This window comes from uncultured Polaribacter sp. (genome assembly GCF_947500975.1).
Taxonomy (GTDB): Bacteria; Bacteroidota; Bacteroidia; order Flavobacteriales; family Flavobacteriaceae; genus Polaribacter.
This window is the reverse complement of sequence record NZ_CANMUE010000003.1, coordinates 173,014-230,684: the sequence shown is the minus strand read 5'-3', so window position 1 is coordinate 230,684 and position 57,671 is coordinate 173,014. Positions and strand designations below refer to the sequence as shown.

Annotated in this window: 57 protein-coding genes and 1 tRNA gene (2 of these 58 only partly in view); 25 read left to right on the top strand and 33 right to left on the bottom strand. The window is 29.3% G+C overall.

Annotation, left to right across the window (positions count from 1 at the left end):
- Positions 1–1,484: the 3' portion of a M13 family metallopeptidase gene (locus Q0733_RS04805; protein ID WP_298779605.1), read on the top strand. The gene continues 592 nt to the left of window position 1, outside the view; only the last 1,484 of its 2,076 coding nucleotides appear in the window; the start codon falls outside the window, past its left edge; its stop codon occupies positions 1,482–1,484.
- 133 nt (positions 1,485–1,617) lie between these two features.
- On the opposite strand, the gene Q0733_RS04800 is transcribed toward Q0733_RS04805, so the two are convergent.
- Both Q0733_RS04800 and Q0733_RS04795 read right to left on the bottom strand, forming a co-directional pair.
- Positions 1,618–1,691, bottom strand: a tRNA-Ile gene (locus Q0733_RS04800).
- 60 nt (positions 1,692–1,751) lie between these two features.
- Positions 1,752–2,723: a polyprenyl synthetase family protein gene (locus Q0733_RS04795; RefSeq protein WP_298779602.1), complete on the bottom strand. Its 972-nt coding sequence runs from the start codon at positions 2,721–2,723 to the stop codon at positions 1,752–1,754.
- 128 nt (positions 2,724–2,851) lie between these two features.
- Between Q0733_RS04795 and Q0733_RS04790 the strand changes: the two genes are divergently transcribed.
- The 5 genes from Q0733_RS04790 (at position 2,852) to Q0733_RS04770 (ending at position 10,096) form a co-directional block, all read left to right on the top strand.
- Positions 2,852–3,448, top strand: coding sequence for a TetR/AcrR family transcriptional regulator (locus Q0733_RS04790; RefSeq protein ID WP_298779599.1), 597 nt, complete (start codon positions 2,852–2,854; stop codon positions 3,446–3,448).
- Positions 3,449–4,780, top strand: a complete 1,332-nt coding sequence (locus Q0733_RS04785; RefSeq protein WP_298779597.1) for a TolC family protein — start codon at positions 3,449–3,451, stop codon at positions 4,778–4,780.
- Positions 4,781–4,791: 11 nt separating this feature from the next.
- A complete protein-coding gene (locus Q0733_RS04780; RefSeq protein ID WP_298779594.1) occupies positions 4,792–5,967 on the top strand; it encodes an efflux RND transporter periplasmic adaptor subunit in 1,176 nt (391 codons plus the stop codon).
- A 4-nt stretch (positions 5,968–5,971) separates the two neighbouring features.
- Positions 5,972–9,508 carry an efflux RND transporter permease subunit gene (locus Q0733_RS04775; protein ID WP_298779591.1) on the top strand — a complete coding sequence of 1,179 codons (3,537 nt, stop codon included), beginning with the start codon at positions 5,972–5,974 and terminating at the stop codon, positions 9,506–9,508.
- Positions 9,509–9,604: 96 nt separating this feature from the next.
- The gene (locus Q0733_RS04770) at positions 9,605–10,096 is read left to right on the top strand and encodes a regulatory protein RecX (protein WP_298779588.1); all 492 of its coding nucleotides are present in this window, start codon (positions 9,605–9,607) and stop codon (positions 10,094–10,096) included.
- A gap of 35 nt (positions 10,097–10,131) precedes the next feature.
- On the opposite strand, the gene pyk is transcribed toward Q0733_RS04770, so the two are convergent.
- The 5 genes from pyk to Q0733_RS04745 all read right to left on the bottom strand — a co-directional run bounded on the left by pyk (position 10,132) and on the right by Q0733_RS04745 (position 14,355).
- Positions 10,132–11,559, bottom strand: a complete 1,428-nt coding sequence (gene pyk / locus Q0733_RS04765; protein WP_298779585.1) for a pyruvate kinase — start codon at positions 11,557–11,559, stop codon at positions 10,132–10,134.
- A 2-nt stretch (positions 11,560–11,561) separates the two neighbouring features.
- Complete coding sequence (locus tag Q0733_RS04760) at positions 11,562–12,032, bottom strand: IPExxxVDY family protein (RefSeq protein WP_298779583.1); 471 nt, start codon at positions 12,030–12,032, stop codon at positions 11,562–11,564.
- An 82-nt stretch (positions 12,033–12,114) separates the two neighbouring features.
- Entirely contained in the window at positions 12,115–12,852 is a 738-nt protein-coding gene (rnc, locus tag Q0733_RS04755; RefSeq protein ID WP_298779580.1) for a ribonuclease III, read from the bottom strand.
- A 5-nt stretch (positions 12,853–12,857) separates the two neighbouring features.
- The gene (gene fabF, locus Q0733_RS04750; protein WP_298779577.1) at positions 12,858–14,111 is read right to left on the bottom strand and encodes a beta-ketoacyl-ACP synthase II; all 1,254 of its coding nucleotides are present in this window, start codon (positions 14,109–14,111) and stop codon (positions 12,858–12,860) included.
- 7 nt (positions 14,112–14,118) lie between these two features.
- Positions 14,119–14,355: an acyl carrier protein gene (locus Q0733_RS04745; RefSeq protein WP_004569249.1), complete on the bottom strand. Its 237-nt coding sequence runs from the start codon at positions 14,353–14,355 to the stop codon at positions 14,119–14,121.
- A 170-nt stretch (positions 14,356–14,525) separates the two neighbouring features.
- Here Q0733_RS04745 and Q0733_RS04740 point away from each other — a divergent pair, with 170 nt between their 5' ends.
- The gene (locus Q0733_RS04740) at positions 14,526–15,098 is read left to right on the top strand and encodes a phosphoribosylglycinamide formyltransferase (protein WP_298779574.1); all 573 of its coding nucleotides are present in this window, start codon (positions 14,526–14,528) and stop codon (positions 15,096–15,098) included.
- Entirely contained in the window at positions 15,091–15,726 is a 636-nt protein-coding gene (locus Q0733_RS04735) for a ribonuclease H family protein (protein ID WP_298779572.1), read from the top strand. The genes Q0733_RS04740 and Q0733_RS04735 overlap by 8 nt, the downstream gene beginning before the upstream one ends.
- Positions 15,727–16,257: 531 nt before the next feature.
- On the opposite strand, the gene Q0733_RS04730 is transcribed toward Q0733_RS04735, so the two are convergent.
- The 3 genes from Q0733_RS04730 to Q0733_RS04720 form a co-directional block, all read right to left on the bottom strand.
- A complete protein-coding gene (locus tag Q0733_RS04730; protein ID WP_298779570.1) occupies positions 16,258–16,641 on the bottom strand; it encodes a hypothetical protein in 384 nt (127 codons plus the stop codon).
- Positions 16,642–16,643: 2 nt separating this feature from the next.
- Positions 16,644–18,437 carry a hypothetical protein gene (locus Q0733_RS04725; protein WP_298779567.1) on the bottom strand — a complete coding sequence of 598 codons (1,794 nt, stop codon included), beginning with the start codon at positions 18,435–18,437 and terminating at the stop codon, positions 16,644–16,646.
- A gap of 521 nt (positions 18,438–18,958) precedes the next feature.
- Positions 18,959–19,396 (bottom strand): hypothetical protein, encoded by a 438-nt coding sequence (locus Q0733_RS04720; RefSeq protein ID WP_298779565.1) that lies wholly within the window; start codon positions 19,394–19,396, stop codon positions 18,959–18,961.
- A 301-nt stretch (positions 19,397–19,697) separates the two neighbouring features.
- Here Q0733_RS04720 and Q0733_RS04715 point away from each other — a divergent pair, with 301 nt between their 5' ends.
- The gene (locus Q0733_RS04715) at positions 19,698–19,931 is read left to right on the top strand and encodes a helix-turn-helix domain-containing protein (RefSeq protein WP_298779563.1); all 234 of its coding nucleotides are present in this window, start codon (positions 19,698–19,700) and stop codon (positions 19,929–19,931) included.
- 159 nt (positions 19,932–20,090) lie between these two features.
- On the opposite strand, the gene Q0733_RS04710 is transcribed toward Q0733_RS04715, so the two are convergent.
- The 6 genes from Q0733_RS04710 to Q0733_RS04685 all read right to left on the bottom strand — a co-directional run bounded on the left by Q0733_RS04710 (position 20,091) and on the right by Q0733_RS04685 (position 27,604).
- Entirely contained in the window at positions 20,091–20,831 is a 741-nt protein-coding gene (locus Q0733_RS04710) for a succinate dehydrogenase/fumarate reductase iron-sulfur subunit (protein ID WP_298779561.1), read from the bottom strand.
- A 39-nt stretch (positions 20,832–20,870) separates the two neighbouring features.
- Positions 20,871–21,167 carry a four helix bundle protein gene (locus tag Q0733_RS04705; RefSeq protein ID WP_298779918.1) on the bottom strand — a complete coding sequence of 99 codons (297 nt, stop codon included), beginning with the start codon at positions 21,165–21,167 and terminating at the stop codon, positions 20,871–20,873.
- Positions 21,168–21,261: 94 nt separating this feature from the next.
- Positions 21,262–23,274, bottom strand: coding sequence for a fumarate reductase/succinate dehydrogenase flavoprotein subunit (locus Q0733_RS04700; RefSeq protein ID WP_298779558.1), 2,013 nt, complete (start codon positions 23,272–23,274; stop codon positions 21,262–21,264).
- A 12-nt stretch (positions 23,275–23,286) separates the two neighbouring features.
- A complete protein-coding gene (locus Q0733_RS04695) occupies positions 23,287–23,964 on the bottom strand; it encodes a succinate dehydrogenase cytochrome b subunit (RefSeq protein ID WP_298779556.1) in 678 nt (225 codons plus the stop codon).
- Between the two features lie 153 nt (positions 23,965–24,117).
- Complete coding sequence (locus Q0733_RS04690) at positions 24,118–24,732, bottom strand: hypothetical protein (protein WP_298779554.1); 615 nt, start codon at positions 24,730–24,732, stop codon at positions 24,118–24,120.
- 37 nt (positions 24,733–24,769) lie between these two features.
- Complete coding sequence (locus tag Q0733_RS04685) at positions 24,770–27,604, bottom strand: glycosyl hydrolase (protein ID WP_298779551.1); 2,835 nt, start codon at positions 27,602–27,604, stop codon at positions 24,770–24,772.
- Between the two features lie 155 nt (positions 27,605–27,759).
- Between Q0733_RS04685 and Q0733_RS04680 the strand changes: the two genes are divergently transcribed.
- Positions 27,760–28,032 carry a hypothetical protein gene (locus Q0733_RS04680; RefSeq protein WP_298779549.1) on the top strand — a complete coding sequence of 91 codons (273 nt, stop codon included), beginning with the start codon at positions 27,760–27,762 and terminating at the stop codon, positions 28,030–28,032.
- Between the two features lie 199 nt (positions 28,033–28,231).
- Positions 28,232–29,551, top strand: a complete 1,320-nt coding sequence (locus tag Q0733_RS04675; RefSeq protein WP_298779547.1) for a DEAD/DEAH box helicase — start codon at positions 28,232–28,234, stop codon at positions 29,549–29,551.
- 193 nt (positions 29,552–29,744) lie between these two features.
- Here Q0733_RS04675 and Q0733_RS04670 read toward each other — a convergent pair whose 3' ends face one another.
- From Q0733_RS04670 to Q0733_RS04645, 6 genes are all read right to left on the bottom strand, one after another.
- A complete protein-coding gene (locus tag Q0733_RS04670; protein ID WP_298779545.1) occupies positions 29,745–29,930 on the bottom strand; it encodes a hypothetical protein in 186 nt (61 codons plus the stop codon).
- 142 nt (positions 29,931–30,072) lie between these two features.
- Entirely contained in the window at positions 30,073–30,255 is a 183-nt protein-coding gene (locus tag Q0733_RS04665) for a hypothetical protein (RefSeq protein ID WP_298779543.1), read from the bottom strand.
- Between the two features lie 229 nt (positions 30,256–30,484).
- Positions 30,485–31,018, bottom strand: a complete 534-nt coding sequence (locus tag Q0733_RS04660) for a hypothetical protein (RefSeq protein WP_298779540.1) — start codon at positions 31,016–31,018, stop codon at positions 30,485–30,487.
- Entirely contained in the window at positions 31,018–31,260 is a 243-nt protein-coding gene (locus Q0733_RS04655) for a polymorphic toxin type 23 domain-containing protein (RefSeq protein WP_298779538.1), read from the bottom strand. The genes Q0733_RS04660 and Q0733_RS04655 overlap by 1 nt, the downstream gene beginning before the upstream one ends.
- Positions 31,223–31,477 carry a polymorphic toxin type 23 domain-containing protein gene (locus Q0733_RS04650; protein ID WP_298779536.1) on the bottom strand — a complete coding sequence of 85 codons (255 nt, stop codon included), beginning with the start codon at positions 31,475–31,477 and terminating at the stop codon, positions 31,223–31,225. Before Q0733_RS04650 ends, Q0733_RS04655 begins: the two co-directional genes overlap by 38 nt.
- Positions 31,478–31,554: 77 nt before the next feature.
- Positions 31,555–32,118, bottom strand: coding sequence for a hypothetical protein (locus Q0733_RS04645; RefSeq protein WP_298779534.1), 564 nt, complete (start codon positions 32,116–32,118; stop codon positions 31,555–31,557).
- 582 nt (positions 32,119–32,700) lie between these two features.
- Between Q0733_RS04645 and Q0733_RS04640 the strand changes: the two genes are divergently transcribed.
- On the top strand, positions 32,701–33,990 hold the full coding sequence (locus tag Q0733_RS04640) for an aminopeptidase P family protein (RefSeq protein ID WP_298779531.1): 1,290 nt from the start codon (positions 32,701–32,703) through the stop codon (positions 33,988–33,990).
- Positions 33,991–34,070: 80 nt separating this feature from the next.
- The gene (locus Q0733_RS04635; RefSeq protein WP_298779528.1) at positions 34,071–34,781 is read left to right on the top strand and encodes a PmeII family type II restriction endonuclease; all 711 of its coding nucleotides are present in this window, start codon (positions 34,071–34,073) and stop codon (positions 34,779–34,781) included.
- Here the strand turns inward: Q0733_RS04635 and dcm are convergent.
- The 8 genes from dcm to brnQ form a co-directional block, all read right to left on the bottom strand.
- A complete protein-coding gene (gene dcm, locus Q0733_RS04630) occupies positions 34,727–35,998 on the bottom strand; it encodes a DNA (cytosine-5-)-methyltransferase (protein ID WP_298779526.1) in 1,272 nt (423 codons plus the stop codon). The two genes, Q0733_RS04635 and dcm, sit on opposite strands and share 55 nt — an antisense overlap.
- Positions 35,999–36,038: 40 nt before the next feature.
- A complete protein-coding gene (locus Q0733_RS04625) occupies positions 36,039–37,043 on the bottom strand; it encodes a sugar kinase (protein WP_298779524.1) in 1,005 nt (334 codons plus the stop codon).
- 72 nt (positions 37,044–37,115) lie between these two features.
- Complete coding sequence (locus tag Q0733_RS04620; protein WP_298779522.1) at positions 37,116–37,901, bottom strand: alpha/beta hydrolase; 786 nt, start codon at positions 37,899–37,901, stop codon at positions 37,116–37,118.
- A gap of 158 nt (positions 37,902–38,059) precedes the next feature.
- On the bottom strand, positions 38,060–38,437 hold the full coding sequence (locus Q0733_RS04615) for a cupredoxin domain-containing protein (RefSeq protein ID WP_298779520.1): 378 nt from the start codon (positions 38,435–38,437) through the stop codon (positions 38,060–38,062).
- A gap of 18 nt (positions 38,438–38,455) precedes the next feature.
- A complete protein-coding gene (locus Q0733_RS04610) occupies positions 38,456–39,004 on the bottom strand; it encodes a carboxymuconolactone decarboxylase family protein (protein ID WP_298779518.1) in 549 nt (182 codons plus the stop codon).
- Positions 39,005–39,298: 294 nt separating this feature from the next.
- On the bottom strand, positions 39,299–39,613 hold the full coding sequence (gene trxA, locus Q0733_RS04605; protein WP_298779516.1) for a thioredoxin: 315 nt from the start codon (positions 39,611–39,613) through the stop codon (positions 39,299–39,301).
- 199 nt (positions 39,614–39,812) lie between these two features.
- Complete coding sequence (locus Q0733_RS04600) at positions 39,813–40,652, bottom strand: helix-turn-helix domain-containing protein (RefSeq protein WP_298779514.1); 840 nt, start codon at positions 40,650–40,652, stop codon at positions 39,813–39,815.
- A gap of 77 nt (positions 40,653–40,729) precedes the next feature.
- Positions 40,730–42,013 carry a branched-chain amino acid transport system II carrier protein gene (gene brnQ, locus Q0733_RS04595; RefSeq protein ID WP_298779511.1) on the bottom strand — a complete coding sequence of 428 codons (1,284 nt, stop codon included), beginning with the start codon at positions 42,011–42,013 and terminating at the stop codon, positions 40,730–40,732.
- A 44-nt stretch (positions 42,014–42,057) separates the two neighbouring features.
- On the opposite strand from brnQ, the gene Q0733_RS04590 reads away from it, so the two are divergent.
- Entirely contained in the window at positions 42,058–42,837 is a 780-nt protein-coding gene (locus tag Q0733_RS04590) for an alpha/beta hydrolase (protein WP_298779509.1), read from the top strand.
- A gap of 39 nt (positions 42,838–42,876) precedes the next feature.
- Here the strand turns inward: Q0733_RS04590 and thiL are convergent, their stop codons facing one another.
- Entirely contained in the window at positions 42,877–43,926 is a 1,050-nt protein-coding gene (thiL, locus tag Q0733_RS04585) for a thiamine-phosphate kinase (protein ID WP_298779915.1), read from the bottom strand.
- A 107-nt stretch (positions 43,927–44,033) separates the two neighbouring features.
- On the opposite strand from thiL, the gene Q0733_RS04580 reads away from it, so the two are divergent.
- The 11 genes from Q0733_RS04580 (at position 44,034) to Q0733_RS04530 (ending at position 56,257) form a co-directional block, all read left to right on the top strand.
- The gene (locus tag Q0733_RS04580; protein ID WP_298779507.1) at positions 44,034–45,464 is read left to right on the top strand and encodes a choice-of-anchor B family protein; all 1,431 of its coding nucleotides are present in this window, start codon (positions 44,034–44,036) and stop codon (positions 45,462–45,464) included.
- A 5-nt stretch (positions 45,465–45,469) separates the two neighbouring features.
- Positions 45,470–46,696 (top strand): choice-of-anchor B family protein, encoded by a 1,227-nt coding sequence (locus tag Q0733_RS04575; protein WP_298779912.1) that lies wholly within the window; start codon positions 45,470–45,472, stop codon positions 46,694–46,696.
- A gap of 15 nt (positions 46,697–46,711) precedes the next feature.
- Positions 46,712–48,037, top strand: coding sequence for a hypothetical protein (locus tag Q0733_RS04570; RefSeq protein ID WP_298779505.1), 1,326 nt, complete (start codon positions 46,712–46,714; stop codon positions 48,035–48,037).
- Between the two features lie 5 nt (positions 48,038–48,042).
- Positions 48,043–48,798 carry an MbnP family protein gene (locus Q0733_RS04565; protein ID WP_298779503.1) on the top strand — a complete coding sequence of 252 codons (756 nt, stop codon included), beginning with the start codon at positions 48,043–48,045 and terminating at the stop codon, positions 48,796–48,798.
- Positions 48,799–48,913: 115 nt separating this feature from the next.
- Complete coding sequence (locus Q0733_RS04560) at positions 48,914–49,930, top strand: cytochrome c peroxidase (protein WP_298779501.1); 1,017 nt, start codon at positions 48,914–48,916, stop codon at positions 49,928–49,930.
- Positions 49,931–50,037: 107 nt separating this feature from the next.
- On the top strand, positions 50,038–50,367 hold the full coding sequence (locus tag Q0733_RS04555) for an iron-sulfur cluster assembly accessory protein (protein ID WP_298779499.1): 330 nt from the start codon (positions 50,038–50,040) through the stop codon (positions 50,365–50,367).
- Between the two features lie 13 nt (positions 50,368–50,380).
- Entirely contained in the window at positions 50,381–51,829 is a 1,449-nt protein-coding gene (sufB, locus tag Q0733_RS04550) for a Fe-S cluster assembly protein SufB (protein ID WP_298779497.1), read from the top strand.
- 19 nt (positions 51,830–51,848) lie between these two features.
- A complete protein-coding gene (locus Q0733_RS04545; protein ID WP_298779495.1) occupies positions 51,849–52,688 on the top strand; it encodes an N-acyl homoserine lactonase family protein in 840 nt (279 codons plus the stop codon).
- Positions 52,689–52,720: 32 nt separating this feature from the next.
- Positions 52,721–53,470 (top strand): Fe-S cluster assembly ATPase SufC, encoded by a 750-nt coding sequence (sufC, locus tag Q0733_RS04540; RefSeq protein ID WP_298779493.1) that lies wholly within the window; start codon positions 52,721–52,723, stop codon positions 53,468–53,470.
- A gap of 58 nt (positions 53,471–53,528) precedes the next feature.
- Positions 53,529–54,842: a Fe-S cluster assembly protein SufD gene (sufD, locus tag Q0733_RS04535; RefSeq protein ID WP_298779491.1), complete on the top strand. Its 1,314-nt coding sequence runs from the start codon at positions 53,529–53,531 to the stop codon at positions 54,840–54,842.
- A gap of 347 nt (positions 54,843–55,189) precedes the next feature.
- Complete coding sequence (locus Q0733_RS04530) at positions 55,190–56,257, top strand: zinc metalloprotease (protein ID WP_298779488.1); 1,068 nt, start codon at positions 55,190–55,192, stop codon at positions 56,255–56,257.
- A 95-nt stretch (positions 56,258–56,352) separates the two neighbouring features.
- Here the strand turns inward: Q0733_RS04530 and Q0733_RS04525 are convergent, their stop codons facing one another.
- Positions 56,353–56,928, bottom strand: a complete 576-nt coding sequence (locus tag Q0733_RS04525; RefSeq protein WP_298779485.1) for a hypothetical protein — start codon at positions 56,926–56,928, stop codon at positions 56,353–56,355.
- A gap of 129 nt (positions 56,929–57,057) precedes the next feature.
- On the bottom strand, positions 57,058–57,671 hold the final stretch of the coding sequence (locus Q0733_RS04520; protein WP_298779483.1) for an ATP-binding protein. The gene runs 1,264 nt beyond the window's last position; the window shows 614 of its 1,878 coding nt (coding positions 1,265–1,878); its start codon lies beyond the right edge, outside the window; its stop codon occupies positions 57,058–57,060.

Sequence of the window (57,671 nt, the reverse complement as noted above, 5' to 3'; positions counted from 1 at the left end):
TAGATGATAAAGTAAAAGATAAACTAGAAAAATATGAAGAATTTGTAGCAAAAATGTTACAAGAATTTGGTGATGATGAAGCAGCTGCTAAAAAAAATGCGGCTACAATAGTTGCTTTTGAAGCTAGCTTGGCGGCACCAATGATGACCAAAGAAGAAAGTAGAGATACTCGTAAAATGTACAATCCAATGAGCGTAGCAGAACTTACTAAATTGGCTCCTGCTATTGATTGGAAAGCGCATTTAACAGGAATTGGTGTAAAAGATATTGATAGAGTTATTGTTACAGATCCTGGCTATTTTAAAGCCATGAACAACATTTTTAAAACAAGTTCTGTAAAAGATATTAAACTATTATTACGTTGGAATACAATTAATACTTCTTTAAGCCTATTATCTACAGATTTAGAAAAAGCTAATTGGGAGTTTTATAGTAAAGAAATGCGTGGAGCAAAAGCACAGCGCCCAAGAGATGAACGTGCTCTAAGTAACTTAAATGGTGCTGTTGGTGAAGCGTTGGGTAAATTATACGTAGATGCTAAATTTCCGCCAGAAGCTAAAAAGAAAGCCAAAGAAATGATTGATAATGTAATGCTAGGTTTCGAAAAACGTATTGCACAATTACCTTGGATGAGTGAGGAAACAAAAGAAAAATCTTTAGAAAAATTACACAAATTAACTGTAAAAATTGCCTATCCAGATAAATGGAAAGACTACTCTGAATTACAAGTTAAAGGATTAAAAGAAGGAGGTACATATTTTGAAAATGCTATTAACGTTACAAAATGGAACTATGATAAAAATATGGCTAAATTAGGTAAAGAAGTAGACAGAACAGAGTGGGGAATGTCTCCACAAACAGTAAATGCTTACTTTAATCCTGTAAATAACGAGATTGTTTTTCCTGCTGCAATTTTACAACCTCCATTTTATGATTACAAAGCTGATGAAGCTGTAAATTATGGAGGAATTGGCGCTGTAATTGGTCATGAAATATCTCATAGTTTTGATGATTCTGGATCTCGTTTTGATGGTGATGGTAACTTAAAAAACTGGTGGACAGATGAAGACTCAGAAAAGTTTAAAGAAGTAGGTAGTAAACTTATAAAACAATATAGTGATATTGTAGCTATAGATAGCTTACACTTAAATGGCGAATATACATTAGGTGAAAACATTGGAGATTTAGGTGGTGTACAAGCTGCGTATGAAGGTTTACAAATCTTTTTAAACAAAAATGGTCGTCCAGCTGATATAGATGGTTACACTCCAGAGCAACGTTTTTTCCTTTCTTGGGGAACAATCTGGAGAACCAAAATGCGAGATGAAGCTTTAAAAAACTTAATTATGACCAATACACATGCACCTGGAATGTATAGAGCTTATATGCCTTTAAAAAACGTAGACGCTTTTTACAAAGCTTTTAATGTAAAAGAAGGTGATAAAATGTATTTAAAACCAGAAGATAGAGTAAGAATTTGGTAATGTGTCTTAAACTTATTCTGTTATGGTTCTAATCTACCAAATTGTAAAAAATTAAAACCAATGCTTTCGCATTGGTTTTTTTATTGGGCACAAAAAAAGCCTTTCAATTTCTTGAAAGGCTATAAATTATTTGTGGTCCCACGAGGACTCGAACCTCGGACCACCTGATTATGAGTCAGGTGCTCTAACCAACTGAGCTATAGGACCTATAATTTAGGCTGCAAATGTACTATTATTTTTAAATAATTTGCAAAAAAAATTAAATAATTATACGGTTCTATTCATTAACCATAAACCAAAACTTTTTAAACTTTCCTTATTAGCCTCAGTAATATCCATATAAGATAAAGTATCGAAAGATTTTTGTGTATAATATTCTATTAATTCTTTTACAAAACTTGGAATATCGTTTTGCTCAAAAATTCTAGTTACTTCAGCAATTTTTATTGAATTATCTTCTAATTTCTGGTTATAAAAAAACTGTAACTTATTTTTATCTTCTGTATTTGCAACCTCTAAAGCTTTAAGGTATAAATATGTTTTTTTATTTTCAATAATATCTCCAGCAATTTGTTTTCCAAAAGTTTCAGGATCTCCAAAAGTATCTAAATAATCATCTTGTAACTGAAAAGCCAATCCTAGGTTCAATCCAAAATCATAAATTAAGTCGGCATTTTTAGCATCAGTTTCTGCTACAATTGCTCCCATTTTTAATGCTGCCGCAACCAAAACAGATGTTTTTAAACGAATCATATTAATATATTCATCAATAGTAACATCATTTCTAGTTTCAAAATCGACATCTAATTGTTGCCCATCACAAACTTCTAAAGCAGTTTTACTGAATAATTTTGCCAGTTTTTGAAAAACAATTGGCTCATAGTTTTCAAAATATTGATAGGCTAAAATGAGCATAACATCACCTGAAAGAATACCTCTGTTCAAATCCCATTTTTCATGTACAGTTTGCTTACCTCTTCGTAAAGGAGCATCATCCATAATATCATCATGTACCAATGTAAAATTATGAAAAACCTCAACAGCCAAAGCTGCTGGCATTGCTTTTTTATAATTATCAGAAAAAATATCTGCAGCCATCAATGTTAAAATTGGGCGTATTCTTTTACCACCTAATTGTAAAATATAATCTACAGGTTCATATAAGTTTTTAGGCTCTTTAATCCAGTTTTTAGATTTCAAATAATCTAAAAATTCTTGTTGATAATGTAAAATGTCCAAATCTGTATTTTTTTGTAAAAATAATGTAAAGAATTTCTTCTTTTAAAGGTAAATGCTAAAAAAAATACTAAAACTTTGGAAACTTTTTTTGTTTTTAAAGTTTCCTTACGTATTTTTGCAATCGAAAGATGAAAGAAAAAATTATAGAAAAGGCAAGTGAATTATTCTTAAAACTAGGTTTTAAGAGTGTAACCATGGATGATATTGCAAATGATTTAGGCATTTCTAAAAAAACTTTATACAAATATTTTAGTAACAAAGTTTCATTGGTTGAAGACACTATAACAACTATGCATGATTCATGTTTTATGGTTATAAACATGATTATAAATCAAAATTTTAATGCAATAAAAGAGAATTTTGAAGTTAAAAAAATGTTTAAAGAAATGTTTCAAAACGCATCTTCCTCGCCTATTTATCAGTTAAAAAAATATTACCCAAAAATTCATCAAAAAACAATGCAAAAAGAAATTGTAATGTTTTCTGAATGTTTGAAAAATAACTTAACAAAAGGCATAGAAGAAGGTTTTTATAGAAGTGATATTAATATAGAATCTGCAACACAATTTTATTTTACATTAGTTTTCAGTGTTCATGAAAATACGGTAGAAAATCATAAAATTCCAAAATTAGAACAAGAGGCTTTAGTGTATCATACAAGAGCAATTGCCACAGAAAAAGGATTAAAAGAGTTAGAAAATCAATTAAAAAACAATCAGTTATAAATGAAAAAGTATATATACATAATTTGTTTTTTTGTTTTTACATGTACTGTAAAAGCGCAAGAAAAAACAATAGAACTTTCTTTAAACGAAGCAGTAAAATACGCACTAAAAAATAGCTATAACACCAAAGTTGCAGCTAATGATATTAAAGCTGCAAAAAAAGTAAAATGGGAAACAACAACTATTGGTTTACCTCAAATAAGTGCTAGTGTAGATTATCAAAATTGGTTAAAACAACAAGTAACAATCTTAGATTTTGATGGTGATGGAATAAATGAACCGTTTGTTTTTGGTACAAAACAGAACTTAAATGCAACTGCAACTTTAACTCAATTATTATTTGATGGCTCTTATTTAGTAGGTTTAGAATCTGCTAAAACCTATTTACAAATTTCTGAACAAGCTAAAGAAAAAACAGCATTAACTACAAGAGAAACTGTAATTAACGCTTATGGAAATGTTTTAGTAATTGAAAAAAACATAGAAATTTTAGAAAGAAATAAAGAAGTTAATGATAGAATTCTAAAAAGTGCAAAAATTGGATATGAAAATGGTTTATCTGAATTGGAAGATGTAGAACAGTTTGAAATTATTAAAGGAAACATCAACAACAACATTAAAGCATCTAAAAGATTAAAAGACATTGCTTACAAATTATTAAATATTTCTTTAGGAAATAATATCAACACAAAACTTATTTTAACAGATACTTTAGATGGTTTAATTTTAACAAATACAGATTTAAATTTACTTGGTGGAAATTTTGTTTTAGACAACCATATAGATTTTAAAATTGCAAAAAACGATAGAAGAAGCAAACATCTTTTAATGAGGCTAGAACAAAGTAAAGCTTTACCAAGTTTAAGTGCATATTTAAATTATGGTACAACTGCAAACTCTAATACATTTACTTTTTTTAACAGTGATCAAGAGTGGTTTAATTCTTCTCTTTTTGGCGTAAGTTTAAATATACCCATTTTTAGTAGCTTTAAAAGAAGTGCAAGAACTGCACAAGCAAAAATTGCTTTAGAAACTGCAGACATCCGTTTAGAGGAAACAAAACAACGTTTAAGTTTAGCAGCAGAAAATGCAAAAAGCGATTATCAATTAAGTATCGATAATTATCAAACTGCAAAGAAAAATTTAAACTTAGCTGAAAGAATTGAAAAGAAACAACAAGTAAAATTTGATGAAGGTTTAACAACAAATTTCGATTTATTACAAGCTCAAAACCAGTTATACACACAACAAACTGCATACACACAAGCAATGTTAAATATTATTGCAACAAAAGCAGCTTTAGAAAACGCATTAAATATTCCAATAAAATAATTAAACAAGAGATGAAAAAAATATATTCACTAATACTAGTAACACTAATTTTATTTTCTTGTGGAGATAAAAAAGTACAAACTGTAGATGAAGTTTTAGCAACAAATGATATTGCTCAAATAAAATCTAAAAAAGCAGAAATTGATGCAAAACAACAAGCATTATCTTCTGACTTAAAAAAAATAAACGATAAATTAGATAATTTAGACGAAAACAAAAACATACCATTAATTACAACTTTTGCAGTAAAAGAAGAAGTTTTCACTCATTTTATTGAACTACAAGGTAATGTGCAAACAAAACAAAATGTTTTGGTATATCCAGAAATGCAAGGAATTTTAGAAAGTGTTTTTGTAAAAGAAGGGCAAAAAGTTAGTAAAGGTCAAGTTTTAGCAAAAATTAACGATGGAGGTTTATCTCAACAATTAGCACAATTAAAAATAAATGCACAATTAGCAAAAACAACGTTTGAGCGTCAACAAAGATTGTGGAATCAAAAAATTGGGTCAGAAATTCAGTTTTTACAAGCCAAAGCAACTTATGAAACTCAAAATAGCGCCGTAAACCAATTAAAAAGCCAGTTAGGTAAAGCTACCATTAGAGCTCCTTTTTCTGGAATTATTGATGATGTTTTTAAAGAAAAAGGAACTGTTGTTGCTCCAGGAATGGGAGCAGAAATTTTTAGAATTGTAAACCTATCTAACATGTATATTGAAACTGAAGTACCAGAAAATTACATTGGTAGTATCACAAAAAACAAATCTGTAGAAGTAAATTTTCCTATTCTTGGAGAAACTGTAGCTTCTAAAATTAGACAAGTTGGTAATTTTATCAACCCTAGTAATAGATCTTTTAAAATTGAAATTGGTGTTCCTAATTTAAAAGGAAAAGTAAAACCAAACTTAACAGCAAGGTTAAAATTGAACGATTATACAAATGAAAATGCCATTTTAATTCCACAAAGTATCATATCAGAAAATGCAAATGGAGAGCAGTTTATTTATATCGTAAAAAATAAAAAAGACAATAATGAAGCTCTTGCAGAAAGACTAATCATTGAAACAGGAAAAACGCAAGGAGACTTTATAGAAGTTACTAAAAACCTTGCTACAGATGCAGAAATAATTGTAGAAGGAGCAAGAAGTGTTAATAATGGTCAGGTTGTAAAAGTGATCAATAAAAAGTAGAAAAATGGCTAAGAAAAACAAACAAGTAGATAAAGAATTTAAACTTTCTTCTTGGGCAATAAATAATAAAACTACTATTTATGTCTTAATGTTTTTAATTCTTTATTTAGGAATTTCGGCATATTTTACCATGCCTAGAGAAAATTTTCCTGAAATAAATGAAACCAAAATTTACATTAGCTCTGTATATCCAGGAAATACTGCAGAAGATATTGAAAAACTGATTACAAACCCATTAGAAGACAAACTAAAATCGGTAAGTAATGTTGTTAAAATTACATCAACATCTCAAGAAGATTATTCTATTATTACTGTAGAATTTGATGAAAGCATTGATGTAAATAAAGCAAAGCAGAAAGTAAAAGACGAAATAGATCAAGAAACAGCTGGTGAAGATTGGCCAACTTTTAATGGAGCAAAAGTTACCCCTAATATTTTTGAGCTAAGTATGTCTGAAGAAATTCCGATTTTAAATATCAATATTTCTGGAAATTACCCAGTTGCAAAACTAAAAGAATATGGAGAGTATTTACAAGATGAAATTGAAGATTTAACCGAAATTAAAAAAGTAGATATTCGTGGAGCTCAAGACAAAGAAATTGAAGTTGCAGTAGATATTTACAAAATGATGGCTGCAAAAGTAAGTTTTGATGATATTACAAATGCCATCAATCGAGGTAATGTTACTATGTCTGCTGGTAATTTTATTACAAGCCAGCAGAGAAGAACCATTAGAATTATTGGAGAAATTGATAAACCTTCAGATTTAGGAGATTTTGTTATCAAATCAGAAAACCAAAACCCTATTTACTTAAAAGATGTAGCTCAAATTTATTTTAAAGATAAAGACAAAACAACGTACGCAAGAGAAAATGGTGAAGCAGTTGTAATGCTAGATGTTAAGAAAAGATCTGGCGAAAACATGGTTGCCGCTGCTGATAAAATTGGTGTAATTGTAGCAGATGCTAAAAAAGATTATTTTCCTTCAGATTTAGGAGTTACCATTACTAATGATCAATCTCCAAAAACAATTGGTCAAGTAGACGATTTGGTAAATAACATCATTTTTGGTGTTATTTTAGTAGTTATTGTTTTAATGTTTTTCTTAGGATTTAAAAATGCAATTTTCGTTGGTTTTGCAATACCAATGTCTATGTTTATGTCGCTAATGATATTAGGGGCAATGGGTTACACCTTAAACACTATGGTGCTTTTTGGTTTAATTATGGGACTTGGAATGTTAGTTGATAATGGAATTGTGGTTGTAGAAAACGTGTATCGTTTAATGGATGAAGAAGGGATGACTAGAGTTGAAGCCGCCAAAAAAGGGATTGGAGAAATTGCTTTTCCTATTATCATTTCTACTGCAACAACAGTTGCTGCCTTTATTCCTTTAGGTCTTTGGCCAGGAATAATGGGGCAATTTATGGTTATTTTACCTATTACTTTATCTATTGTTTTAGGTTCGTCTTTATTTGTAGCAATTTTCTTTAACTCTGTTTTGGTTTCTCAATTTATGAGTACAGAAGATAAAGATATGCCGTTAAAAAGCATTATTAAATTAACCAGTATTATGGCTGTTGTTGGTTTGTTAATTTTCTTTTTTGGAGGAACATACAATGCCCTAGGAACTTTAATTTTATTCACAGCGATTATGCTATGGGTATATAGATTAGTGTTAAGAAAAGCTGCAAATTACTTTCAGAAAAATACTTTAGTTATACTAGAAAACTGGTATGGAAAACAATTAAAAAGAGCTCTTTCTGGTTGGACTCCTTATGTTTTAGTAATAGGAACTTTTATTTTATTATTTGTTGCATTTGCAGGTTTTGGTTGGTCTGTTGGAGAGCAAAGAACAAAAATTGAATTTTTTCCTGATAATAAACCAAATCAAATTATTGTTTATATAGAATATCCTGAAGGAACAGATATTGAGAAAACAAACCAAATTACCAAAGAGATAGAACAGAAAGTTACTGGCGTTTTAAACCAAGATATGTACACAGATAATGGGTATAATTTTATGGTAGAAAGCACCGTTTCTCAAGTTGGTGAAGGAGCAGGAAATCCGCAAACAGATGGAGGTTCATCTGCAGAAATGCCACACAAAGGTAAAATTACTGCTTCTATGCGTGAATATAAATACAGACGAGGAGAAGACAGTGAAATTTTACGTCAAAAAGTACAAGCTGCCCTTGTTGGTATTTATCCTGGGGTTTTAATTTCGGTAGAAAAAGATGCAAATGGACCTCCTGTAGGACCTCCAATTAACATCGAATTGAATGGAGAAGATTATGAAGAATTAATTTTTACAGCTGAAAGAATGCGCGATTATTTAAACACGCAAAGTATTTCTGGTGTTGATGAATTAAAAATTGATGTAAACAAATCTAAACCTGGAATGCAGGTTTTAGTTGATCGTAAAAAAGCAGGGGAATTAGGCGTTAGCACAGGGCAAGTTGGTCAACAATTAAGAGCTGCCGTTTTTGGAAATAAAGCAGGAATTTATAAAGAAAATGGTGAGGATTATGATATTTACGTTCGTTTTAATAAAGACCATAGATATGATAAAAGTGCTGTTTTTAATCAGAAAATAACATTTAGAGATCAAGCTACTGGTAAAATAAAAGAAATTCCTGTTTCTGCAGTAGCCTCTCAAACCAATAGTTCTGGTTTTAGCGCGATAAAACATAACAATGTAAAAAGAGTTGTAACTATATATTCTGCGCTTTCTCCGGGAGAAACAGATGCAGGTGCTGTGGTAGCAAGAATTCAAAATTCTATGAAGAGTTTTAACAATTTACCAAAAGGAATTAAAATTGATTACACAGGTCAAATTGAAGAACAAAACAAGCAAATGGCTTTTTTAATGGGTGCTTTTTTTACAGGATTAATGTTAATTTTCTTCATTTTGATTTTCCAATTTAACTCGGTTTCTAAACCAGGAATTATCATGTTGGCCATCTTTTTAAGTTTTATTGGTGTCTTTGGAGGATTGGTAATAACAGGTGCTTCTTTTGTAATTATGATGACCATGGTTGGTATAATTTCTTTGGCAGGAATTGTAGTAAATAATGGAGTTGTTCTACTAGATTATGCAGAATTATTAATCAATAGAAGAAAAATTAAAGACGGAATTTCTGAAAAAAATTATTTGCCTTTAGATAGCTTATACGAAACTGTTGTAAAAGCTGGTAAAGCTCGTTTACGCCCTGTTTTATTAACAGCAATTACTACTATTTTAGGGTTAATTCCACTAGCAATTGGTTTAAATATTAACTTTTTTACCTTATTTAGTGAGTTTAACGCGCACATTTATATGGGTGGAGATAATGTTGTTTTCTGGGGGCCTTTAGCAAAAACAGTTATATATGGTTTGCTAATTGCAACTTTCTTAACCTTGATTGTTGTACCTATTTTGTTCTTTTTAATTACCAAGTTTAAAATGAGAATTAAAGGACAATTACCTCATCAACAAGAAAAAAAAGCTGAACTTGTTTTTAATATGGATCAAAGATTGGATGAGAAAAATCAAATCTAATTGATTTTATTCTACAAGATTAGAAATAAACAAAATTTGTTAACTAGAAAAGGGTTGAAATCATAATGATTTCAACCCTTTTTGTATTTTTGGGTAATGTTTGAAAAAAAGAAAAAATCTTTTACGGTTGATGAAATAAAGCGAAAGCTAGAAAACTATTGTGTTTATCAAGATCGATGTCATAAAGAAGTGGAACAAAAAATGAAGGAATTTAATTTAATTCCTGAAGCTAGAGAACTCATTTTGTTAAGCTTAATGAAAGATAATTTTTTAAACGAAGAACGTTTTTCTAAGAGTTTTGCTAGGGGTAAATTCAGAATTAAAAATTGGGGAAAACAACGTATTGTAAGAGAACTAAAGTTTAAAGATATTTCTGCTTACAATATTAAAACAGCTTTAAAAGAAATTGACGATGAAGAATATATTGTTACTATTTATAAAATTACAGAAAACAGAAATGTTGTAATTTCTGAGTCAAATATTTACAAAAGGAAGAAAAAACTGATTGATTTTTTAATGAGAAAAGGTTTTGAAAATAATTTAATTTTCGAAACAGTAAATAATGTTTTACAAAAAAAGTCTTCGTAAAACGAAGACTTTTTTTGTAATTTAAGATTAATAAATTAATCTATTTCTGTTACACGTAATGTATTTACCATTCCTCTAGCCTCTGCTGGCATTGAAGCAAGATTTATAACAATATCTCCAGATTTTATAAAGCCTTTACTTTTTGCTATTCTATTTACATCATCAACAGTATCATCTGTAGATAAATTTTTATCATAATAAAAAGCTCTAACTCCCCATAATAAATTTAATTTTCCTAAAATTCTTTTATCAGTAGAAAAAGCTAAAACGTGTGTTCTTGGTCTCCAAGCAGAAATTTGAAATGCTGTATAACCACTATTTGTTAGTGTAGAAATTGCCGCAGCATTGGTATCATTTGACATTAAAGCTGCGTGATGACAAACAGATTTTGTAATAAATCTATTAGTTCTAATATGTGGCGGTTCAATAGGAACTTTAATCATTCTAGAGTTTTCGACACTTTTAATAATTTCAGTCATTTTTTTAATTACTCTTTCTGGGTGTTTTCCAACAGAAGTTTCTCCAGAAAGCATTACAGCATCTGCTCCATCCATAATAGAATTTGCTACATCATTAACTTCTGCTCTTGTTGGAACAGAGTTTTCAATCATAGTTTCCATCATTTGAGTAGCAATAATTACAGGAATTCTTGCTCTTTTTGCTCTTCTAACTATTTTCTTTTGAATTAACGGAACTTCTTGCATTGGAATTTCAACACCTAAATCTCCACGGGCAACCATTAATCCATCACAATAAGGAATTAAAGCATCTAAATTTTTAACTGCTTCTGGCTTTTCTATTTTTGCAATTACTGGAACTCTGTATTCTGAATGTTCAGCAATCAAATCGCGCAACATTCTTAAATCTTCTGGAGTTCTTACAAAAGATAATGCCATCCAATCTATATCTAATCCTAATGCAAAAACTGCATCTTCTTTATCTTTTTCTGTTAATGCTGGTAAAGATATTGCTGTATTTGGCAAATTCACTCCTTTTTTAGAATTTAAAGGCCCACCAACTATTACATTAACAATAACTTCATTTTCTTTATTTGTTGATACAACTTCAAATAAAAGTTTACCATCATCTACCAATATTTGTTCTCCAGCTTTTACATCTTTTGGAAAACGCTGATAAGTCATAAAAGCTTTTTCTTTTGTACCAATACATTTTTCAGTAGTAAATTTAAAAGTTTGTCCATCTTCTAAAATCACGCCCTCTTCCATAACTCCAACTCTTAATTTTGGACCTTGTAAATCAGCTAAAATGGCAACATTAAACCCATTTTCTTCATTAATCTCTCTTATGGTTTTCACTTTTCTTTTTACATCATCGTAATCTGCATGAGAAAAATTAATTCTAAAAACATTAACCCCAGCTTTAGCTAGCTTTACTAACGTTTCTTTTTTATCTGTAGCTGGTCCTAATGTTGCAACTATTTTTGTTTTACTATTATTTGGCATACTTAAAATATTAAAAAATCTTTCGATTTTAATGTGTTTTTATCAATCAAATAAGATGTTATTACTTGATCTATTTTTTTTATTTTTTCTACAGTTTCAGATACAAAATCATACTGTGCATCTCCAGATATTTTAATAAAAAAATCTACTTTTTTCTTTTCTGGAATTAAATATGTTTTTGTTTCTGATGTTAAAAGCAGTTCATTAGAAACAGTTTGATTTTCTCTTTTAAAACTATTTGCAATTAAAAACCAATCGAAATCATACTTCTTACTCGAGTAGTTAAAAATTGAAAACGATGCTTTTTCTTGCAAAGTTTCAAACTTTAAATTCTCTTTAAATTTATAAAAACCAGTTTGTAAATTCTTATTCAATAAATAAGCTAATTTATAATCTTCTAAAGTAGTATGAATTCCTATTAAAGAATATTCATCTTCAGAAAAATCATCTAAGCCTAAAGAGTGAATTTGCATAAATTATTAACTAATTATAATTTGCTAAATTACTAATAGTTTATGAGTTTTCAGCGGATATTAACGAAAACGTTATCGTAGTTTACCCTATAGATATTTCATTTTGGAAAGTGTAATAAACTCTTTTTGATGCCTGTTCTTCGGCTTTCTTTTTTGATGTTGCTCTACCTTTTGCAATCTGTACTCCATCTATCATAATCTTAACACTAAAGTGTTTTATAGGCTCATTACCAGAGTCTTCATAGGTTTCAAACTTGTATTTTTTCTTTTGTTTTTGGCACCACTCAATTATAACCCCTTTATAACTAGTAATTTTGCCTTCCATTTTTTTAATATCAACATAAGGCACAATAACATTACTATGTATAAATTTTTGGCAAAAGTTATACCCTTTATCTAAATAAATAGCACCAATTAAAGCTTCAAAAATATTGCCATGAATATTTTCTCCAATATTAAATTCATCGATATTACTTTTTACAAAACGAATTAAATTTAAATCTTTACCTAGTTTATTTAAATGCTCTCTACTAACAACTTTAGAGCGCATTTGAGTTAAATAACCTTCTGATCCAGTTGGTACTTTTTTAAATAAATAAGCAGCAATTACAGACCCTAAAATAGAATCTCCTAAGAACTCTAAGCGTTCATAATTAATAGGAATTCCATTTTTATCAATCATTTGCACAGATCTATGTGTAAATGCTTTTTTGTAGTAATTTATTTTTTTTGGAGTAAAATTTAGAAGATTTTTTAATTCGAGCTTTAATTGTTTATTTTCAATAGAAGTTGGGTTTACTATTTTTTGAATAAAGCTCATATAAACTATTCTTCCAGTTTTTTAAAGGCAACACATGCATTATGGCCTCCAAAACCAAAAGTATTACTCATAGCTACTTTAATTTCCCTTTTTTGAGGCTTATTTAAAGTTAAGTTTAATTCTGGGTTTATATTTTCATCAATAGTAGTATGATTTATTGTAGGTGGTACAATACCATGTTTCATGGCTAATATAGAGGCAATAGATTCTACTGCTCCTGCTGCACCTAATAAATGACCTGTCATTGATTTTGTAGAGTTAATATTAATATTCTTGGCATGATCTCCAAAAACTGCTGAAATCGCTTTTAATTCTGCTACATCTCCAAGCGGAGTAGAAGTACCATGTGTATTAATATGATCTACATCTTCTGGTTTAATACCAGCATTTTCTAAACAATTTTTCATTACAGCAATAACTCCAATTCCTTCTGGATGTGGTGCTGTAATATGATGTGCGTCAGATGACATACCTCCACCAATTACTTCTGCATAAATTTTAGCGCCTCTTGCTTTGGCGTGTTCATATTCCTCTAAAACAAGTGCACCAGCTCCTTCTCCTAAAACAAAACCTTCTCTAGTTACATCAAATGGTCTTGAGGCAGTTTCTGGGCTTTCATTTCTTGTTGATAAAGCATGCATAGCATTAAAACCACCAACGCCTGCAACTGTAACGGTGGCCTCACTACCTCCAGTAACAATTACATCGCAATACCCTAGTCTTATATAACTTAGAGCATCTATCATTGCATTTGCAGAAGATGCACAAGCAGAAACCGTTGTATAATTTGGTCCCATAAAACCATGTTTTATAGAAATGTTTCCAGGTGCAATATCTGCAATCATTTTTGGAATAAAGAAAGGATTAAATTTTGGTGTTCCATCACCTTTGGCAAAGTTTAAAACTTCTGTCTGTAAGGTTTCTAAACCACCAATTCCTGCACCCCAGATAACACCTACTCGTAATTTATTAATGGTATCTAAATCTAAATTCGAATCTGCAATTGCTTCATCTGAAGCTACCATTGCATATTGCGCAAATTTATCCATTTTACGAGCATCCTTTCTATTGATAAAATCTGTAGGATTAAAGTTTTTTACTTCACAAGCAAAACGAGTTTTGGACTTGGAAGCGTCAAAATGCGTTATAGGAGCAGCTCCGCTAACTCCGTTAACTAATGCGTTCCAATATTCTTCAATATTGTTTCCTATTGGCGTTAATGCTCCAAGTCCAGTTACTACTACTCGTTTTAATTGCATATAAATATTACTTTTTTGCTTCTTCTATATAGCTAACTGCTTGACCAACTGTACCGATGTTTTCAGCTTGATCATCTGGAATTTGAATATCAAATTCTTTTTCGAATTCCATAATTAACTCAACAGTATCTAAAGAATCTGCTCCTAAATCGTTTGTGAAGCTAGCTTCTGTTGTTACTTCGTTATCGTCAACTCCTAATTTGTCTACGATAATCGCTTTTACTCTTGATGCAATGTCTGACATAATTTTTTAATTTTAAATTTTAAATCGGGGCAAAAATACAAATCTTATTAATTATAACTAATTTTTACCCGTAAAATGATATCTAAAATAAATAATTTTATTGAATCTCTATTCATTTAATACCACTTTGTTAATAATTATTCTTTTTTTTGTAATCTAGAAATGTAGTTATGAAGCGAATTGTTGTTTTTGCATCTGGTTCTGGAACGAACGCAGAGAATATTATTAAGTTTTTTAATCACACTAAAATAGCTAAAGTTACTCAAGTGTTGTGTAACAATGAGCATGCCAAAGTATTTGATAGATGTAAAAATTTAAATATCAGTTGTTTACATTTCAATAGAACTGATTTTTTAAAAGAAGATACTATTTTAAATCTCTTAAAAGAACAGGCAGATTACATTATTTTAGCGGGTTTTTTATGGAAAATTCCTGAAAAAATTATAAAAGCGTTTCCAAATAAAATTATAAATATTCATCCTGCTTTATTACCAAAATATGGTGGTAAAGGTATGTATGGCATGCATGTACATAACGCTGTTAAAGAAAATAATGAAACAGAAACAGGTATTACCATTCATTATGTAAATGAAAATTATGATGAAGGTGCCATAATTTATCAAGCAAAAACGCAGCTTACAACTGAGGATACTCCAAAAACTATTGCTGCTAAAATTCATGAATTAGAGCAGCGTTATTTTCCAAGAATTATTGAAGAGGTAATTATGGAAACAAATGAGTAAAAAAAAATTCTATGTGGTTTGGAACGGAAGAAAAACGGGCGTTTTTACTTCTTGGAATGCTTGTAAAAAACAAATTGATGGTTTTGAAGGTGCACAGTACAAATCTTTTACAAATTTAGATGAAGCTGAAATTGCAGCCACTAAAAAATATGAAGATTATAAAGGGAAAAATACCAAGAAACCAACTTTATCTTCTGCTGAAAAAGCTAAGTATGGGTCACCAAATTTAGAAAGTATATCTGTAGATGCTGCTTGTAGTGGTAATCCTGGAAAAATGGAATATAGAGGTGTTTTAACACACAATAAACAACAAATTTTTATCAAAGGGCCTTTTAAAAAAGGAACTAATAATATTGGTGAGTTTTTGGCTTTAGTGCATGGAATTGCCCTTCTTAAAAGTAAAAATAAAGAAGATGTTCCTATTTATTCTGATTCCAAAATTGCTATGAGTTGGATAAAACAAAAAAAATGTAAAACTAATTTACATTTTGATGCTACTAATAAAGATTTATTAGAATTGATAAGAAGAGCTGAAAATTGGCTCAAAGAAAACACGTATAAAAACCCAATCTTAAAATGGGAAACGAAAGCTTGGGGAGAAATTCCTGCAGATTTTGGGAGGAAATAATTATTTAATAAAACAATTAAACTCTACAAATTTTACTCAATATTAAACATAATAAATTCTTAGTTAGATATTTCTTGTTTAAAACCTACATCAAAGATTATCACTTATTCATTAGTAATACTTGAATAAGTGATAATCTTTGATGAGGATTTTCTTTTATTGAAAAATTGCTTCATTGTTACTGAAACGAGTTCAGCATAAAAAAATGATGTTTTTAAGAGAAGTATTCTTTTTCATAGCAACTTCTTTCATTTTTCAAATTTCAGAAAAAGTTATCATTAAAAAAAACAAATCCATTCCTGTTTTGACCTAACTATTTATAGGGATTAAAACCAACCCCCTATAAATAGTTAAGCCAAAATGGAAAGTTTAAATTAATGTTTTTGTAGTATTTTTATTTTTTTAAAATAAAATCTTGAAAGAAAAAATACAATTACTTTCAGTTTAGTAATAAAGATAGCAGAAAAGTGGAAACTTTGTAGTTTGTACTTTTCTGCTATTTTTTATATACCGTGTTGTTGTTTGTGTTTTTTAATCTGTTCTATAATAATTAAATTCATAGCTCAATCCCTCTACAAAAACTATATTATTTAATCTGTATGTACCAGATTTTTTAAAAAACTTACTATTTGATGTCGATAAATCATGAAGTAATTTTAGATTCTTAAAACGTATATTACAACTTTCTTTGAAAAACTTCCAAGTTCCGCTGTTTTTTTTTAAAACATCTTCTTTTTTGAAAAATTGCTCAAAAGTTCCATCATTTTTAATGATTAAAATATTTTCAGCTTTTTTATCATAGATATTTTCATATGTACCAACTATTGGCATTGTATTATTACAATTATCTCCTCTAAAATATTTGCATGTACTCAATACCAAAATAATGATTATTAACACTAATAATTTTTTCATTTTTAATTAATTTTTATTTTTATATAAAAATATTGAGTGATAGTTGAAAGGGGAACTGTTTCTTGTGAATGTCTATTGTAATTGTCACCTATATGAAGTAATAAAGAGTGTCTACTAGTTGGATTAATTAATTTCACATTAATATATCCACTTTGAGAAGATGGTCTATATTCAATACTTGAGCCCCCTACAAAAAACTGAACCCAATTAGCATTTTTATGTTCTTCAAAAGATTCTAAAACACCTGCATGGTCAGGACTAAATTTGTAACTACTTTCAAGAAAAGTACCATTGGCAACAAATTGATTAAAAGTTAAACTTTCTTTAATTAAAACACTTTCAAAATCCGCCTTAATTTTAGCTTTTCTATCACCTTCAAAGAATTTATCCCAAAAATCTCCATCTGTAAATTCTCTTTCATCTAATCCTTCACCGTTAGCAAATTCATAAAGTAAAATTCCAACACTTCTTTTTCCATCATTTTCAAATTCGTGCTGTTTGTTAGATTCTTTGGTAGTATCAGCGTCAGGATTAAATTTAAATGCAGTTTTAGTTAATGCAGTTATAAGTTGCCTGTCAAGATATTCGTTCATTTTATCCCATAAAATTTGTGGAATTTCATCTTTTAATTGTTCTAGTCGTTTTGCATACTCTCTTAAAATATCTAACCACGGGTTATTTAGTGTATCAAATGTTGTAGAATTTATTTCTGTATTAAAACTACCTAAATCTGTGCCTAAATTAATAATGTTTTTTGCAAATTTTTCAGCTTCTTCAGAATTGTTATTTTCTATAAATTCTTCGATTTCAGTTTTAATTTCATAATTTTCCGAATTATTTAACCAATTATGTTCTTCAGATGATAATTTTAATTTTTGTTCTAAAGTTTGTTCACTAACTAAAGGAATATATAAAGGAGGTGTACAAGAACCGTCAGCAAGACATTCTTCATCTCCTTCGTAAATGTAATGTTCTACTGTGGTACCAGAATTACCATTATTAGTACTTACCCAATTACCTTCAGGACTTACAACTACTGGGGCATTTCCATCAGGGTCAACAGCGCATTCAGTACAAGGAGGTTCTTCGAAATCTATAGATCCACCATCGCCACCAACATCATCACAATCAGTTTTTACAAGAACAGCAGGGCTTCCTGCGCAACAAGCAGGTCCAGAAGGAGGGTGCCCATTTGCTTTTCCACCACAACCACAGGGTAAGAATTCAATTTTATAACATTCTCTTTCTTCATCATTGTTTGAATGATTATCTCCATCTTCTTCACTTTTATATAAATACTTTTCATCTAAATAATTTAAATTACTATCTAATTTTTCATATTTAATATGATATGGAAAGTGAGAATTTTTGGTTATATTTTTTATGTAATTTATTAATAAATATTCAATAGTTCCGTCATTATTTTTGATAGCAACAAAATTTTGTAGATCAAATTCCGAAGAACTATTTTTTACAGGAAATGTAAAGGCTTGATAATTTTCAGTTTTTATTTTAGAGACAGAATTTGTAATAACTTCAAAATTATTTTTAGTTTTAGAAAAAGCTGTTCTTTTATTTTTCTGTAATGATGTTTTTTGTATTGGTATTTTTAAATCATAAATAATAATATCCTCAGTTAAATTTAGGTTTTTTTCAAATGACATTTGAAAGGTCGAATTTTGTTCTGAATTTTTAATAGTAACCTCACTTTCTTCATTATTACAATTCCATAATAAGAGAGAAATTCCAAAGAATAGAATTCTTAGTTTGATAAAATTAATTTTTTTGTTTTTCATAAATTGTTTAAATTTAGTTATTAATTTTCATTTTTGAGTATTCAATTCCGCCTTTTTATGAGCCATATAAACCACAAAAAAAGTCTATACCCAATAATAAATTATTAGTTAGACATTTCTTTTTTAAAACCTAAATCAAAAATTATCACTTATTCAAGTATTACTGATAAAATTCAAAATAATTAAAATGATGTTTTTAAGAGAAGAATTCTTTTTCATAGCAACTTCTTTCATTTTTCAAATTTCAGAAAAAGTTATCATTAAAAAAAACAAATCCATTCCTGTTTTGACCTAACTATTTATAGGGATTAAAACCAACCCCCTATAAATAGTTAAGCCAAAATGGAAAGTTTAAATTAATGTTTTTGTAGTATTTTTATTTTTTTAAAATAAAGTCTTGAAAGAAAAAATACAATTACTTTCAGTTTAGTAATAAAGATAGTAGAAAAGTGGAAACTTTGTAGTTTGTACTTTTCTGCTATTTTTATTTACCGTGTTATGCCACGTATATATCCAAATTTTTATTTAGGATCTTGGCAGGTAACACAATATGCTGTTCTACCGGTACAAGCACCTTCAGAGATTAAGGCGTCTTGGTCATTCTCTAAACACTTGTAAATTGCTTTTCCGCAAGACCATTTTCCCTCACAAGTGGTACCACCATCTCCTCTTCTTTCTGTCTTTGCAAATGAACCCATTTGCACTTCTTTTTTTGTTGTTCCAATTAACTCATATTTTGCCATTAAAAAGCCATTTTTATCTTTGTAAACAACAAAATTAACATCTTCTTTTGGAAAATATTCAGTTGTTAGTTCTTCAAAAATTTCAATAGTTTTTGAAGCAAATATTTCTTGACTGGTATTTTGAATATCCTCCCCCGTATTAGTATCACTTTCATTACAAGCAAAGAATGTTAAACTTAAGATTATAGCAAAAGCTATTTTTGATATATGTTTCATTTTAATTTTTTTGGAAAATTCTTTTAAGAAATTTCTTAGTTAACAATTATTGAAAACTACTTAATTGTTACTAATAAAATTTAGTATAAAAAAACGGTTTTTTAAGAGAAGTATTCTTTTTCATAGCAACTTCTTTATTTTTCAAATTTCAGAAAAAGTTATCATTAAAAAAAACAAATCCATTCCTGTTTTGACCTAACTATAAATAGGGATTAAAATCAACTCCCTATAAATAGTTAAGCCAAAATGGAAAGTTTAAATTAATGTTTTTATAGTACTTTTATTTTTTTAAAATAAAGTCTTGAAAGAAAAAGAAAAAATTGAAAATTATAGAAAGGCAGTTTTAACAAAAATTATAAAACTCAGAAATCAACAAGGTTTATCTCAAATGGATTTAGCTGATTTAATAGATATAGGCTATACAGGTTATTTTAAAGTAGAAACTGGTAAAACTAAATTAGATACTTTTAGATTGTTTCAAATTTTAGAAAAATTAGATATTTCACCTAAAGAATTTTTTAAAGATTTTAAATAGTCTTTAATTTTATAAAACAATAAACCCAAAACTAAATTTAGTTTTGGGTTTTTTATATATTCTCTATACAACTTTACTAAAAAGTAAAATTACTCGAACTAATATTCTGATTTTAAATCAACAGATTGCTTCGTCATCGTTCCTCCTCGCAAAGACGTTTTAAATAGACGCTTTCATTAATTCTCTATTCATTCTTGCAATGTTGTCTAATGATATTCCTTTCGGGCATTCAACCTCACAAGCTCCTGTATTTGTACAGTTTCCAAAACCTTCTAAATCCATTTGTGCAACCATGTTTCTAACCCTGTCTGCAGCTTCTACTTGCCCTTGTGGTAATAATGCATATTGAGATACTTTTGCACCCACAAATAACATTGCTGATGAATTTTTACAAGTAGCTACACAAGCTCCACAACCAATACAAGTTGCTGCATCCATAGCTTCATCAGCAGCGTGTTTAGAAATAGGAATTGAGTTTGCATCTTGTGTGTTACCAGATGTATTTACAGATATATAACCACCTGCATGCTGTATTCTATCAAAAGAACTTCTGTCTACAACTAAATCTTTTAAAACAGGAAATGCTGCTGCTCTAAATGGCTCAATTGTAATTGTATCACCATCTTTAAACATACGCATGTGTAACTGACAAGTTGTTACACCTCTATCAGGTCCATGTGCCTCTCCATTAATATACATAGAACACATACCACAAATACCTTCTCTACAATCATGATCAAAAGCAACTGGCTCTTCACCAGAATTTACTAACTGTTCATTTAAAACATCCATCATTTCTAAAAAAGACATATGTTCTGAAATTTCAGTCACTTTATAATCAACCATCTGACCTTTTGAACTTGCGTCCTTTTGTCTCCAAATTTTAAGTGTTAAATTCATATAAATAGGTATTAGTTTTTTAGCGAAAAGCGAAAAGTATCATACTTTTTCTTCTAATTTTTTAATTAATGAGTTTAGCATTTTGCTAACCTCAATAATTAAACTTTCTACTGATTCACTATTATTACTGTATTTTAATTCTTTTGTTATTATTAGTTGTGTTTCTAATTCAAATAAAGAGCCTCTAGAGATTCTTAAAAATTGAATGTAATTTTTTCTTGACATTCTTCCCCAACCTTCAGCTATATTTGATGGAACAGAAATAGCACATCGTCTCATTTGACTTGTTAAACCAAATCTTTCATCATCAGGAAAGGGTTTTGTTAAATCATAAATTAAAGTTACTTATTTCATTGACTTTTGCCAAACAATTAACTCTTTGTATGATTTTACAACGCTCACCCTTTTTTCGCTATTCGCTTTTGCCTATTTACTTATAAGAACGTTGTTTTAGCTCAATATCGTTAAACTCTAATTCTTCTTTATGTAAAACTGCATCTGCAGGTTCTCCTTTATATTCCCAAGCAGCTACATACGCAAAGTCTTTATCATTACGTTTTGCTTCTCCTTTTTGTGGTCCATCTTCTTCTGCAGATTCTTCTCTAAAATGACCTCCACAAGATTCTTCTCTTACTAAGGCATCTTTTGCAAACAATTCTCCTAACTCTAAGAAATCTGCAACTCTACCTGCTTTTTCTAATTCAGGGTTTAATTCATTTGCTCCACCTGGCACAGAAACTTCTTTCCAAAATTCTTCTCTAATAGCTTTAATTTCAGCCATAGCTTCCTTTAAACCTTTTGCGTTTCTAGACATTCCTGCTTTGTCCCACATTACTTTTCCTAATTTCTTGTGGAAATAATCTACAGATTTTGTTCCTTTATTATTCACAAAGAAATTAATTCTTTCTGTAACTTCTTTTTCAGCGGCTTCAAATTCTGGGCTATCTGTTGATATTTTTCCTGTACGAATATCGTTTGATAAATAATCTCCAATTGTATATGGTAACACAAAATATCCGTCAGCCAAACCTTGCATTAATGCTGATGCTCCTAATCTGTTTGCTCCATGATCAGAGAAATTTGCTTCTCCAATACAATAACATCCAGGAATGGTTGTCATTAAATTATAATCAACCCAAACACCACCCATTGTGTAGTGAACGGCAGGATAAATCATCATTGGTGTTTTGTATGGATCTTGATCTACAATTTTTTCGTACATCTGAAATAGGTTTCCATATTTTGCTTCAACAATTGCTTGCCCTAACTCATAAATTTTAGCATCAGAAGGATTTTCTATATTTTGAATTTTAGCTTGCTCTGTTCCATATCTAGTAATAGCAGATTTAAAATCTAAATACACTGCTTCACCAGTTGCATTTACACCAAACCCAGCATCACAACGTTCTTTTGCTGCTCTAGATGCAACATCACGTGGTACTAAATTACCAAAAGCTGGGTAACGTCTTTCTAAATAATAATCTCTTTCTTCTTCAGACAAATCAGTAGGTTTTTTCTTACCTTCTCTTATTGCCAAAACATCTTCCATCTTTTTTGGAACCCAAATTCGTCCGTCATTTCTTAACGATTCTGACATCAATGTTAATTTCGATTGATAATCTCCAGAACGAGGAATACATGTTGGGTGAATTTGTGTGTAACAAGGATTTGCAAAATGTGCTCCTTTTTTGTGAATTTTCCATCCAGCAGTTACATTAGAACCCATTGCATTGGTAGATAAGAAATATACATTTCCGTAACCTCCAGAAGCAATAACCACTGCGTGTGCAGAATGTCTTTCAATTTCTCCTGTAATTAAATTACGTGCAATAATACCTCTAGCTTTTCCATCAACAACTACAACATCTAACATTTCATGTCTGTTAAACATTTCTATTTTACCACGAGCAATTTGTCTATTCATTGCAGAATATGCTCCTAATAATAATTGTTGCCCTGTTTGTCCTTTGGCATAAAAAGTTCTAGAAACTAAAACTCCACCAAAAGAACGATTGTCTAACAATCCACCATAATCACGTGCAAAAGGAACACCTTGTGCTACACATTGATCTATAATATTTGCAGAAACCTCTGCTAAACGATAAACGTTTGCTTCACGAGAACGATAATCTCCACCTTTTACAGTATCGTAAAATAATCTGTAAGTAGAATCTCCATCTCCTTGATAGTTTTTTGCAGCGTTAATACCTCCTTGTGCCGCAATTGAATGCGCTCTTCTTGGAGAATCTTGATAAGCAAATGCTTTTACGTTGTAGCCTAATTCTGCTAATGTTGCAGAAGCAGAACCACCAGCTAAACCTGTACCTACAACAATAACATCAATATTACGCTTGTTGGCAGGGTTTACTAATTCTATATGATTTTTATAATCAGTCCATTTATCTTTAATTGGACCTTTTGGTACTTTTGAATCTAAAGCCATAGTTATTTAAGATTAATGGTTATGATTTAAATGATGATACAATGCAACAATGATAAATCCTAAAGGAATAATTATTGAATATGCTTTACCAATTGTTTGTAGTGTTTTTTTACGACCAGCATTAGATCCCATAGATTGAAATGCAGATGTAAAACCGTGTGCTAAGTGCAAGCCTAAGAAAACAAATGCAATTACATATGCAGCAACTCTAATTGGGTTTACAAATTTTTCTTGCAACTCGTGGTAATATCTAAACTGTCCATCGTGCAAACCAGACCAATCTCCTTGGATAAATTTTGTATTGATTTCTGGAAACCAAAAATCGATAAAATGTAAAATGATAAATGCTAAAATTGCAACACCACTGTAAATCATGTTTCTGCTCATCCATGAAGAATTTGCTCCTCCATTATTTTTAGCATAAGAAACATTTCTTGCTTTTCTATTTTTTAGTTCTAAGATAAAACCCATTACAAAATGAAAAACAACTCCAAAAATTAAAACAGGCTGCAAAGCAAACTGAACTAAAGGATTTGTTCCCATAAAATGAGAAACTTCGTTAAAAGTATCAGGGCTAAAAACTGATAAAATATTAATTGCTAAATGCTGTAAAAGGAAGAACATTAGAAAAAATGCTGAAAGTGCCATTGACACTTTTCTTCCAATTGAAGATTTGAAAAATCCGCTCATTGTTAAGTTGGTTAAAAAATTTAAACAAATTTACGGCTAAAGAATTCTGAAAGCAAAGAAATTACAACGTTTTCATATGTATTTAGAATAATTTTAAATAATTTGGTTAAACGTTTAACAAAAACATAATTATATGTTATATTTTAATAAAACTTAACGGTTTGACGGAACTAAGCATTTATCATTTTTCCATTTTCCTTTTAAAGAATCTTTAGAAATAATTTTTCCTTCTGAATTTAAAAAATTGCCGTTTTTATCTTTTTTAATGACTTTCATTTTGCCATTTTTTATGGCATTTATGATTCTATAAATAAGCCCTTTTTTAGAAACACTACTTCCTTTTGACATTAATTTTAAACCCTCTTCATTATTATACAAGTCCATTTTTGATGAAATTTCATCAGGTACAACACCATCTTCTAATGCTCTCTTTTTAAAAGTTAAATAGTTTTCTTTTTCGTGTGCTTTTCCTAAAGATCGTGCTGCCGATTTACCAATTTCTTGACGCAATCTTGCCATCCAATAAGCGTGTCTAAAAGCATCTACTTGACCACCAGAAGCATCACCATCTAACAAGTTAGTTTTTTTAATTGAGTCTGCAATTTTATTGGTTTCTTTTGAAACTTCTAAAGATTTTTTTGCTTTAAAAGGATGAAACAAAACCCATGTTCTTTTTGGCTTAGAAAGTTTCCAGAAATCACTTAAACCAGATTGACAAAATGTTTGATTTACAACGATAATAAAAACAAAAAATAGTACTTTTCTCATATTGTTAAAAATACTGTTACTATTGATTTGTAAAAAATTACTTTACTTTAAAAGTTTCTGAAGCTTCACCTATTTTAATTGTATATGTTCCTTTTGGCAAATAATAAACATCATTCTTAGCTTTAGCAATTACTGCTTCTTTATTTGCTCTTTTGTATTTTTTTAAACCTTTTTTTGAGAAAGAAACATCAAAAAGAGCCTCATTAAAACCTTTATCGGCATCCATGACAATTGAGTTTACTTTTACATCATCAGAAAAAATATCAATAGTAACATTTTTATTAGCATTTACATAAAAAGGGATATTAACTTCTGGTGTATTTGGTTCTAGCCATTTACTCCAAGAATTACCCCAAAAATTTCTTTTTTTAATAGAATTTATTGCAAAAACATGTGTAGATTTTAGTGCTATTTCATCAGTAATATTTTGTAATGCTGCAATATCTGCTTTGTATAAACTACGACCGTGTGTACCAATAATTAAATGTTTTGCAGTTGGTTGAATTACCAAATCGTGCACAGCAACATTAGGTAAATTTTTACTAAAAGAGTTCCAAGAATTTCCGCTATCTAAAGAAACATACAAACCATTATCTGTACCAACATATAAAAGGTTTTCGTTTACAGGATCTTCTTTTATAACATTTACTGCGGATGTTGGAATTGCACTACCAATATTTTTCCAAGTTTGTCCAAAATCATCAGACCTATAAACATACGGTGTAAAATCATCAAATCTGTAACCGTTTAATGTTACATAAACTCGCTCTTTTTTGTGAGAAGAAGCTACCACTCTAGAAACCCATAAATTTTGAGGCAATGAACTTCCTATGTTTATCCAACTACCTCCTCCGTTTTTAGAAACGTGTACCAAACCATCATCTGAACCTGTGTATAATAATCCAAATTGAAACGGACTTTCTGCAATTGTTGTTAAAGTTCCGTAAGCAACATTTCCTTTTTTACCTCCGTTTGTTAAATCGTTAGAAATGGTTACCCAATCATCGCCTTTATTTAAAGATCTGTGTAATTTATTTCCTCCTAAATATAAAATATCTTGATTATGTTTAGACAACAAAATAGGTGTTTGCCAATTAAATCTGTATGGGTTTTCGCCTAAAGTATGTTTTGGCTGAATGTATTCATTCTCTCCAGATTCTCTATCAATTCTATAATAATTTCCAAACTGATATCCAGTATATACAATATTTGGATTTCTGTCATCTACCTGAACTTGCATTCCATCTCCACCCATAATTGACTCATAAGGGTTTTTACCTGTTTGTTGCCAACGTTTGTTAATTTTTGCATTATTTGCGGCAACCCAAACACCATTATCTTGCAAACCGCCATAAACATTATATGTTTTTTGATTGTCTGCATACACAGAATAAAATTGCCCAACCGCAGGATTGTTTAATTTAATCCAACTTTCTCCATCATCATAAGACATGTTTAAACCACCATCATTACCATCTAATAAATGGCCTTGCCTTTTAGGATTTACCCATAATGTTTGATGATCTGCATGTACGTTTTCTTTACTGATAGAAGTAAATGTTTTACCACCGTCTTTAGATTTTAAAATAGGCACACCTAAAACGTAAATTCCGTTTTCATCTTGATGATCTACTCTTATTTCTCCAAAATAATATCCGTAAGAATAATACAAACCATCTAAATAATCTTCATGTGTTTTTTTCCAAGATTTACCGCCGTTTGTGGTTTTAAAAACTTGCGCTCCAACAACAGGAGTATCAAACAAAAGTGAGTTTGCATCTTCTAAATATTTTGCTAAATCAATTGGTTTTACAGAACCTACTCTAACCATTTGTTTTACATTTTCTGCTCTGTATTTTTCTTGAAATCCGTTTCTTTTTAAATAAGTGTTTAGTTTTTTATCTGATAAATTCAAAAAAACATCAACAGACATGGTTTTAAAATCGTCTTTTGACAAACTCTTAGAAGTTTCTTTTTTAGATGCTTCTCTTCTAAACTGACTATCGTGCAGAGCATATACTGTATCTTCATTAAAAACCGCTAAACCAATTCTACCAACTCCATCTCCTTCTGGAAAACCGTTGTTTTTAGAAATTTTTGTCCAAGTAGAACCTGCATCTGTACTTTTATAGATTGCAGAATTTATTCCATCCCCATCAAAGTTCCAAGCTTTACGTTCACGTTCCCAAGAAGCAGCGTATAGAATGTTAAAATTTTCGGGTGCGTTTTCTACATCAATAATTCCTGTATTTTCATTTATAAAAAGTGTTTTATTCCATGTTTTTCCACCATCAATAGTTTTAAAAATTCCTCTTTCTTTATTTGAAGAATATAAATGACCAATAACACCTACAATTACCTCGTCAGTATTATTTGGATTGATAAGAATTCTGCTAATATGATGAGAATCTAACAAACCAACATTTTGCCACGTTTTTCCTTTATCCGTCGATTTTAAAATACCTATTCCGGCATAAGAAGAACGTGATGAATTTTTTTCGCCAGTACCAACCCAAATTGTTCCAGAATTCCAATCAACAGCAATATCACCAATATTTTGGGTATCAGAATTGTCTAATACAGGCGTAAAAGTTGTTCCGTTATTATTTGTGTACCACAATCCACCTGATGCATAACCTACATAAAATTCTGTTGTATTATTTGGGTTTACAGCAACATCTACAACACGACCACTCATAATTGTTGGGCCAATACTTGTAAAGTTGATATTTTTTACTAAAGAATTTTTAGCTAAATCCTTTTTTTGCTGTAAAGAATTGAAAACTTTTTTTGCTGATGTAGTAGTCTGTTGTGCTAAAATATTAGTTGAAATACTAAAAATTAATACCACAATTGTTAATAAGGCTCTCATTTTTGGTTAGTTTTTATGGTGATGAAAGTACTATAACTAAAAGGAAAAACAAAAAATTAACAGATATATAAATCTATAAAGTTATTAACAGTATTTTGTTTTACTAAAATTAAACTATTAAATTACAGCAAATTAACCAATTAAAAATCAAAAAAATGGAAATTATTATCAGTTTATTAAGTGGAGTTTTAGGAGGAAATTTAGCAGGAGGATTATTAAAAAAGTACTCTATGGGTACTCTTTGGAATTCTGTTGTTGGAATACTTGGTGGAGGCGTTGGAAGTTATCTTTTAGGTTTATTAGGTGCTAATTTTGGCAGTGGATCTATGGATTTAGCAGGTATTTTAGGTATGGTTGCCGAAGGTGGTGTTGGAGGTGGAGCTTTAATGGCAATAATTGGAGTTATTAAAGGAATGATGAATAAATAAAATTCATTTTTTTAAAATGCATATAACCGCTCATTTAGAGTGGTTTTTTTATATAATTATTTCTAAAGTCAGATTTCTATAATATATTTAAAATTCCAAATTTGTTTTATACTTAATCATAATTTTCAACAAGAAATCAATGTATCTTTGCCAAACATTAAGAAACAGTTACTTAAAACTAGTTTCATAAATAGATTCTATGACATTTTCAGATTTAGGTTTATCCCAGGCATTAGTAAAAGCAGTTGAAGAAAAAGGATACACCAAACCATCACCTATACAAGAAAAAGCGATTCCACATATATTAGCAGGAAAAGATATTTTAGCTTCTGCACAAACAGGAACTGGAAAAACTGCTGGATTTACCTTGCCAGTTTTACAATATTTAACCGAAACTAAACATCCAAAATACAGACCTTTACGCGCTTTGGTATTAACACCTACTAGAGAATTAGCAGCCCAAGTTCATGATAATGTTAGAGAATATAGTAAGTATCTTAATATAAGATCTGCCGTAGTTTTTGGAGGTGTAAAAGCAGCTTCGCAAATAAAAACTTTAAAGCAAGGTGTAGATATTTTAGTTGCAACACCAGGTAGATTGTTAGATTTACATGACCAAAAAGCAGTATCATTTAAACGTATTGATGTGCTAATATTAGATGAAGCTGATAGAATGTTAGACATGGGTTTTGCAAGAGATCTTAATAAAATTATTAGCTTTATGCCTTCAAAAAGGCAAAACTTAATGTTTTCTGCCACTTTTTCTAAAGACATAAAAAAATTAGCTGAAGGAATTTTAAAAAATCCTGTTTCAGTAGAAACCGCTCCACAAAACTCAACAGCTAAAAAAGTAACGCACAAAGTTTATAAGGTTGATAAAAAACAAAAAACTGAACTTGTCATTAAACTTATAAAAGACGGAAATTGGAGTCAAGTTTTAGTGTTTACAAGAACTAAACATGGTGCCAACAAATTAACAGAAAAACTAATAAAATCTGGAATTTCTGCAGCTGCAATTCATGGAAATAAAAGCCAAGGAGCAAGAACAAAAGCACTAAAAAACTTTAAAGACAACAGTATTAAAGTTTTAGTAGCAACAGATATTGCTGCACGTGGTTTAGATATTCCACTTTTACCTCATGTTATTAATTTTGAGCTACCAAATGTACCAGAAGATTACGTGCATAGAATTGGTAGAACAGGTAGAGCTGGTGCTGCCGGAGAAGCAATTTCTTTGGTTTGTAGCGAAGAAACTGAATATCAAAAAGAGATAGAAAAAATTTTAAATGAAAAATTAAAAACTTCTGTTTTAGAAGGTTTTGAACCTACAGATACAACCCCTCCTAAAAGAGCCGCTACACAAAGTAAAGGTTCTTTTGGAAAGAAGAAAAAGGCAACTAATTCTAATTCTTCAAATGGAAATAAACCGAAAAAAAAGCCTCATTTTAAAGGAAATAAACCCGCAGGATCTACTTCTGGAAGAGGTAGAACTGGCGCTCCAAAAAAGAAACGTTATTAAATAATAGGGTATTAGGATTTGTAGATTGATATTGAAAATAGGATTGAGGCTGTAAACCTGTTCTTACTTTAAACCAGAGTTAATAAGAGATTAAGGTATGAGCTAATTTATTTTAAATCTCATGACGTACAGCTTCAGAGTTAATACCCATTCTTATTCCTTTAATACTTGTATAAGCTGCTCCAATTCTATATTAGTAATCTGGCTTATAATCTAACCATTCTTTTGGAATTTTTTGCTTAATATAATATGCATATCTATAAGAACTCCTAGTAGAATTTGTTATTAAAGTATCATTTTTAATTTTAATTTCAGATTTACCAAAATTACCACAATCTGTATACCCATAATCCATAGAGTAGGTATTTTTTTTATTCAAAAAGCCTTTCACTAAAAAACCAATGTTTCCTTTTTTTGGGTTAAACGAATTTTTATTCAGTATTTCTTTTTTGCTTTTTATAAAATTATATAATACACCATTACTATAATAAGTTGTATAGAAATTTAATGAATCACCTTTATTAGGGGTATTCTATTGTATCATTTAATTCAGAATAAAAAAACAATAGTCTATAAACAACAGAATCAGTTTCTATTCCTATTTTATTTGGGTTAATTCGTCTATCTAAATATTTTTTATAATAGTTTTTACTTCTCATACCTTTTTCACTAGTAAAAACGTAATCACAGTAACATGATGTCATTATTAATAAAATTAAAGATAGGACAACTATTTTATTATTTACCATAACGTGTAAGGGTTTGCAGATTGATATTGAAAATAGGATTGAGGCTGTATATTTGTTAATACTTTAAACCAGGGTTGATAAGAGGTTAAGGATGGGCAATTTTATTTTGAATTTTATGACGGACAGCTTCAGAGTTAATACCCATTCTTATGCCATTTATACTTGTATAAGCTGCCTATTTTTATCAATAATCAGGCTCATAATCTAACCATTCTTTTGGGACTTTGACTTTTTTAAAATAATCTATATATTTATTTCCATGGTACTTAAATGGAATAGTCAAAGTGTCCCCTTTCATTTTAATTTTTTTTATGAAATCAAAATTTCCTCCATCTACAGCATTATAATACCTTAGTGAATATTTTCCCAATAAATTTGATGTTATAAAAGCAATATCTCCCTTTTTTGGGTTAAAAGATGTTTCATTTAATTTCTCTCCTGGTTTTTTATAAAAAATATAAAAAACTCCATTTTTATAAAAATGATAATATACAATATTATCATCTTTATAAGAATAAGGTACTCCATTTTTATACGTATGAGTTCTTGTATACAAAACATTTATATCTATTCCTACTCTTTTAGGATTAATAGCTCTCCATAAGTGTTTTTTATACTCCCTTTTACTTCGGCGTCCACCGAATTCAGTTACCTTATAATCTGTATAACACCCTAGTAAAAATAGAGATGAAATGAGTATTAGAATATTTTTTTTCATTACCATAACGTATAAGCATTTGGGCTTCGATATTGAATATAAGACTGAACAGGTCTATCCAATACTTCAAACCAAGGTTGATATTTAACTGTATGAGCAAATTTATTTTGAATATTATGACGAATAGCTTCTGAATTAGTACCCATTCTTATTCCATTTATGCTTGTATAAGCAGCTCCCATTCTATATTTATTTGCTGTACCGCTATCTTTTGTGTAAACACCTCCTGAATAGGGGGGCATTTATATCTTTATAAGGATGATCTATATGGTTTTCTGTACTAATCGACCCATCTTCATTTAATGGATCTCCAGTAAACAGACTAAAACCAATAGCATAGTTTTTATAACTTACACTTCCTGCTGCTGTTCTATATCTATCGCCTCCATCTCCAAGAGGTCCTAACATTTTTTTTGAAAGGATATCCATCATTTTCATATCTAACATTAAAATCACCATGTCCTATAGATACTCCTCCAACTCTTTGTGAGGTTTCGCCATTACCAAATTTTGTTGTGTATAGGGAAGATTTAAGTCTACCAATCTGGTTTCCAACCTGCTAGTAATTCCTTATCAGTTCTTCTTTTAACATAATATTTTTTTATTTTATCCTTTTTTGATGAAAGTATTATAGTATCCCCTTTTACAGTAAGATTTTTGATGTTTTTTTGAGCACGACAACCATCTCCTCGAACGATTGTTTTTGCAAATAATTCGTTATGATTATTATAATAATATCCTTGCAAAGACTTTAATGGATTAAAATCATTACGAGTTAAACGGTAATTAGAAATTAATTTTAATTGCTTACTATCATAGCCTATTCTAGGAAAATAACTAAATTTCCCGTTATTATAAAATCGTAAAAAAGTTTTTCCATTACGTTGGTCTCTTTCGAATGTTTTTTCATAATATTTATAATATAAGAGTTCTTCATATAGACTAAAAGTATCTAACTTTTGAAACAATTTAGCATCAAAATTATATTTATCAACCTCTTTTTTCCTTACATAGCCAAATTCAGTATTTTTAACTTTGGAAATACAAAAGCAGCTTTGTAGTAAAAATACTAAAATAAAACATGTAATTAATCTTACCATAGTGTATTAGGGTTAAATGATTGAAATTGGAAATATGACTAAGGTTGTATATTTAAATACTCTAAACTATGGTTGGCATTTTTTAACATGTGTTAATTTGTTTTTGAAAATTATGGCAAAAACTTTTCGATTGGTACCCATTCTTATTTCATTTATACTTCTATATACTACTCCAATTCTATATTAATAATCTGGTTTTTTAATCTAACCATTCTTTTGAGATTTTTTACATAATATAATATGCATATCTATAAGAACTATAGGTAGAACTTGTTATTAAAGTATCATTTTTAATTTTAGATTTAACAAAAGTACAATAATCTTTACACCTATTAATTCATAGAATAGGTGGTTTTTTTATTCAAAAAGCTTTTCACTAAAAATTTGGAACTCCTATATTTGACAATACGTTGAGAAGATAGCTTATTAATAACCTCTGCTTTTTTTACTACCTACTCCAATTATTTATTAAACTTTCTAACGCTATTTCAAGGCTACAAAAAATAAACTCCTAGCAAAACTAAATCTATTTTTTAGTTGCTATTTATTATTGCTACCTTTGATTTCTAAACTTAATTTAGCATGAAATATCAACCTATAAACTCACAACTTTTTATAAAAAATCGTAAGAATTTTACTTCTAATATGAAGCCTAATAGTTTAGCTATTTTTAATTCTAATGATATTTATCCAATAAGCGCAGATAGCACAATGCCTTTTGAACAACATAGAGATATTTTATACTTAAGCGGTGTAGATCAAGAAGAAAGCATCTTAATGTTATTTCCTGATTGCCCAAATGAAAATTTACGAGAAGTACTTTTTTTAACAGAAACAAATGATCACATTGCTGTTTGGGAAGGAGAAAAACTAACCAAAGAAGCCGCATTTAAAACTAGCGGCATTACCACTGTTTACTGGTTACAAGATTTAGAAAAAGTATTGTTTGAAATGGCTTCATATTGTGATACTTTTTACATAAATACAAACGAGCATTACAGAGCAAATGTAGTTACAGAAACTCGCGAAGATCGTTTTACAAAATGGTTATTGGCAAAATACCCTGCACATTCTGTTGCAAAAAGTAATCCTATTTTACAACGCTTACGTTCTGTAAAAGATCCTATTGAATTAGATTTAATGCAACATGCATGTAATATTACAGAAAAAGGTTTTAGAAGAATTTTAAATTTTGTTAAACCGAATGTTTGGGAATATGAAATTGAAGCCGAATTGTTACACGAATTTGTTAGAAATCGTTCAAAAGGGTTTGCCTACACACCAATTATTGCAAGTGGTAATAATGCTAATGTTTTGCATTATATAGAAAATAATAAACAATGCAAAAGTGGCGATTTAATTTTGTTTGATATTGCTGCTGAATATGCTAATTATAAAAGCGATTTATCTAGAACAATACCTGTTTCTGGCCGTTTTACAGACAGGCAAAAAGCAGTTTACAATGCTGTAAATCATGTAAAAAAAGAAGCTACAAAAATGCTTTTACCAGGAACAATTTGGAAAGAATATCATGTTGAAGTTGGTAAAATAATGACATCAGAATTATTAAAACTAAACTTAATAGACAAAGCTGATGTGCAAAATGAAGACCCAAAATGGCCAGCTTATAAAAAATATTTTATGCATGGAACTTCACATCATATTGGTTTAGACACACATGATTATGGGCTTTTACACGAGTCAATGCAAGCAAAGAATGTATTTACTGTAGAACCTGGAATTTACCTTCCTGATGAAGGTTTTGGAATCCGTTTAGAAGATGATGTTGTTATTAAAGAAAAAGGAGAACCTTTTAATTTAATGAGAAATATACCTATTGAAGCTGATGAAATTGAAGATTTAATGAACTAGTCTTAGACTGTATGATATATTATAAAGCGAGTTTTAAAACTCGCTTTTTTTTACATTATGAAAACTCTATATTTGTTAACATGAATGAAAAAGAACTTTTAGAAATTATTACAAAATATTTTAAAGAAAAGATTTTTGAAAACCATAAAATCAACGCTTTAAAAACTCATTCCAAATTAAAATCATATAAGATAAATCCAATTTTAGTAAAATATTTATCAAAAATTTTAGAAGATGATTTTACTCCAATTGGAATAGCAAAAGCACTATATTTTCCAAGAATTTTGGGCACATCAATAAATACATCTTTTGGAACAAGAATCCAAAATATGTTTGTTGAACTTAATTTAGCAAAAGGTTCCTTAATTAAAGGAATGGATATTGAATTTATAGATAAAATTGATGGAAGAAAAAAATGGTGTCAACTAAAATCTGGACCAAATACTATTAATTCTGAAGATGTAAACCCGTTATTAAAAAAGTTTTCTACAGTAACCAATTTAGCAAGAACAAACTCAATCAATCTAAATAACTCTGATTTAATTTTAGGTGTTTTATATGGTGATGAGCTACAATTAAGTCAACATTATAAAAAAATTGATGCTCAATTTCCTGTAATAATCGGAAAAGAATTTTGGTATAGAATTACTGGATTTGCTAATTTTTACAACAAACTTGTTTTAAATTTAGATGAAATGATTTTAGCTCTAAATACTGAAGCTTTTTTTGAGAAAGGCTATAAAGCTTTAGCTAAAGAAATTGAAACATCAGATTTGTTTGATTTTTCATAAAACTTGTTCAAAAATTTAACAACAGAATACCCTATTTCTTGTCCTAAATTACAAGGTACAGCATTACCAATTTGCTTGTATTGTTGAGAAACTGAACCTGCAAATTTCCAAGAATCTGGAAACGTTTGTATTCTTGCATATTCTCTAACAGTAAAAGGTCTTGTTTCATCTGGATGACAGCGTTCTGTTTGTTTTTGAGCAGGGCTGCAAGTTAAGGTTAAACTTGGTTCATCCCAACCAATTCTTCTTGCCATTCCTGTTTTTCCTCCTCCTAAATAAAAACTTTTCCCCATATATTCTTTTTGAATATCAACAGGTAAATTTCTCCAATAACCTTTTGGTGGAACTAAATCTAATACTTGTTTTTTATGCTCTGGGTATTTAGAACCTTCAGATTTTGGAACATCAGAATCAAATAACTCTCCTTTTTTTAAAGCATCTTTTAAATTATAAATAGTTTGATGTGGTTTTGGATATTCATATTTTATATCAATATCTTTTCTTACACCAACTAAAATTAAACGCTCTCGTTTTTGTGGAACTTTATAATTAATTGCTTTTAAAACCTCTACAGGAACAACATTATAGCCAATTTCATTTAAAATAGAAATCATTCCATTTAAAGTTTGTCCCTTTTCATGAGAACGTAATCCTTTTACATTTTCACCTATACAAATTGGCGGATTTACTTCTTTTACAGCTCTTGCAAATTCGTAAAATAAAGTTCCTCTTGCATCTTCTAAACCTAGTTTTTTTCCTGCATAACTAAATGCCTGACAAGGAAATCCTCCAGTAACAATATCAACTTTATTATTATATTTCTTAAAACTAAAACTTTTTATATCTCCTTCTAAAACATTCCAATTTGGCCTGTTATTTCTTAACGTTTTACAAGCCCATTTATCAATTTCATTTAATGCTTCACATTTAATTCCAGCTTTTTCTAAACCAATTGCCAAACCTCCTGCTCCAGCAAAAAGTTCTAAAACTTTGTATTCTTTGTTAGGAATTTCTGAATTATCAATAACATCATCAACATTACTTTTAAAAAGATTTATTAAAGAATTAATTTCTTCTTTTTTGTAAATTCTATATTCACTTATAGGCTCTCTTACTGCAATTAGTTTTCCTTCTCTGTCCCATCTACGAAGAGTTTCTTTACTTTTCCCTAAAATTTTTGAAGCTTCTGCTAAAGAATAATAATTTTTCATAACCATCTTACTCAACATTATACAATGGTTACAAATGTAATAAAATTTATCTATTCAATCTACCAGTTGTGTTTCCTTCTAAAATACTAATTACATCTCTTTCATTTGCATAATTTACATCACCTAAATAAGTATGTTTTATTGCACATGCTGCAGATGCAAACTGAATTGCTTTATAGTCATCAAATTTTTGTAAACCATGAATTAAACCTGCAGCAAAAGCATCTCCAGTACCAATTCTATCTACAATATGTGTAATATCTAAATCTTCTGTTTCTTTAAATTCTTTACCGTTCCACATTCTTGCTTTAATTTTATGCCAAGAAGAATTGATAGAGGTTCTAATTTTATCAAACACTTTTTCTATGGATGGAAATTCTTTCATCAACTCTTTACTAGCAATTATAAAATCTTCATTAGAATACGAATAATTGGTACCTAAAAGTTCATTTATTTCATTAACACCACCAATAAAAATTGTTGAATAACGAATCAATTCAATTAATACTTCTTTTGGGTTTTCTCCATATTTCCATAAACCGCTTCTGTATGTAGGATCAGCAGAAACTATCATCCCTTTTTCTCTGGCAAGCTTTAAACCTTCTAATAAAGTTTCTTTACTGCCTTTATTTAATGCAGGTGTAATTCCTGTCCAATGAAACCATTTTCCGTTTTCTAAAGATTTTTCCCAATTTACCATTGACGGAACAATTTCTGAAAATGAAGAATGGGATCTATTATAAGAAATTAAACTTGGTCTCATTACCGCACCAACTTCTAAAAAATAAACACCTAATGGTCTTGGAGAGCGCACAATTGCAGATGTATCTAAATCGAACTTGTTTAAATAAGAAATAGCTGTATCACCAATAAAATCATTAGAAATACAAGAAATATGTTTTACATTTCCACCAAAATTAGCAATAGAAATTCCAACATTTACTTCTGTTCCTCCAAAATAAAATTCAATAGAATTAGATTGTACAAATTTTCTATTTCCTAAAGGAGAAATACGCATTAAAACCTCGCCAAACGTAATTATTTGATTCATAATAAAATACTTTTCATAGCAAAGATACTTTATAAGAATAGATAAAAGAAGCGTTTTTTAATGATAATTTTCCTAAAAAGATAAAGAAGTAATAAAACGAATTGATTGCGTATTAAAAGTTTCTGATTGCTCAACATTTACAATATGACCACAATTATCAACCACAAAAAGTGAAGAATAAACATGTTTAGAAACTATGTTTTTTATAGAAGGTAAAAACAAATGATCTTCTGAACCCATAACATACAAAGTGGGTATTTTTATCTCTTTAGTTCTGAAAAAACGAAGCAGAGGATTAATTTCTGACGTTAATTTAAACCAACGTAAAAATTCTTTTTGATATAGTTTTTTAGCTTCGTTAACAAATAACAATCTCGATTTTTTATGATTTTTCTTTGGCATAATAATAAATGCAAAGAGTTTGTACAACATCATATAAGGCACTATTGATTTAAAAATATTTCCAATTTTCATTAATACTTGAGATCGGAAATTTAATTTTATAATTGCACCTCCCATAATCATACTTTGTACTAAATCATGCCTTTTTTCAGCCAAATTACGTATCAAAATTGTTCCTAAAGAAATACCAATAAAGTGCGATTTTTTAATTTTCAAATACTCAATAACTTCAATAATATCAATAGTTATAGAATCAAAAGTGTATTTAGAGCTAAAAGTGTCTTTTAGTTTAGGTTCACTATCTCCATGACCTCTTAAATCTAAAATAAGCACATTAAATTCCTTTTTAAATTCACGTACTTGTTTGTACCAAATAGAACTAGAACCTCCTGCACCATGAACAAAAGTTACCCATTCTACTGAATTTTTATGAGGATATGAATAATAATTTAACAAATACTGTTTTAATTTTTTATTACATCAAAAATAAGGCTTTTAAATTTGAACCTAAAACCAACTTTTATGTATCTTATTTATGTCAATTTTATAGGTTTTTTTTAGTCAAAAAAATGCGAACATTTCTGTTCGCATTTTTATAATAAATACAACCTAAATTACTCTACAATTAATGTATATTGAGGTGTTTTATTAAAAGGACAAAAATATTTATAAGTTCCTTTTGCTAAAACCACTTCTTTCGAAGATTGTTTTTTTCCGTGTTTTACCATTTCTGATACATATGCATTTTGAATATGATTTTTTGCGTTTTTTCCATCATCTCCGTCTTTAATTAAAACCAATCCAACCTCTGCTGCTGCGTTATTATTAGACACTTCAAAAACATATGTTCCTTCTGATAATGTAATTTGTTTTTGAGTAAACTCGCCTTTAGTTTGTTCTAAAGAAACTGTTTTTACTCCTTCTTGTTTCTGAGCATTTGTGTTAAATGCAAACGCTAATACGATTACTAATACTGTTACTATTTTTTTCATTTTTACTTTTATTTATTATTAAACTGTTACTAATTCTAATTCTTGTGCTATTGGAAAATCTACAGGAACTTCTGTTACTCTATGAAAGTAATTTGTTATGGTAATTTCTCCAATTAATAAAATTGCATCTGCTAAATTTCCTTTTGTATAACCTACTTTATAAAAATTTTCTACAGCTTCTGTTGCTGTTGCTCCTCTATGTAAAGCAACACTTCTAGAAAATTTTGCTAAAGCATCTAATTTGGTGTCAAATGAAGCAACTCCGGTTCTTAACTCTAAAATTTGCTCTTCATTAAAACCATTCATTTTACCTATTGCAGTGTGTGCAGATAAACAATATACGCACTCATTTACTTGGCTTACTGCTAAATTAATTACTTCTTTTTCTTTAGCAGAAAAACTTGTTTTAGCATTTCCAAAAGCTAAAAAGTTTCCAAGCGCAGTTTCGCTATGGGCAAAAGACGCATATAAATTTGGTACAAAGCCTAATCCTTTTTCTAGTTGATTAAAAATTACTTGGTTATTTTCTGAAACTTCTTTTTTTGTTGGTACATTAAATGTGCTCATAATTGTAATACCTGTTGCAAACAGGATTTTTTTATTTGTGCTGAAACTGTGTCAGCAGATTGTTATTGATTATTAATTGTTTTATTTACTCTTTTCTTATTCACAAGTACAAAGTTCTTGTTCTGGATTTTGTTCATCATATGTCTGATAACCCCAGCAGTTTGGACATTGGTAATTTTCTGTTGTTTTCATAATTTGTTTTTTTAGTTATTATTAATTGATACCACAAAGGTGCAACTGATTACGACCTTTAAAAATGGACAAAAGTTCCTTTGGTTTGGACAGCTTAAAAACTTAACTTAATCTGTCTATCTTTTGTCTTAAATTTCTTTCTGTGATTAAACCTGTATGTCTATCAGCTGGTTTTCCATCTTTAAAAAAAATTAATGTTGGTATATTTCTGATGCTAAATTTTGCTGCTAACTCTTGATTGTTATCAACATTTACTTTTTTTATAATAACATCGTCTTTTAATTCATCTGTTAACTTATTAATGGTAGGCATTAATGTTTGACACGGCCCACACCAATCTGCATAAAAGTCTAATAATACAGTAGTGTTATTTTCTATGATATTTTTTACGTCTATTTGTTCTAATTGAGTTTCCATATTTTTAATTGTTTTTAATTACACTGCAAAGATGCAACCAACTTTAACCTGAAAAATTGGACAAAAGTTCCTACAGTTTGGACTAGCTTTTTTTCTGGTTTTTTATCAATTTTAAACAATACAAATCCACACATAACACAAAAACCATTTGAATTTCAAATGGTTTTTGTGTTATATATTTTAAAACTTAATAAGTTAATTAATATTCTTTTTTAAACTGAAGCGGAGATTTTAGAACTCCTTTAGTAAAAAAGCGCGTAAAATAGGCAGGGTCATTAAAACCAAGTTCAAAAGCAATTTCTTTTACCGTTTTATCTGTATAAATTAGCAATCGTTTTGCTTCTAACAAAATTCTGTTTTTTATAAATTGTGATGGTGTTGTGACACCTATTTTCTGAAAGCTTTTAGTAATCGATTTTGGCGAAAGACCTAATCTATTTGCATAATCAGTTACAGAATGTAGGCTTCTAAAGTTTTGATCTACCAACAAACTAAAATCTTTAAAAAGACGTGTTTCTGTATCTTCTTTTATAATATGGTTTTCTTTTTTGACACGCACTGTATGTATAATAAACTGCTTTAAATACGCTTGTAACATGTCATATTTTGCCGTATCCTTTTGTTGAAATTCTTCAATTAAACTTTCTAAAATAAAATTTAGCTTTGCAGTTTCTTTTTTACAAGGTTTTACAAACGGGGTTTCATAAACATTATTAAATAAAATACCATTACAAGCCACCTCTTTATCATGAGTTTGAATACAGTAAAAATCACGAATAAACGTAAGCTTATAAGCTGTTTTTATTTGTTCAGAATCTACTGTAAAAACTTGACCTGGGGATAAAAAAAACAACACATTATCTGTAAAAGTATATTGTTCAAAATCTATATTATAAATTCCTGTTCCTTCTTGAATCCAATAGATAGAATATGCATTTATTTGCTCATTATGCTCTATAGTACAAGCTTTATCAAACTGAACTGTACTTAATGAAAAGGTGTCTTCAAAGGTATATTTTATGATATCTTGTACTGCCAATAGTTTACTTATTTTATTTGTTGGTCGTAATTAATTTAAAAACATTAAAGTAATGAGTGTTTTTTTACCTAAATATTTTAACGAGCCTTCTTTAAATTTAAAACTCCAAAAGTTAAAATAGCAGGAATTACCCAACCTAAACTGTAATTAGCAAGAGGAATTATGTTTTTTATCTGTGTTAAACTTTCACTAGAAATAATAAAGCCTAAAAAATCTGGAATACTAAAAATAAAGGTTACTAAAACAACTGCTCTAAAAACAAGCGGAGTTGCAAACTTATCATTTACAACATTTAATAAAATTAGTACAATAGTTATTGGGTAAATAAACATTAAAACTGGCAATGCAATTACTATAATTGAATGAAAATCCATTTGACCAACCAAAACACCAACCAAACAAGAAACAACAGCGGTAATTATATAAGCTTTTTGAGAGTTTCTAAACAAACCTTTAAAATAATCTGCAGTTCCAGTAATTATACCAACAGCAGTTGTAAAACAAGCCAAAGCAATTAAAATACTTAAAAAAGTATTTCCAATATTACCAAGGGTAGAAATACTAATTCCTCTTAATAAATTTGCTCTTTGCATATCTCCACTTAGTGTATTATCAACCAAAATTTCTGATCCATAAAAAGCACCTACTGCAATTAACCCTGCATAAATTACAAAAAGTCCAATTCCGGCAATAATTCCTGCTTTTTTTATCAGTTCTTTTTTATCTTCGAAAGAATTATGTCCTTTTAATTTTAAAGATATAATAACCACACCTCCAACAACAACAGCTCCAATGGCATCAAAAGTTTGATAGCCTTCTAACAAACCAGCAACAATTGGTGTTTTAAACGTACTTGGGTTCATAATCATATCACTAGAAAACAAGCCAATACCAATTACTAAAACTAAAATTAAGACAATAAAAGGTGTAAGATATTTACCTATTAAATTTAAAATTTTAGATCGATTTAAAACAAATATTAAAACTAAAGAAAAATAAATACAACTAGTTAATAATGGACTTGTACCAAAAAATGGATGTATTGCAATTTCATGAGTTGCAGATGCGGTTCTTGGTGATGGAATTGCTATTGAAATTAAGTAAACAATAATACAGTATACTAAACTAAAAAAAGGTGAAACTTTTTTACCAAAATCATACAAAGTACCTTGTAATTTTGCGTGTGCTAAAATACCAATAATAGGTATAACAACTGCTGTTACCATAAAACCAATGGTTACCCAAAACCAATTTTCGCCAGCATTATATCCTAAAAGAGAAGGTAATAATAAGTTTCCTGCACCAAAAAAAAGGGAAAAAAGTGCAAAACCAGCAATCCAAATTTCTTTTGTTTTGTTCATTAGTTATTAGATTTTAATTCTTGAAATATACATATTTTTGCGTGATGCAAAAATCAATCACTTTTAAAAATGCAAACATTTCTTTTTCTGATGTAGGAAAAGGAGCAGCTGTTGTTTTACTTCATGGTTTTTTAGAAAACGCTACCATGTGGCAACAAATTATTCCAGAAATTTCTAAAAGAAATAGAGTAATTAGCATTGATTTGTTAGGTCATGGAAAATCTGATTGTTTGGGCTATGTGCATTCTATGGAATTGTTTGCCGAAAGTGTTGAAGCTGTTTTAAAACATCTAAGAATTAGAAAATGTTTTATAATAGGACATTCTTTAGGAGGTTATGTTGCTTTGTCTTTTGCTGAGAAAAATCCACAGAAAATTAAAGGTTTATGTTTACTAAATTCTACATCTAATAACGATGATGTTGAACGTAAAAAACTACGATTAAGAGCAAACAAAATGATTCAGGCCAATTTTACAAATATGGTACGAATGTCTTTTACCAATTTGTTTGGTAAAGAAAGTAGAACTAGGTATAAAGAAGAAATAAAATCGGCTTTACAAGAAGCCTTACAAACTCCAATTCAAGGTTATATTGCTGGTCAAGAAGGTATGAGATTACGTATAAACAGAAATCATGTTTTAGTCAATAACGATTTTAAAAAATTAATTATTATTGGAAAAAAAGATCCTGTTTTAAATTTTGAACTTTCTTTAAATGAAGCAAAAAATACAAATTCAGAGTTTATTATTTTTAATGATGGACATATGAGTCATATTGAAAATAAAAATGAATTAATTGTTGCTTTAAAAAGGTTTATAAATTAAAACTTCCTATATTTATTTCTTGAAAAAATTTACTTTAAATTAATCTTTGTTTAAACTATTCCAACCCTGAGCTTTCAATTCAATTTCTTGGCTAGCTCTTGTTACTAAATTTAAACCTTGATTTTCTGCTGTTATATGACCAATAATAGAAAAATTAGGATTTGCTTTTATTTTATCAAAATCAGCAATTGGTACTGTAAACAGTAATTCATAATCTTCACCGCCGCTTAAAGCAACCATCGTTGAATCTAACTCAAATTCTTCACAAGAAGAAATTACTTGTGGGTCTAAAGGCAACTTATCTTCATAAATTTTACAACCTACTTTACTTTGTGTACAAATATGAAAAAGTTCTGAAGATAATCCATCAGAAATATCAATCATAGAAGTTGGTTTTACTTCTAATTCTTTTAACAAACCTGTAACATCTTTTCTTGCTTCGGGTTTTAATTGGCGTTCAATTAGATAAGTATAATTATCTAAATCTGGTTGATTATTAGGGTCAACTTTAAAAACTTGTTTCTCTCTTTCTAATACTTGTAAGCCTAAATATGCAGCACCTAAATCGCCAGAAACTACAATTAAGTCTGTTTCTTTTGCGCCATTTCTATACACAATATCTTCTTTATCAGCCTTACCAATTGCAGTTATAGAAATCAAAATTCCTTTGGTAGATGATGTTGTATCTCCTCCAATTAAATCAACTTTATAAGTATCACAAGCCAACTGAATTCCTGCATATAATTCTTCAATTGCCTCAAGTGAAAACCTGTTAGAAACTGCAATTGAAACCGTAATTTGCTCTGCAACACCATTCATAGCATACACATCAGATAAATTAACCATAACAGCCTTGTATCCTAAATGTTTTAATGGCATATAACTTAAATCAAAATGTACACCTTCAATCAACAAATCTGTTGTAATTAAAGTTTGCTTTTTAGATGCATCTAAAACAGCAGCATCATCTCCGACAGCTTTTACTGTTGAAGAATTTTCAACTTTAAAATATTTTGTAATATGATTGATCAAGCCAAACTCACCTAACTCCGCTAATGATGTTTTTTGTGTATTCTTATCTTCTAACATGCTGCAAATATAACTAGATTCTACAGGAGTATTTAAACACTTTAACACAGTTATTAAATTAATTTCTCTTTTAAAATAGTATTTTTGATTATTCTTAATTTAAAAATATGAAAAAAATTAGGTTCATACTCTTATTCTTGCCTCTTCTAATTAATGCGCAAACACCTTGTGAAAATGGATTTTCTGGTGAATACCCATGTAAAGATTACGATTTAATGTCTCATATTTCACTTAATACAATTGCTGGATTGGGTACTGAAGGAAATGATAGTTGGGGTTGGACAGACCCAGATACTCAAAAAGAATATGCTTTAATGGGTACCAATAAAGGGGTTACTTTTATAGATATTTCTGACCCTTTATCAGTAATAATTTTAGGAACTCTTTCTACAAGAACTGTTAATAGTAGTTGGAGAGATGTAAAAGTGTATAATAATCATGCATTTATAGTAAGTGAAGCATCAAATCATGGAATGCAAGTTTTTGATTTAATACGATTAAGAAACGTTGTAAATCCGCCTGAAGTTTTTACAGCAGACGCCAATTTTACTGAATTTGGAAGCGCACATAACATTGTTATTAATGAAGAAAGTGGGTATGCTTATGTAGTTGGAGCAAGTAGAAGCTCTACCTATAAAGGAGGCCCTATTTTTATCAATATTAAAGATCCAAAAAGCCCAGTTTTAGAAGGTGGTTTTAGTGCTGGTGGGTATTCTCATGACGCACAAGTAATTACTTATAATGGTCCCGATAAAGATTATACAGGCAAAGAAATACTAATTGGTAGTAATGAAAATGAAATTGTTATTGCAGATATTTCTGATAAAAGTAATCCAACAATTATCTCAACAATTACCTATTCTTATGTAAAATATGCACATCAGGGTTGGTTTACAGAAGATTTAAAATATTTTATTTTAGGTGATGAATTAGATGAAGAAGGTTATGGGAATAATACAAGATCAATTATTTTCGATTTTACTGATTTAGACAATCCTTTGTATCATTTTGATTATTTTGGAGCAACTGCTGCAATTGATCATAATGGATATGTAAAAGATAATATTTATTACCAAGCCAGTTATACCGCAGGTGTTAGAATGATAGATATTACTGATGTAGAAAACAAAAGTTTTACAGAAGTTGGTTTTTTTGATACTTATCCAAATAATGATAGTACTTCTTTTGATGGTGTATGGAATGTATACCCGTATTTTCCAAGTGGAAATATTATTATTAGCGATATTAATAATGGTTTTTTTGTGATTAGAAAAAGTGGCACTTTAAGTTTAGAAAATGAAATTATAAAAAACTCTTTTTCGGTATATCCAAATCCAACATCTACCCAAACAACAATAGAAGTTTCTATAAATCAAAATATAAATACTATTGATATTTTTTCCATCTTAGGAAAAAAAATATTTTTTAAAGGTAATATAAATCAACCAAAATACGTTTTAGATACATCAGTATTAAATAAAGGAATTTATCTTTTAAAAATAAACAACACTTTAACTAAAAAATTGATTATCAAATAAAAAACATCTTGAAAAAAACACTTGTTTTATTAAGTTTACTATTCGTTTTTTCTTGTAATAAAAGCGAAATTATCTTTCCTCAGGAAGAAGAAAATACAGAACCTTTAGCTGAATGTGTAAATGGTTTTGCAGGTATTTATCCTTGTAATGGATATGATTTAATAGCCTTTTTATCTTTAGCAGATTTAGACCCTACAAATTCTACAAATATAAGTGGTAATGATTCTTGGGGTTGGACAGATCCAACAAATCAAAAAGAATACGCTTTAATGGGTTTAAATACTGGAATATCTATCATAGATATATCTAATTCAACCCAGCCAATAGTAGTAGGTTTTTTACCCACCGCAACTGTAAATAATAGTTTTAGAGATGTAAAAGTATATAACAATTTTGCTTTTGTTGTTAGTGAAGCAGCAGATCATGGAATGCAAGTTCTTGACCTAACAAAATTAAGAGATATTACTAATCCTCCTGAAATTTTATCGGCAGATACAACTTTTAATGGATTTGGTAGTGCTCATAATATTGTAATTAATGAAAGTAAAGGATATGCATATCCTGTTGGAACCACAAGAAGCGGAACTTATAAAGGTGGTCCATTATTTATAAATATTCAAGACCCTTTAAACCCTGTAGATGAAGGCGGATTTTTAAATTACTCTCACGATGCACAAGTAGTTACTTATAACGGTCCAGATACAGAACATAATGGAAAAGAGATATTAATTGGTAGTAATGAAACAGAAATTGTAATTGTAGATGTTTCAGATAAAAGCAATCCTTTAGAATTATCATCTATAAGTTATTCTAATGTAGAATATACACATCAAGGTTGGTTTACCGAGGATATGAATTATTTTTTATTAGGTGATGAACTAGATGAAGTTACAAATGGAGGTAATACGAGAACTATTATTTTTGATTTTTCAGACTTAGACAACCCAACATTAAGTTCAGAATATTATGGCCCAACTGCTGCAATTGATCATAATGGATATATAAAAGGAAACACTTATTTCTTAGCAAATTATACTGCTGGCTTTAGGGCAATCGATATTTCAAATATTGAAACGGGTAGTTTAGTTGAAACAGGTTATTTTGATACTTTCCCTTCAGGAAACTCAGCATCTTATGATGGGGTTTGGAATGTTTATCCATATTTTGAAAGTGGAAATATTATTATTAGCGATATTGATAGTGGATTATTTATAGTGAAAAAGTCTGAATAAATTTTTTATCAATTTATGAAAAGAATCTATTACATAGCATGTTTTCTTTTACTGTATAATTGTTCCAAAAAAGAAATTATACAAGAATCTACAACTAATAATAATTTTGCAGAAACAATTACTGTAAAAACTCTTGGAGGCACAAATAACGAAACTTTAAATTCTGTAGTAAAAACTGCTGATGGTGGCTATGCAGTATTAGGTTTTACACAAAGTAATAATTTTGATATCAACACCAAAAACAATGAAAGTTTCGATTTTTGGGTGATGAAATTCTCATCCGAAGACATTTTAATTTGGAGTAAAACTTTTGGAGGAACTGATGATGATAGAGGAGCAGATATAATTGCTACAAATGATGGTGGTTTTGCACTTTTAGGCTACAGTAAAAGTAATGATGGAAACGTAACTACCAACGCCGGTTCTCAAGATTTTTGGGTGATAAAAATTACAGCAGATGGAAATATTACTTGGCAAAAAACTTTTGGCTTTTCTGGTGCAGATTATGGTACCACTTTACTACAAACCTCAGATAATGGATTTCTATTAACTGGTGTTTTAGATGTAACTGCTTCTGGCGGGCAAGGCAATTCTAAAACTTCCAATAAACATGCAGGAGGAGATATTTGGGCAATAAAACTTAATAACTCCGGAACTTTAGAATGGAGTAAATTTTATGGAGGCTCCTTTACCGATACACCATTTGGAATTGTAGAAACTACCGATAATAATTACATAATTGCAGCTTCTTCAGACAGTGAAGATTTTAATATTTCTAATAATAAAGGCACCTATGATTTTTGGATTTTAAAAATTTCTGCAGATGGAGCCCTTATTTGGGAACAAAGTTTTGGCGGTTCGCAAATTGATGAACCAAGAGCAATTACCGCAACAGATGATGGTAATTTTATAGTTATTGGAGACACAAGAAGCTTTGATATTGATGTTGCCATTAACAATGGAGCAGCAGATTTATGGATGATAAAAATTTCTAATGAAGGAACTCTTATTTGGGAAAAAACAATTGGATCAACAAGTTTTGATGTTGCTCGTTCAATATCAAAAACTCAAGATAACGGATTTGTAATTGCAGGAAGTTCTCGTAGTTCTGATAGCATTTTTTCTAATCAAGGCCAAAATGATGCTTGGGTTTTAAAAGTAGATGATTCTGCCAATATTGTATGGCAAAAATTTATTGGCGGAACAGAAATTGACTTTTTGTATGACGCAATAGAACTAAATAATAAAACAATAATTAGCGTTGGAGAAAGTAGTAGTTTTAATGGAGATATTACAGAAAATAAAGGTTTTTCTGACGCATTAATAATCAATATAAAATAATAAAAATGAAAAAATTTGCATTAATATTAATATCTAGCGTATTGTTTTTTACTGCCTGTAACAAAAATAAACTAGATTGTTGCGTATTTCCAGAAACGGTTACTGTCACTTTAAAATTTACTCATAACTGGGATGGTACTCCAATTACAGCAACCGATTTTAATGATTTTAAATTCACAACCGAAAATGGAGAGTTAGTAAGTATAGAAAAATTAAGATATTTAGTTTCTAACATTACATTAGATTCTCAAATTAAAAACTATAATCTAATTAATATTGGAGAAAATACAGATTTAGAAATCAATTTTACTGATATAAATCAAGGCACAAATAACTTAAAATTCACATTTGGTTTTGCAGATGCAGATAATACAGATGGTATTTATCAAGACTTAAATTCAGTATCCTTTAACGTTCCTGAAATGATGGGTGGCGGTTATCATTTTATGCAATTTGATGGAAAATATAAAGACACAAATAATGAAGATGCAAGCTTTAATTACCATGCAATTAGAGCCGTAGACATGTCTGACACCAATAATTTAATTTTCGAAGACACTTCTTTTGAAGTAGATTTAGGAACAGTAGAAATTACCAATAATGCAATTGTAGAAGTTAAAGTAAACATTGCAGAGTGGTTTAAAAACCCAAATACTTGGAACTTAAATGAGCTTAACACCGTTTTAATGCCCAATTTTGAAGCACAAAAAATGATGAGTGCAAATGGTAAAACCGTTTTTTCTTTAGGTGATATAAATTAAAGAGTTGTCATTGCGAGGAACGAAGCAAACCCATAAAAAAAGGTTCTTCATTCCTGACAATAACTTTTAAATAATGAAAAATAACTATCTATTTTTTCTCTCCTTTTTACTTCTGATGAACTGCTCATCTAAAGAAGAAGAAATTTATACACCAATTCCATATAACTTAGAAATTCCAACACTTTTTACAGATAAATTAATTGCACCAATAATACCAACAAATAATCCATTAACAGTTGAAGGTATTGCTTTAGGTAAAAAATTGTTTTTTGATACAATCCTTTCTGGTGACGAAACACAATCATGTGCAAGTTGTCATAATCCAACAAATGCATTTACAGACGACGCTCAATTTAGTAACGGAATTGATGGTGATTTTGGAACAAGAAACTCCATGCCATTATTCAATTTAGCTTGGAATTTTGATGAACGTTTTGCCTGGGATGGAAAAGAGTTTAGTTTAGAAAATCAAGCTTTAGAACCCGTTTCTAATCCTACAGAGATGAATTCAGATTGGAAAACAGTTATAGAAAAATTACAAAATCATACAGAATACCCAACCCTTTTTTTACAAGCTTTTGGTACTTTAACAATAGATTCTACCTTAGTAACAAAAGCAATTGCCCAATATGAAAGAACATTAATTTCTGGCAATTCTAAATTTGATCAATTTTTACTAGGCGAAACTACCTTAACCTCTGAAGAACAAAACGGTTTTGACATTTTTATGGATGAAGCAAGAGGCGATTGTTTTCATTGCCATGGCAGTAATAATAATCCGCTATGGACAGACAATGCTTTTCATAATAATGGTTTAGATAGTAATTTTTCTGATTTAGGTTTGGGCGCAATAACTGGTGATCCTGCAGATAATGGAAAATTTAAATCGCCATCAATAAGAAATTTAGCATTTACAGCACCTTATATGCATGATGGCAGATTTGCAACTTTAGAAGAAGTTATCAATCATTATTCAGAAGGATTACAGCCATCCTCAACCATAGATCCTTTAATGAAAAAAGTAAACCAAGGTGGTGTAAATTTATCCTCTAAAGATAAAGCAGATTTAAAAGCTTTTCTACTAACACTTTCCGATTTTGATTTTATTAATAATACCGACTTTAAAGAATAATCGATAAAACCAATTATTGTATTAAGTTTCATAATGAAAGTTTGTACTTTTTATACGACTTATATCGTATATTTGCACTCAATTTAGATTTAATCTATTATAAAATTATGATAAAAGTTTCAGACACAGCAAAGAAAAAAGTCATAGAATTAATGACTGAAGATGGCTTTGACGCAGCAAACGATTTTGTGAGAGTTGGCGTAAAAAGTGGTGGTTGTTCAGGTTTATCTTATGATTTAACTTTTGATAAAACAAAACTAGAAAACGATAAAGTTTTTGAAGAAAATAATGTAAAAATTATTGTTGATAAAAAGAGTTTTTTATATTTAGTAGGAACAACATTAGAATATTCTGGAGGTTTAAACGGTAAAGGTTTTGTTTTTAATAATCCAAACGCAAATAGAACTTGTGGTTGTGGTGAGTCATTTTCACTTTAAAAATTAGTAAAAGATGTCAAAGTATACTGAAGAAGATTTAGAACAAGAATTAAAAACCAAAGAATATGAATATGGTTTTTATACAGATATAGAAAGTGAAACATTTGCTAATGGGTTAAATGAAGATGTAGTTAGAGCAATTTCTAAAAAGAAAAATGAGCCAGAATGGATGACAGAATGGCGATTAGAAGCTTTTAGAGTTTGGGAACAAATGGAAGAGCCAGATTGGGCAAACGTAAATTACGAAAAACCTAATTTTCAAGAAATAGCCTACTATTCTGCTCCAAAGAAAAAACCAAAATTAAATTCTTTAGATGAAGTAGATCCTGAATTGTTAGACACTTTTAAACGTTTAGGAATTTCTTTAGACGAACAAAAAAAGTTAGCCAATGTTGCTGTAGATATTGTAATGGATTCTGTTTCTGTTGCAACAACTTTTAAGAAAACATTAGGTGAAAAAGGAATAATTTTTATGCCAATTTCTGAAGCAATTCAAGAACATCCAGAGTTGGTTCGTAAATATTTAGGAACGGTTGTACCAACAACAGACAACTTTTATGCGGCATTAAATTCGGCAGTTTTTTCTGATGGATCTTTCTGTTACATTCCAAAAGGAGTAAAGTGTCCTATGGAATTATCAACCTATTTTAGAATTAATGAAGGCGGAACAGGTCAGTTTGAAAGAACACTTGTTGTTGCAGATAAAGGAAGCTATGTTTCTTATTTAGAGGGCTGTACTGCACCAAGTAGAGATGAAAATCAATTACACGCAGCTGTTGTAGAATTAATTGCAATGGATGATGCAGAAATTAAATACTCAACTGTACAAAACTGGTATCCTGGTGATGCAAACGGTAAAGGTGGGGTATTTAACTTTGTAACTAAAAGAGGTTTATGCGAAACAAATGCAAAAATTTCTTGGACACAAGTAGAAACAGGTTCTGCTGTAACTTGGAAATATCCTTCTTGTATTTTAAAAGGAAATAACTCTATAGGAGAATTTTATTCTATTGCTGTTACCAACCATTTTCAGCAAGCTGATACAGGTACTAAAATGATTCATTTGGGTAAAAATACAAAATCTACCATTATTTCTAAAGGTATTTCTGCTGGTCAATCTCAAAATTCTTATAGAGGATTAGTTCAAATAAATTCGAGAGCAGAAAATGCTCGTAATTTCTCTCAATGTGATTCATTATTGATGGGTAATGCTTGTGGTGCACACACTTTTCCTTATATCGAAGTAAAAAATAAATCGGCACAAATAGAACACGAAGCAACAACCAGTAAAATTGGTGAAGAGCAATTATTTTACTGTAATCAACGTGGAATTGATACTGAAAAAGCAATCGCTTTAATTGTAAACGGATTTAGTAAAGAAGTTTTAAACAAATTACCAATGGAATTTGCTGTAGAAGCTCAAAAATTATTGGAAATTTCTTTAGAAGGTTCAGTAGGATAAAATTCAAAGAATTTATAAAATGAAAAAAATACTTTTCTTATTGCTCGCAATTAGTATTGTAAGCTGTAAAAAATCAGAAAAAAAGGTTGAAGAAATTTCTAAACCAAAAGTAAAATTGTATCAATTAGTTGGTGGTTCTATTTTTGTGAAAAAATTAGAAGTTTTTTCTCAAGACACAACTTATACCGGACAAACAAAGCAATTTACAGATGCGTATTATGTAATTTCTCACCCAAAAGGAAACTTAATGTGGGATGCTGGTTTGCCAGAACAATTAGTATTGCCGGAACCATTTGATGAACCTAGTGGAATTTTTAGAATTCAAAGACCAGATTCTTTAGCAAATCAATTAAAATCGATAGGTTTTAAAATTGAAGATTTTACACATTTTGCAATGTCTCACTCTCATTTTGATCACACAGGGCATGCAAATTTATTAAAAGATGCAACTTGGTTGGTACAAGAAAACGAATTCAATACTGTTGCTAGTGATACTTTAAAACAAAAAAATCCTGCCGTGGCAGAACTTTCAAAAGTTAAAAAACTAAATGGAGATTATGATGTTTTTGGTGATGGAACAGTAGTTATAAAATACATGCCTGGTCATACAATTGGGCATCAAGTTTTATATGTTGAAGTCGCTGGTTTAGAAAAACCTGTTTTATTAACTGGCGATTTGTATCATTTTGAAGAAAATAGAACCAACAAAGGAGTGCCATCTTTTAATTATAATGTTACACAAACATTAGAAAGTATGGATAAGTTTGAAGCTTTTGCCAAAGAAAAAAATGCAGAAGTTATCATACAACATTCTCCAAAAGATTACGAAAAATTAAAGAATTTATTAAATAGCTTATAGCCAAAAGCTTAAAGCAAATAGCTTAAAAAACGATGTTAAAAATTAACAATTTACACGCAAACATAGAAGAAAAATCAATTTTAAAAGGATTGAATTTAGAAGTAAAAGCTGGTGAAGTTCATGCAATTATGGGGCCAAATGGTGCCGGTAAAAGTACACTTGCTAACGTTATTGCTGGTAAAGAAGAGTATGAGGTTACTGATGGAATAATAGAATTAAATGGAGAAGATATTGGCGAATTAGCACCTGAAGAAAGAGCACATAATGGTGTGTTTTTATCTTTTCAATATCCTGTAGAAATTCCTGGAGTTTCTGTTACCAATTTTATTAAAACAGCAATTAATGAGACTCGTAAAGCAAAAGGGTTAGAAGATATGCCTGCTAAGGATATGTTAAAAATGATTCGCGAAAAATCTGAATTGTTAGAAATAGATCGTAAATTTTTATCTCGCTCTTTAAACGAAGGTTTTTCTGGTGGAGAAAAGAAACGTAACGAAATCTTTCAAATGGCAATGTTAGAGCCAAAATTAGCTATTTTAGATGAAACAGATTCAGGTTTAGATATTGATGCTTTGCGTATCGTTGCAAATGGCGTAAACAAGCTAAAATCTAAAGATAATGCTGTAATTGTAATTACACACTACCAACGTTTGCTAGATTATATAGTACCAGATTTTGTACACGTTTTACACGATGGTAAAATTGTAAAAACTGGTGATGCTTCTTTGGCTTTAGAATTAGAAGCAAAAGGATATGATTGGATTAAGCAAGAATTGATTTAATAAACAGTAAATCAGTCATATTTTACAGTTAAAGACTGAATACCGAATACTGAAAGAAATGGAATTAAAAGAAAAAATATTATCATCATATGTAGCTTTTGAAAATGGACTGGATATCAATTCTGATATTCATAACATTAGAACTAAAGCTTTAGAAAATTTTGATAAAGTAGGTTTCCCTACAAAAAAATTAGAAGCTTGGAAATACACATCTTTAAACTCAGTTTTAAAGAACGATTTTAGCATCTTTCCAAATAAAGAAGTATCCATTGAATTATCTGATGTAAAAAAATATTTTATTCATGATATAGACACTTATAAAATAGTATTTATTGATGGTAAATACAGCTCTTTCTTATCAGAAACAATACATGATACGATTGATGTTTGCTTAATGTCATCTGCATTAAAAAAAGCAAAATACAAGCCTGTTATTGAAAACTATTTTAATAAAGTTGCCAAACAAGATAACTTAACATCTTTAAATACAGCATTTGCAAGTGAAGGTGCCTACATTAATATTCCTAGAAATGTTGAGGTAGAAAAACCAATTCAAATTATCAATTTTACAACAGGTTCTGAAGTTGCAACAATGACGCAACCACGTAATTTAATTGTGGTGGAAGAAAATGCACATGTTCAAATTATTGAGCGTCATCAAAGTTTAACATCAAACGCAGTTTTATCTAACGTAGTTACAGAAATTTTTTCTGCAAAAAACTCAACTGTAGATGTTTACAAAATCCAGAATGATAATATTAATGCTTCTTTAGTTGATAACACTTACGTTGATCAAAAATCAAATAGTGTAGTTTCTGTACATACTTTTTCTTTTGGAGGAAATATTACTAGAAACAATTTAAATTTTTATCAGAATGGAGAACATATAGATTCTATTTTAAAAGGAATTACCATTTTAGAAGGAAAACAACATGTAGATCATCATACTTTAGTACATCATATTGAGCCTAATTGTGAATCTCATCAAGATTATAAAGGTATTTATAATGAGCGTTCTACAGGTGTTTTTAATGGTAAAGTAATTGTAAATAAAGAAGCGCAAAAAACAAATGCTTACCAGCAAAACAACAATGTTTTGGTAAGTGATAAAGCTACTGTTAATGCAAAACCTCAGCTAGAAATTTTTGCTGATGATGTAAAATGTTCTCACGGTTGTACCATTGGTCAATTAGATGATGATGCTTTATTTTATATGCAACAACGGGGAATTCCTGAAAAAGAAGGGAAAGCTTTATTGATGTTTGCTTTTGCCAATACAGTTTTAGAAAGTGTAAAAATACCAGAAGTTAAACAACGTATTACTAAGTTAATTGCTCAGAAATTAGGTGTTCATATTGGGTTTGATTTATAAGTAAAAAAATTATTTTGTTAAAAATATTAACCACGCAAATTGCGTGGTTTTTTTGTTTGGTTTATTTTATGTTTTTAAATTAATCATTAGTTATAATGACAGTAATACTAATAAAAATCTTTTTTATTATAATCTGTTAATATTCTTAAAATATTATATAATTCATAAAAAAAACTGATATTACTAAAATTAATTTAGTTTTTTTAACAAAAAATTGGAATATTATTGTTAAAAACAAACAATAATATATACTTTAGCATCTTTAAAATGTTTAATATAAAACATATATGCTAGTTTGTGTTTTTTTTAAACACCCTTTTTAATCATTAACCCTAATATTTTCTATTATGAAAAAAATTTACCCATTTCTATTTGCAATCTTATTTATTACACTTAGTTGTGAAACTAACGACAACTTATTGCCAGAAAATGAAGCAGATACTCAAGACAACATGTCTGTTGACATGAGCAATTTTGAAGCTGTTTTTGATTCTCAACCTCCATCTAGAAGAGATCATAGATGTGCTACAATGGATCTTTTAAAAGAAGATCTAAAAGAAGATCCTTCATTAAGAGCCAGAATGTATGATATTGAGTATAACGTAAAAAAATATTTACAAGAAAAAGAAGAAATTGTATCAAATGGAGATTATAGAACTGCAGACCCTGATATAGATGTAAAACCAATAAATGATGGTTTAGGTTTTATTACAATACCTGTATATGTACATGTAATATATAAAACTGCTAAACAAAATATTTCTTATTCTCAAATTACTTCTCAAATTGCTGTTTTGAATAATGATTTTAAAAATAAAAACTACACTGGTTTACCTGCTCGTTTTAAAAACGACGTAACTAGTATGGGTTTTAGATTTGTATTAAAAAAAGTTTTTAGATATAAAAACAATAGTGTTCCTTTTAAAGATAACAATCGTTTTAAAAGAAACTATAAAGCTAAAACTCCAAATACACATTTAAACATTTGGGTTACTCCATTAAAAAATGAAACTTTAGGGTTTGCAACATTTCCTGGGGCAAAAGCTTGGAAAGATGGAGTTGTTATACAGCCCCAATATTTTGGTACAAAAGGTTATGTTGAAGCTCCTTTTGATAGAGGAAGAACTGCAACACATGAAATAGGTCATTATGTAGGATTATATCATGTTTGGGGAGATGCTGTAAAGGATAAAGATGGATGTAAACTTGATGATGAAATTAAAGATACTCCAAATTCTCAAGTACCATATTTTGGCTGTGATAAAAACGAAAGTACTTGTGGGACTGTTGATATGAACATGAATTTTATGGATTATAGAGATGATCGTTGTTTAACTATATTTACAGACGGACAAAGAAATAAAGCTAGAAGCTACTTTAGAAAAGGAGGTTTTAGAGCCTCTATGATTAAATAATTTAAGTTTCTACATAATATCTTAACAAGGTTATCTAAAATAATTTTAGATAACTTTGTTTTTTTAATTACTTATAGTGCATTGTTGTAAGCAGTTTAATTATTGTTTTGTTCTATTATTTCTCTAACTAAACTCTCTCTATCACCATATTCAGTTATTTTATCTTCAATTCCTAAGAATTGATGAGATTCACTTTCAGAATTTTTTGGTTTAACGGCTTGTTCTTTAGCGTTGGTATAGCCTAAAGGTAAGCAGTAACCGTCTCCATATTCTATTTTTATAAAACCTCCAGCTTCAGCCCAGATATCCAGTCCATTAAAATATTCTGTGGTCAAATTGTTCTTAATTATCAAAGCAGAATCTTCGAATGCATTATCTAATATTTTATTTACTTTCAATGAATCTCCGATAACAATTAATTTACCATAGTGATTACTAAAATAACTACAATCAACATTCCCTGTAATAAATATACTTCCACCTTCATCGTATCCTAAAGTATAATTATTGACTGCATTTAACCATTTAGTTTTAATATTTCCAATTATAATAATATTTAGTGCATCAAATTTTAAAAACTCGTCATTATCTATATCTCCAAAATAAATTTGGAATTCTTGATCATATTTTTCATCATAACTTTTACTAACACAAGATTTGTAACTTTCCAAAAAGGTATGCTTTGATAATTCTTCAATAAAAATATCTCTTGATACTGAAATGAGTTTATTTTCTTTCATTATTTAATTCTTATAGTTTACAACTAATAATACAAACTCATATTATTTATAACTTTTAAGTTAAGCAACTTTATCATCCTTTTTTACAACTAAAAGCATAGGGTGTTTACTAGTTAAAATTATAGATGTACCTTTTCTTATTTCAGATTTAATATTTATATTAAAATCTATTAAAGCAGATCGCTCTTTTAGGTGATTAATTCCATTAACTCTTTTTAAATTGTCAATATTAAAACCAATACCATAATCTTTACACTCAATTTTTACCATTCTGTCGGTAGTATTAGATAATATGATTTCAATTCTTTCACTTTTAGAGTATTTTATTGCATTATTTAAAGATTCTTTTATAATTAATAAAATTTGTCTGTTTGTAAGTTTAGGTAATCTAAACTCATTATCTGATAGGTTTTTTGTTATAAATACTATTTCACCATCATATATTTTATTTTTTTCTTGAGCTACGCTTTTTAGTTTTTCTACTAATGCTTTTAATTTGTTATTATATGGGTTTATTGCCCATAACAGATCTTTAATGTCATCAGAAAGAGGTAGTAAACTTTTTTCAATTAAATCTAAAAATTTAACCATTTCTTTAGGTAGTGAACCATCTTTTTTGTTAAAATCTTTTACTATATAATAACTAGAAAGTGCGCTTGTTATTCTATTACCAA

What these genes read in the sequence shown, in the direction of transcription:
- sufC (WP_298779493.1), top strand. Translation starts at nt 52,721, where the DNA reads ATGTTAAAAATTAACAATTTACACGCAAACATAGAAGAAAAATCAATT.
- sufD (WP_298779491.1), top strand. Translation starts at nt 53,529, where the DNA reads ATGGAATTAAAAGAAAAAATATTATCATCATATGTAGCTTTTGAAAAT.
- Q0733_RS04645 (WP_298779534.1), bottom strand. Translation starts at nt 32,118, where the DNA reads ATGGTAAGATTAATTACATGTTTTATTTTAGTATTTTTACTACAAAGC.
- dcm (WP_298779526.1), bottom strand. Translation starts at nt 35,998, where the DNA reads ATGGTTATGAAAAATTATTATTCTTTAGCAGAAGCTTCAAAAATTTTA.
- Q0733_RS04615 (WP_298779520.1), bottom strand. Translation starts at nt 38,437, where the DNA reads ATGAAAAAAATAGTAACAGTATTAGTAATCGTATTAGCGTTTGCATTT.
- Q0733_RS04790 (WP_298779599.1), top strand. Translation starts at nt 2,852, where the DNA reads ATGAAAGAAAAAATTATAGAAAAGGCAAGTGAATTATTCTTAAAACTA.
- Q0733_RS04640 (WP_298779531.1), top strand. Translation starts at nt 32,701, where the DNA reads ATGAAATATCAACCTATAAACTCACAACTTTTTATAAAAAATCGTAAG.
- fabF (WP_298779577.1), bottom strand. Translation starts at nt 14,111, where the DNA reads ATGCAATTAAAACGAGTAGTAGTAACTGGACTTGGAGCATTAACGCCA.
- Q0733_RS04700 (WP_298779558.1), bottom strand. Translation starts at nt 23,274, where the DNA reads ATGGCTTTAGATTCAAAAGTACCAAAAGGTCCAATTAAAGATAAATGG.
- Q0733_RS04610 (WP_298779518.1), bottom strand. Translation starts at nt 39,004, where the DNA reads ATGAGCACATTTAATGTACCAACAAAAAAAGAAGTTTCAGAAAATAAC.
- Q0733_RS04725 (WP_298779567.1), bottom strand. Translation starts at nt 18,437, where the DNA reads ATGAAAAACAAAAAAATTAATTTTATCAAACTAAGAATTCTATTCTTT.
- Q0733_RS04760 (WP_298779583.1), bottom strand. Translation starts at nt 12,032, where the DNA reads ATGCAAATTCACTCTTTAGGCTTAGATGATTTTTCTGAAGATGAATAT.
- Q0733_RS04780 (WP_298779594.1), top strand. Translation starts at nt 4,792, where the DNA reads ATGAAAAAAATATATTCACTAATACTAGTAACACTAATTTTATTTTCT.
- Q0733_RS04675 (WP_298779547.1), top strand. Translation starts at nt 28,232, where the DNA reads ATGACATTTTCAGATTTAGGTTTATCCCAGGCATTAGTAAAAGCAGTT.
- Q0733_RS04650 (WP_298779536.1), bottom strand. Translation starts at nt 31,477, where the DNA reads ATGGTGATTTTAATGTTAGATATGAAAATGATGGATATCCTTTCAAAA.
- Q0733_RS04565 (WP_298779503.1), top strand. Translation starts at nt 48,043, where the DNA reads ATGAAAAAATTTGCATTAATATTAATATCTAGCGTATTGTTTTTTACT.
- Q0733_RS04770 (WP_298779588.1), top strand. Translation starts at nt 9,605, where the DNA reads ATGTTTGAAAAAAAGAAAAAATCTTTTACGGTTGATGAAATAAAGCGA.
- Q0733_RS04785 (WP_298779597.1), top strand. Translation starts at nt 3,449, where the DNA reads ATGAAAAAGTATATATACATAATTTGTTTTTTTGTTTTTACATGTACT.
- Q0733_RS04545 (WP_298779495.1), top strand. Translation starts at nt 51,849, where the DNA reads ATGAAAAAAATACTTTTCTTATTGCTCGCAATTAGTATTGTAAGCTGT.
- Q0733_RS04775 (WP_298779591.1), top strand. Translation starts at nt 5,972, where the DNA reads ATGGCTAAGAAAAACAAACAAGTAGATAAAGAATTTAAACTTTCTTCT.
- Q0733_RS04530 (WP_298779488.1), top strand. Translation starts at nt 55,190, where the DNA reads ATGAAAAAAATTTACCCATTTCTATTTGCAATCTTATTTATTACACTT.
- Q0733_RS04570 (WP_298779505.1), top strand. Translation starts at nt 46,712, where the DNA reads ATGAAAAGAATCTATTACATAGCATGTTTTCTTTTACTGTATAATTGT.
- Q0733_RS04690 (WP_298779554.1), bottom strand. Translation starts at nt 24,732, where the DNA reads ATGAGAAAAGTACTATTTTTTGTTTTTATTATCGTTGTAAATCAAACA.
- sufB (WP_298779497.1), top strand. Translation starts at nt 50,381, where the DNA reads ATGTCAAAGTATACTGAAGAAGATTTAGAACAAGAATTAAAAACCAAA.
- Q0733_RS04555 (WP_298779499.1), top strand. Translation starts at nt 50,038, where the DNA reads ATGATAAAAGTTTCAGACACAGCAAAGAAAAAAGTCATAGAATTAATG.
- Q0733_RS04695 (WP_298779556.1), bottom strand. Translation starts at nt 23,964, where the DNA reads ATGAGCGGATTTTTCAAATCTTCAATTGGAAGAAAAGTGTCAATGGCA.
- Q0733_RS04665 (WP_298779543.1), bottom strand. Translation starts at nt 30,255, where the DNA reads ATGACATCATGTTACTGTGATTACGTTTTTACTAGTGAAAAAGGTATG.
- rnc (WP_298779580.1), bottom strand. Translation starts at nt 12,852, where the DNA reads ATGAGCTTTATTCAAAAAATAGTAAACCCAACTTCTATTGAAAATAAA.
- Q0733_RS04735 (WP_298779572.1), top strand. Translation starts at nt 15,091, where the DNA reads ATGAGTAAAAAAAAATTCTATGTGGTTTGGAACGGAAGAAAAACGGGC.
- Q0733_RS04720 (WP_298779565.1), bottom strand. Translation starts at nt 19,396, where the DNA reads ATGAAACATATATCAAAAATAGCTTTTGCTATAATCTTAAGTTTAACA.
- Q0733_RS04580 (WP_298779507.1), top strand. Translation starts at nt 44,034, where the DNA reads ATGAAAAAAATTAGGTTCATACTCTTATTCTTGCCTCTTCTAATTAAT.
- brnQ (WP_298779511.1), bottom strand. Translation starts at nt 42,013, where the DNA reads ATGAACAAAACAAAAGAAATTTGGATTGCTGGTTTTGCACTTTTTTCC.
- Q0733_RS04625 (WP_298779524.1), bottom strand. Translation starts at nt 37,043, where the DNA reads ATGAATCAAATAATTACGTTTGGCGAGGTTTTAATGCGTATTTCTCCT.
- Q0733_RS04685 (WP_298779551.1), bottom strand. Translation starts at nt 27,604, where the DNA reads ATGAGAGCCTTATTAACAATTGTGGTATTAATTTTTAGTATTTCAACT.
- Q0733_RS04560 (WP_298779501.1), top strand. Translation starts at nt 48,914, where the DNA reads ATGAACTGCTCATCTAAAGAAGAAGAAATTTATACACCAATTCCATAT.
- Q0733_RS04740 (WP_298779574.1), top strand. Translation starts at nt 14,526, where the DNA reads ATGAAGCGAATTGTTGTTTTTGCATCTGGTTCTGGAACGAACGCAGAG.
- Q0733_RS04730 (WP_298779570.1), bottom strand. Translation starts at nt 16,641, where the DNA reads ATGAAAAAATTATTAGTGTTAATAATCATTATTTTGGTATTGAGTACA.
- thiL (WP_298779915.1), bottom strand. Translation starts at nt 43,926, where the DNA reads ATGTTAGAAGATAAGAATACACAAAAAACATCATTAGCGGAGTTAGGT.
- Q0733_RS04680 (WP_298779549.1), top strand. Translation starts at nt 27,760, where the DNA reads ATGGAAATTATTATCAGTTTATTAAGTGGAGTTTTAGGAGGAAATTTA.
- trxA (WP_298779516.1), bottom strand. Translation starts at nt 39,613, where the DNA reads ATGGAAACTCAATTAGAACAAATAGACGTAAAAAATATCATAGAAAAT.
- Q0733_RS04710 (WP_298779561.1), bottom strand. Translation starts at nt 20,831, where the DNA reads ATGAATTTAACACTTAAAATTTGGAGACAAAAGGACGCAAGTTCAAAA.
- Q0733_RS04655 (WP_298779538.1), bottom strand. Translation starts at nt 31,260, where the DNA reads ATGCCCCCCTATTCAGGAGGTGTTTACACAAAAGATAGCGGTACAGCA.
- Q0733_RS04660 (WP_298779540.1), bottom strand. Translation starts at nt 31,018, where the DNA reads ATGAAAAAAAATATTCTAATACTCATTTCATCTCTATTTTTACTAGGG.
- Q0733_RS04590 (WP_298779509.1), top strand. Translation starts at nt 42,058, where the DNA reads ATGCAAAAATCAATCACTTTTAAAAATGCAAACATTTCTTTTTCTGAT.
- Q0733_RS04635 (WP_298779528.1), top strand. Translation starts at nt 34,071, where the DNA reads ATGAATGAAAAAGAACTTTTAGAAATTATTACAAAATATTTTAAAGAA.
- Q0733_RS04745 (WP_004569249.1), bottom strand. Translation starts at nt 14,355, where the DNA reads ATGTCAGACATTGCATCAAGAGTAAAAGCGATTATCGTAGACAAATTA.
- pyk (WP_298779585.1), bottom strand. Translation starts at nt 11,559, where the DNA reads ATGCCAAATAATAGTAAAACAAAAATAGTTGCAACATTAGGACCAGCT.